Below are 57671 nucleotides of genomic sequence, written 5' to 3' on the forward strand. Positions count from 1 at the left end.
CTGGGCTCGTCGAGCAGCAGCGCTTTGAGCTTGCGATCGGCGAACGCCTTCGCGCCCACCTCCCGCAGGATTTCATTGACCTTGTTGATGTCGGCGGTTGCGGGTACGGGCACGTCGATGGCGGCGCGCGCCCAATCCTTCGACAGGTTGGTCACTTTCACGATCTGACCGTTCGGCACCGTGATGACTTCACCGTCGACGCTGCGCAGTGTGGTGACGCGCAACGTGACGTCCTCGACGGTACCCTCGGCGTCACCGCTCGATCCATTGACTGCGATCCTCACCACATCGCCGAAGCCGTACTGCCTTTCGGTGATCAGGAAGAATCCGGCGAGCAGATCCTGCACGATGCGCTGGGCGCCGAAACCGATCGCGGCGCCGAGCACCGCTGCCGGCGCGACCAATCCGCCGAGCTGGAAACCCAAGCGCCGCAATACTTCCAAAGCCACCAGGAAGTACACGATGGACAGCACTACCCAGGTGATGACCTGCGCCAGCGCATGTCGATGCTTGGCCGCCTCCGACCGCACCAGCGAATCGCTGCTGCGGAAGGAGGTGTCGATCCTGCGGGTGATCCGGTCGCGCACGAAAGTCGCTGCGCGAGAAAACAACATCGCGCCGACGATCAGCAGCACGATCTCGAGACCGCTGGACCGGAACCAGTTTCCGAAATCGGCTCCGGTGCCTGCGGCGAGAATCGAACTCATATTTACCCCTGGGTAGTCGACTGCTCCCGCATACGCCAGCGGATGCCGGATTCGATGAAGGCGTCGATGTCACCGTCGAGCACAGCGGAGGGATTGTTGACCTCGTAGTTGGTCCGCAGATCCTTGACCATCTGGTACGGGTGCAGGACGTAGGAGCGCATCTGGTTGCCCCAGGACGCGCCCTCGTTGGTCTTGAGCGCGTCCATGGTGGCGCGCTCCTCCTGCCGCTTGCGCTCGAGCAGTTTGGCCTGCAGCACGCGCATGGCCGAAATCTTGTTCTGCAGCTGCGATTTCTCGTTCTGGCAGGTGACGACGATGCCGGTCGGAATGTGCGTCAGGCGCACCGCCGAGTCGGTGGTGTTGACGGACTGACCACCGGGACCCGAGGAGCGATACACGTCGACGCGGATCTCACCGTCCGGAATCTCGATGTGGTCGGTGGTCTCGACCACGGGCAGCACCTCGACCTCGGCGAAGGAGGTCTGGCGGCGGCCCTGGTTGTCGAACGGGCTGATGCGCACCAGCCGGTGCGTGCCCATCTCCACCGACAGCGTGCCGTAGGCGTAAGGCGACTTGACGGCGAAGGTGGCGGACTTGATGCCCGCTTCTTCCGCATAGGAGGTGTCGTAGATTTCGACCTGGTACTTGTGCCGCTCGGCCCAGCGCACATACATGCGCATCAGCATCTGGGCCCAGTCGGCGGCGTCGACGCCACCGGCGCCCGAGCGAATATTGACCAGCGCTTCACGCTTGTCGTATTGCCCGGACAGCAGCGTCCGAACCTCGAGCGCCTCCACATCGCCGTGCAGGGCCGATCGTTCGGCGTCGGCATCGGCGAGGGCGGACGCGCGAGCGTCACCCTCCTCGTCCTCGGCCAATTCGTAGAGCACGGGCAGATCTTCGAGCCGCTGCCGCAGCTCCTGGACCCGCCGCAATTCGCTCTGGGCGTGCGAGAGTTCGCTGGTGACGGCCTGCGCATGGTCCTGGTCGTTCCACAGGTCCGGGTCCGCAGCCTGGTGTTCCAGCTCGTCGATCCGCCGGACCAATTCGTCGATATCGAGCACCGACTCCACGGTCTTCAGAGTCGAGTCGAGTTCGGCCAGGTCAGCAGAGACGTCAGGGTGCACGGTGCTCAAGGCTACTACCCCGCCTCCCCGAACCTTTAGCGCACAGGTTGGGAGCCGTCGACCGTTGGCACGCGTGGTGCGGTTGGGAGCCAAAACGATTTTGGGGGTACCCCGGGAGTTACCCCGACCGTTACGAAATCAGTTGTCCCGTCCCGATCGGGAAGAAAGACAAAGATCGAATAGGTGAAACGGCATGCTGCCAGAGGTAATTCAGCCCGCTACGGCGCGCAGGCTGCCCGGGTTGCGGCCGATGAGGCGGTCGAGGGCCTCGGCGGTGGCATCGTCGGCGGGGAGCTCGACGATCAGTCGCTGATCGTCGTCGGCGGAGAGTTCGAGGGATTCGAAGGCCAGGCGAAGCAGGCCCACCTCGGGGTGGATCAGGCGATCCACGCGGCTGGCCTCCGGCAAGCCGGAGATGCGGCTGAGCCGGCCGCTGAATTCCGGGCCCGCGGTGAGCGTCAGCTCGTCTACGAGAGCCGAGACAACGGGGTCCGAGCGGAACGGACCGACCTTGAGGTTCGCGACGACCTTGTCGGCGGTGTGCTCCCAGTCCGGATGAGCCTCGCGGGCGCGGAGATCGGTGAAGATGTACCGGGCGAAATTGGCCGGCTCACCATCGTCGAACAGTCCGATCGGGCCCATGAGCCGCCGGTAGCCCGCCGTGCACGCCACGATCTCGCTGGCCCGGTTGATCACGGCCGCGGGGGCGGGCTCGAGCTGGTTGAGGATGGCCAGCACCGCGGGGCGCACCGCGCGGGTGGGCTGCATGCTGCCGTTGCAGGTGAAGCCGGGCGACTCCGCCTTGGCCAGCCGGTGCAGGTACACGCGTTCGGTCGAGGTCATTCCCAGCGCATCCGAGAGCGCCGCGAGCACGGCCGAGGAGGGATGGCGGTCGCGCCCCTGTTCCAGCCGGGTGATGTATTCGACACTCACTCCGGCCAGCGTCGCGAGCTCGGATCGGCGCAGGCCGGGCGTGCGGCGACGCGCACCGGCGGGCAGGCCCACCTGTGCGGGCGGGACCGCTTCGCGCCGAATGCGCAGGAACAGGCCCAGCTCGTTATCGCTCACCTCTCGAAGGTACCAAGGGCGGCAAGCGGGAAAGTGGCCCTGCCACTACCACTCTCAGCGCGGTCTCCCTACCGGTATCGAGGCGCGGCACCGTGGTGGACAGCGGCCGATCCGGTCGCCGCAATTCGTGAAGGAGACCCTCATGACCAGCACGCCTCTGCGCCTCGCGGTGATCATCGGCAGCGTCCGGGAGGGACGTTTCGGTCCCGTGGTCGCGAACTGGTTCGCCGGACAGGCACGCGAGCACGGCGCTTTCGAGGTCGATGTCATCGATCTGGCGGAGATGGAGCTGCCGCTGGCGCTGCCCGCCGTCTCACCGCTGATGGAGCCGAATCCGGTGCGGCCGGACGGCATGATCGATCTGACCGAACGCCTGGGCGCGGCCGATGCCATTGTCATCGTCACCCCGGATATCAATCGCAGTTATCCGGCAGCACTGAAAGCTGCCATCGACTGGCACTTCACGCAGTGGAACCGCAAGACCGTCGGCTTCGTCGGTTACAGCGGTAAGAGCGGCGGCCTGATGGCGATCGAGCACCTGCGCACGGTGCTCAACGAACTCAATGCGCACACGGTCCGCGAGTATGTGTCGTTCCCCCGCTACTTCCTGTTGTTCGGCTCGGACGGACAGCTCGTCGAGCCCGCCGAATTCGAGCGTGCGGCCGCCGCCATGCTCGACCAATTGCATTGGTGGGCAAGCGCTCTTACCGCGGCCCGCGAACTCCCGGTTTCCGCATAGCTCACTCGTCATCGGGCCGGTAGGGTGCGAGAAGTTTGCCGCCGCCGCGCGGGGGTTACGGGCAACGGCTAACGTTTCCCGGGTGACCACCTACTCCAGTGATCTCGAACTCGCCTTGCGGCTGGCCGACGCGGCCGACGCCATTACTCGTGAACGGTTCGGCGCCCTCGATCTGAAGATCGATTCGAAGCCCGATCTGACACCGGTCTCGGATGCCGATCTCGCCGTGGAGCGCATGATTCGGGATGTGCTGAGTGCGGAGCGCCCGGGCGATCTGGTGCTCGGTGAGGAATTCGGCGGTGATGTCGAGTTCAACGGCCGGCAGTGGGTCATCGACCCCATCGACGGCACCAAGAATTTCGTGCGCGGCGTGCCGGTGTGGGCCTCGCTCATCTCGCTGCTCGAGGACGGCGTGCCGGTGGTCGGCGTGGTGAGCGCACCCGCACTGTCGCGGCGCTGGTGGGCGGCGGCCGGGGCGGGCGCGTGGACGAGCTTCGAGAAGTCCGAGCCGAAGGCCATTTCGGTGTCGGCGGTCGCCGAGCTGGGGGCGGCCAGTCTGGCCATGTCGAGCCTGTCCGGCTGGCGGGCCATCGGCCGGCGCGCGAAGCTGATCGCGCTCACCGATGAGGTGTGGCGGGTACGCGGGTACGGCGATTTCTTCGGTTACACCCTGCTGGCCGAGGGCGCGGTGGATATCGTCACCGAACCCGAACTCTCGCTGTGGGATATGGCCGCGCTCGACATTCTGATCCGGGAGGCGGGCGGCACCTTCACCTCGCTGGACGGCAATCCGGGCCCGCACGGCGGCAGTGCGGTGGCCACCAATTCCCATCTGCAGGACCAGGTCCTGGCCGCGCTCGCGGCCTGAAACCCCTCGGACGAAACGAACACCCCCGCTCTGCAGTGCGGGGGTGTTCGTGTGTTCGCTATCGAGGTTTAGGCCGATCCACCGCCGCCCGTATTGGTGGGGCCGATAAGCACCCCTACGAGACCACTGAGCAGACTGCTAACTACAGAGACGAGTCCTGACAACATAACCACTCCTCCTTTCGCCTCAACGAAAAACGTAGTGGCACTTGACAGTTGGAGTGATCGAAACGAAATAACAGTACCGGACTCCCGCTTATGCAAGATCCACCACGCTGCGAATCATTATGCAGGCAAGCAGTTTTCACATGTTTATACGGAATTGCACCGGGTACCCGAATTATCCGAGGTGACGGACCGCTGGCCACGCCCGATCCCAGGAAATACGGAGCACACGGCACAGATAGATGGGTTTGCCCTGTTCCGCATTGTGGACGCCGAGCCCGTTGTCGATGTGCCCCAGCAGTTCCGGATCGGAGCACAGTCGCCGCAACTGATCCTCGGCGATTCCCACCGTCAGCACCGGATGCCCCGCGGCGGGTGGCCCCCACCACCAGTAGGCATTGTGGCCGCTGTGCGGCGTCGGCAGCCGGTACGCGTCACCGAACCGCTCGATGGCCGCGGCTTCGCCGTAGTTCGCGGTGAGGATCTCGGCGTCAGGCGCGGAATGAGCACGGGCAGTGGCGATCTGGTGCACGAACGCCGGCCAGCCGATGGTCTCCCCCGCGTCGAAATTTATGGCGAGAACAGGGGAATCGCGAATCATGGAGACCGGGAGCACCGGCAGAAACAGCACAGCCGAGACCGCAGCGGACAGTAGGACCGTGAAACCCGCAGCAGCACTGAGGATTCGATGGTTCGCAAGCTTCGCTTCCAGCCCGGTCGATCCGGCCGCGAGCAGCAGTGGATACATTCCGCCCAGATAGTAGGCCTTTCCACCGGCGACCAGATACCCCGCGAAAAGCACCACATAGGTGATCACGAACGCCCGGTAACGGGGGCGCCGCCACAACCAGTACAGGCCGAAACCCCACAGCGGCACCAGCAGTGGTCCGATCATCCCGAACTGCAGCAGCACAAAAGCGATCGGCGAATTCGACGTGCCCGAGGATCCGCCGGCAATGGCCCGGCTCATTTCCCACTGCGGCCACCCATAACGCGCCTGCCACCACAGATACGGCAGTACGATCAGCCCGGAAATTCCTGTGGCAATCGGAAAGTAGCTGGTGGCAAATATTTTTCGCGGTCCTGCCGCGGCGAGCGCACCCGCGAGCACCAGCACCGGAATCGCCGCGAGCGCCTTGTTCTGCAGGCCGATCCCCACCAGCACGCCGACCGGCAGCCACCACCGCGGATCGGATTCCTCGTGCAGCAGTCGCAGTATCAGCACCGTGACGGCCGACCACACGGCCAGATCGAAAACGGTTGTCCCGAGCAGATGCCCGGTTCCCATGAGCAGCGCCGAGGCTGCGACCGCCGCGGCTGCCAGTGTCTGTCCGGCCCGTCCTGCACCTAGCTCGCGCGCCGTCCACCCGGCACACAGCACAACGGCAACAGCGGCGGCGATTGCCGGAATCCGGAGCAGTATCAAGGAATTGGCGTCGATGGCCGCCATTCCGCGGGCGATCAGCGGGACCAGCGGTGGTTGATCCGGGTATCCCCAGTCCAGTCGCCGCCCCGCGGCCAGGAAGTACATCTCGTCGCGGTGATAGCCGTACCTATTCGAGTATCCGGCCAGGACTGCCGCGAAAACGATAGCTACCCGGTACATTCCGCCACTCTGCCGAACCGCGGTGAACATCGGGTGTGATCTGCTGCCTTCCGGCGCGGGGGCTGCGGTCCCCGACGCCAGATGGTGCACGGTCCGATCTCTAGGCCGAGAGGCCGAAACCGATCTGCGTCTTGCCCAGGCCGGAGCCCGTGCCGATATCGGTCTGCGGCTGAGCCGAACCGCTCTGCACCGCGGTGGTGCCGTCGGTGGAGCCCGCCTGGTACACAGAAGTGATCGGCGCGACGACCTCCGGCTGCGCCGGCTCGAGCGAGATGCCCGCGGCGCTCGCGGCGGGAGCGGCGAGGAAAAGCGCGATAGCGATCGCGCCGGTAGTACCCACCAGCGTTTTCATGTAATAGACCTCCATTTTGGTGCGAGTGTTGCGCCGACACCGTAGCCCACCTGCAAGCCGTTTGAATGGGGTTTGTTTCACTATTCGCCATGGCGCATTGGAGACGTCGGGAACCACCGCTCTGACCAGCCGATTCGACAAGCCTCGACGGCAGTTCTTACTCTGAAGTAAGATAGTCTTACTCTGGAGTAAGATTGCTGGGCAGGATCACCCTCCACACTCAAGAAAACTGGTGATTATGAGCACTCGAGACACCGCAAAGACGCGACGTCCGGATACCTCCGCCGTTGGCCTGAACCCGGTCAAGCGCGACTGGATGGGCGCAGCCATGCGGGTCATGACGACCATCACGGGGTCGGAACTCGCGGAGAAGTACAACCTGCGCAAGCCCATCGAGCGTATTACGTACGAGGGCACCAAGACCGGTTTCCGCACCCTCGGTGCCGCGACCCGCGTCTTCGAAAAGGTTGCTGGAGGCGGCGCCCCGAAGCGGCTGCCCGCCAATGAGTCCCGTAAGAAGGACTACTTCGATCTGACGCCGACCGACGAACAGCAGATGATCGTCGAGACGGTCCGCGAGTTCGCCGCCGAGATCCTCCGGCCTGCCGCCTATGACGCCGACAATGCCGCCAAGGCCCCGCGCGATCTGCTCGAGCGCGCGTCCGAGCTCGGCATCACGCTGATCAATGTGCCCGAGGAGCTGGAGGGCGCTGCCTCCGAGCGCGGCGCGGTCACCAATTCCCTTGTGGCCGAGGCGCTCGCGCACGGCGATATGGGTCTGGCGCTGCCGCTGCTGGCTCCGAGCGGTGTGGCCGTCGCCCTGTCCCAGTGGGGTACGGACGCGCAGCAGAAGACCTACCTCGCGTCCTTCGCGGGTGAGAGTGTGCCGCAGGCGTCGGTCGTCATTTCCGAGCCGCAGCCGCTGTTCGATCCGTTCGCGCTGAAGACCAAGGCCACCCGCTCGCCCAGCGGTTACCGTCTCAACGGTGTGAAGAGCCTGGTTCCGGCTGCCGGTGATGCCGAACTGTTCATCGTCGCCGCCGAGCTGGACGGCCGCCCGGCCTTCTTCATCGTCGAGTCCGACACCCAGGGTCTGATCGTCGAGGCCGATCCGAGCATGGGTCTGCGCGCCGCGGGTCTGGGTCGCCTGATCCTCGACAATGTGGCCGTATCGACCAACGCCCTGCTGGGCGATGCCGAAACCGCGCAGCGCTCCGAGGACTACGCGGATGCCGTCCGTCTGGCCCGGCTGGGCTGGGCGTCGCTGGCGACCGGTACCGGTCAGGCCGTGCTGGACTACGTGATTCCGTACGTGAAGGAGCGGGAGGCGTTCGGCGAGCCGATCGCGCACCGTCAGGCGGTGGCCTTCATGGTCGCCAATATGGCCATCGAGCTCGACGGCCTGCGGCTCGTGACCCTGCGGGGTGCGTCACGCGCCGAGCAGGGTCTGTCCTTCGCTCGCGAGGCCGCGCTGGCTCGCAAGCTGGCCACCGACAAGGGCATGCAGATCGGCCTGGACGGTGTGCAGCTGCTCGGCGGCCACGGCTTCACCAAGGAGCACCCGGTGGAGCGCTGGTACCGCGATCTTCGTGCCATCGGCATTGCCGAGGGCGTCGTCCTCATCTGACCCGCACTTCGCAACGGAGAGACAACTCATGATCAATCTCGAACTCCCCAAGAAGCTCCGGGCCAGCGCCAACCAGGCCCACCAGGTCGCCGCGGAGATCTTCCGCCCGGTGTCCCGCAAGTACGACCTCGCCGAGCACGAGTACCCGGTCGAGCTGGACACCATGGCCGCCATGATCGAGGGCCTGTCCGCCTCGGGCGGCGATGTCTCCGGTGCCACCGGTGGCCGTAAGGCCGAGGGCGAAGACGATGTGCACGCCACCGAGCTGCTCGGAAACACCAACGGCGGCAATATGTCCGCGCTGCTGAACGCCCTGGAGACCTGCTGGGGCGACGCCGGCCTGATGCTGTCGATCCCCTACCAGGGTCTCGGCAATGCCGCCATCGCCGCCGTCTCCACCGATGAGCAGCTGCAGCGCTTCGGCAAGGTGTGGGCCGCCATGGCCATCACCGAACCGTCCTTCGGCTCCGACTCGGCCGCGGTGACCACCACCGCCACCCGTGACGGTGACGAGTGGGTTCTCAACGGCACCAAGATCTTCGTCACCGCCGGTTCGCGCGCCACCCACATCGTGGTGTGGGCGACGGTCGACAAGACCGCGGGCCGCGCCGCCATCAAGTCGTTCGTGGTGCCGCGGGATGCCAAGGGCCTCACCGTGTCCCGCCTCGAGCACAAGCTCGGCATCAAGGCGTCCGATACCGCCGAGATCCGTTTCGAAGACTGCCGCATCCCCGCCGACAACATCCTCGGCAGCCCGGAAGTCAACGTGGAGAAGGGTTTCGCGGGCGTCATGCAGACGTTCGACAACACCCGCCCCCTGGTTGCCGCCATGGCCGTCGGCGTCGGCCGCGCCGCCCTCGAAGAGCTCCGCAAGGTCCTCTCCGAAGCCGGCATCGAAATCGACTACGACAAGCCCGCCAACAACCAGTCCGCCGCCGCAGCCGAATTCCTGCGCATGGAAGCGGATTACGAATCCGCCTACCTCCTCTCCCTCCGCGCAGCCTGGATGGCCGACAACAAGAAGCCCAACTCCCTCGAGGCCTCCATGTCCAAGGCCAAGGCCGGCCGCATGGGCACGGATGTCACCCTCAAGGCCGTCGAACTGGCAGGCGCCACCGGCTACTCCCAGCGCACCCTCCTGGAAAAGTGGAGCCGCGACTCCAAGATCCTCGACATCTTCGAAGGCACCCAGCAAATCCAGCAACTAATCGTCGCCCGCCGCGTCCTCAACCTGAGCAGCGACAAGCTGAAGTAACAAGCGCCCCAACGAAAAACCGGTGTCGGTCCACTCCTGGACCACACCGGTTTTCTCGTTTCGCAAGCGCAACCGATCCGATGTGACAGCCCCTCAGGCCGCAGGCCCCTCCACGTACTGTGTCGGTTCATGGAGCATCGGGTGGTCTGGGTCGAATTCTTCACGAGAAAGTCCGGAGCGACTGAAGCGCCTCAAATCGCCGCCGCGATCGACCAGGCCGTTCGAGAGGGCTGGGAATTCCTCGCGCTGTCTGCGGGTGATCGAGGGGCCTTCCTGACATTCCGGCGGGGATAGGGAAACGCCTGTGCCGACAACAGCTTTGCCCGCGGAGTACCGCTCAGATGTCGAAACCCTCTGGGACTTCAACCAGATGCATCACGAGCCGCGACCAGTCGATGTCGGTATCGGGCTCGGAGGGCATGACATCGGAGTAGCAACCTACGCGGTGGATCTCTTTCACGCTGGGATCTTCCCGCTCATTGTGTTCACCGGCGCGAACGCACCCACCACGGTAGATCGGTTTCCGCGCGGCGAGGCGGTGCATTTCCGGGAGCACGCTATCGAACGTGGAGTGCCGGACGACGCCATCCTGATCGAGCCCAGGGCTACGAATACGGGCGAGAACATCGACTTCACTCGAGACCTGCTCGAGGAGCTGGGCTACCTCGGCTCGACCAAGTCTGTAATGCTGATTTCTCGCCCCTACCAGCAGCGTCGCAGTTTCGCTATTTGCCGGAAGCGCTGGCCGGAGGTCGATGTCAGCTGCGGATCGCTCCCGCTTGCTCTGGACGATTACGTCGCTGGGATCGGTGACGTAGATCGTGTGATGAACATGCTTGTCGGTGACACCCAGCGACTCTGGGTCTACCCGGCCAAGGGCTGGGCCATCGAGCAGGACGTGCCCGACAGGGTCCGGGAGGCTTACGAGCGCCTGGTGGACGCTGGATTCAATCGCCGCCTACTCCCCGAACAATCGCACTGAGACACCTGACGCCGAACCGCATGCGCATCTAGCGCTCACGGCGACTTCTCCGCTCGGCCCGATGCGACCATGCGTTTCGCGTCGAAAAACTATGGGCGATAGTAAATTGGGGGCGCGGCGTTGGGTCGGCGATGTCGTGGGATCGATGACGGATGGGGTGAGGGCGAAGATGAAGGGGCTTGGGGCGCTGGAGAGTCAGGTGATGGGGGTGCTGTGGGGCGAGGTGGATGCGCTGTCGGTGCATGATGTGGTTGATCGGCTCAGTGATGATCGGCGGGTCCCGGCTTACACGACGGTGTTGACGGTGTTGACGCATTTGTGGGAGAAGGACTGGGTTCGGCGGGAGAAGGTGGGGCGGTCTTATCGGTATCGGCCCAGTCGTACTCGCGCCGAGGCGACTACCGATCTGCTGCGGGAGATCCTCGACGCCAGCCCCGATGCTCCCGCGGTGCTGCTGCATCTGGCGCGGACTGCCAGCGCGCATGAGGTTGAGGCGCTGCGGGAGGGGCTTTCGGGCGAGGGGCTGCGGCCTTGATTCTGATCACCGCACTGCTGGCGGCGGCGCTCGCGTTGGCGGTGGCCGCGCCGGTGGCATTGCGGCGCATCGATTTCAGTGCCGCGCCGGGGGTCGGGATGGGGGCGTGGCTGGGGGCCGTGGCCGCAATGATCGGGTGTGGTGCGCTGGTGCTGGTCGCGCTGGTGTGGCCTGGCGATCCGCCGGGGGAATTCTTCGCGTGCAGTGTGCTGGGCTGCCTGGGTGCGATCGAGCCGGTAATCGTCACCTGGACGGCGAGTTTGATCATGCCGGTGGCGGCGCTGGGTTTCACCGTTCCTACGGGGCAGCTGGCTCGGATCGCGGTCGGGCACCGGGGGCGGGGGGCGAATCTGCGTCGCCGGCACAACGAGTTGGTCGAGGTATTAGGTCGGGTCGATCCCTCCGGCTCGAAGCTGGTGTGGCTCGAGCATCCGGTTCCGCTGGCCTACAGCGTTGCCGGGCGGGGCGGGTATGTGGTGGTCACCGATGGGCTCGCACACTGCCTGACCGATGTGCAGTGGCGTGCGGTGCTCGCCCATGAACATGCGCATTTACGCAGGTTCCATCACCATATCGTCGGCGTCGGCCAGATCCTCGCCCGCGCTTTTCCGTGGATCCCGCTGTTTGCCGCGGCGCCTGCGGCATTGGCCACCCTGGTCGAGTTCGCCGCCGACCGCGTGGCCGCGGACGCGACCGATCCGCAGGCCCTCTCCGCGGCGCTGCACACCGTCGCGGCGCACGCGGCGACCACACCGGCGGCGCCCCTGGGATTGATCGACGAGTCTCTGGCGATGCGGCTGGAATGCCTGTCGGCCACGCCTGATTCGCGTACAACGTCGCGGCGCACGGCGGCAATGCTGGTTTTCGCGACGATGTTGCTGGCGCCTGCCGCATCGGCAGTGGCGGTCGGACTGAGCGCAGTACTGGCGTGGTTGAGCATGGTCTGAGAATCGGCCACGAAAAACTATGTTCCATAGTATTTTACGGTGAGGGTGCGCATCGACGACCCGCATCCGGCCGACCGACGATGCGGGTCACGCTTGCCCTAAATGTGAAATGGAACTAATTCAGAGTGAGAAGCCTTGTGCTTCAACATCTCCCGCTCAGGAGACACGTGTGAAGTACCTATCAGTACTCGCCACCACCACCGTGCTGGTCGCAGGACTGGCCGGGCCCGGTGCCGGGCTCGCCGCCGCCGATCCGCCTTCGGATCCCGGGCAAACCCGGTATTCGCTGGTCAATGGCTGCTACCGGATCGACACCCCGGCAGGGCCACTGGTCCCGGCGTCGGGACCGTACCGGATGCACGCGACAGCCCTCGGCCAATACCTGCTCTACGGCCGCAAGGGCGAAGTGCTCGACGGTTCGGCAGGATCGATCCACCCCGCACAGAGCCCGTCGCCCAATGCGGTCTGGACCGTCGACGGTTCCGGCGCAGGCGGATTCACCCTCACCAACAGCGCGACCAAAACAAGCACCCCCGCCACTTTCGTCCAGGACACCGGTTGCGCGGACTTCCCGGAGGCGCAGGTCGGCGCCACCGGCACCCCGGGCCCGAGCGTCGGCGCGGACGGTTCGATCGTGGGCACCATCGACGCCCATGTCCACGTCTCCGCCTATGAATTCATGGGCGGCGACTTCCACTGCGGCCGCCCGTGGCACCCGTACGGCGTGACCTACGCGCTGCCCGACTGCGCGCAGTACCGAACCGGCACAAACGGTCTGGTCGCCAATTTCCTGGACTACGGCGAACCCTCCCACCCATCAGATACCAAAGGCTGGCCCAGCTTTCACGACTGGCCGAAGCCGTCCATGGTCACCACCGAAGGCACCTACTGGACCGGCATCGAGCGCGCCTGGAAGGCCGGGCTCCGCGTGATGACCGTCGACCTGGTCGACAACGAGTCGCTGTGCGCCATGATGACCGACCGCCGAAACCCTTGCAATGACATGACTTCCGTGCGCACCGAAGCCGCGGATATGCATGCGCTTCAGGATTACGTCGATGCCCAGGCCGGTGGCCCCGGGCAGGGCTTCTTCCGCATCGTCACCGATCCCGCCGAAGCGCGCGCAGTCGCGGCGTCGGGCAAACTCGCCGTGGTGCTCGGCATGGAACTCTCGGATCCCATGGGCTGCGGCGTATTCCTGGGCCAGCCGAAGTGCACCACGGCCGATGTCGACCACTGGCTGGTCGAACTCCGCAGCCTCGGCGTCAGCAGCTTCTTTCCCGTCCACAAATTCGACAATGCCTTCGGCGGCACCAAGATGGACCACGACCTCACAGGCCTGCTGGTGAACGCGGGCAATTTCATCCAGACCGGCACCTTCTGGAATGTGCAGCCCTGCCCCGGCGCCGAACACGACAGCACCCAGCCTTCGGTGCCGATAGCCGGCAATATCAACCAGTTCCTCAGCAAGGTCACCGGCCCGCTGCTCGGCGGCGCTCTGCTACCGCTGTACCCGGCCGGAAACCAGTGCAACGCACGCGGTCTGACCGATCTGGGCAAGTACCTGATCAACAAGATGATCGACGACAAGTTCCTCATCGAGATCGATCACATGAGCGAGGCCACCGCCGACGGAGTCATGTCCATCATCGAGCAGCGCCACTACCCCGGCGTACTGTCCTCGCACGGCTGGGACTCGGGCCGCACCACCCAACGGGTCTATGCCGCAGGCGGTTTCGTCACCCCCTACGCGGGCGCGCCGTCGGAATTCGTGCAAGCCTGGCGTGATGCCCGCGTAATGCAACGCCCCACAGCCGATTTCGGCTTCGGCTTCGGCTCAGACATGAACGGATTGGCTGGCCAGGGCGCCCCGGTGGGCCCGGGGGTCGTGCACTACCCCTTCACCTCCCACGACGGTGCGGTCACCTTCGACCGGGAATCCTGGGGCCAGCGCACCTTCGATATCACTACCGACGGCACCGCGACCTACGGCACCTACGCCGACTGGCTCGAAGCGGTCCGCGTCCTCGGCGGCCCGGAAATCATGACCGACGTATTCCACGGCGCCGAGGTCTACCTGCGCCTTTGGGATCAGGTCAGGCGATGAAACCCCGCCCGGCCCGATAGGAGTGCGATAGCACCGCCCCGCCACACGGGGCGCGCGTGATCATCGGATTCGTACACTCGACTCATGATGTCGCGGATGGATGGGGCGGTGCTGCCGCTGAGCCTGGTGGAGATGGCTACGCGGCATGTACGGGCCGAGGTGTTGAGTGGCGGGTTCGAACCCGGGGGCCGGATCGGCGAGGAGGCGCTGTGCGCCCGGCTGGGCACGAGCCGGGCGCCGGTGCGGGAGGCGCTGCGACTACTGGCGCAGGAGGGGCTGATCGAGCACCTGCCGCGCAGGGGATTTCGGGTCGCGGTGTGGTCGGATACCGACATCCTGCAACTGTTCGAATTGCGCCGGGTGCTGGAGCGGCACGCGATCGAAAGCGCGTTTCCACTGGTGATGGAACGCGATCCGCTGCGGGCGGTGCGCACGGCGCTCGAGGAGATGCGGGTGGCCGATGCCGCGGACGATCTGTTCGAGCGCGACAATGCCCATCGGCGCTTCCACGCGGAGATCGTGGCGCTGGCCGGAAACCGGCAGCTGGATGTGGCCTACGAGCCGATCCTGCTGAAGCTACAGCTGCCGATGGCCCGCAATCTCCGTGCGGAGGCGCAGATAGCGCAGCGGCACAACGGCATCAGGCGTCATGCCGAACTCCTCGAGGCACTGGAGCGCAATGACGCGGAGCTCGCCCAGGATGCGCTCCGGCGGCACGGCGAGCTGACCTATCTGGATCTCGACACCCGCTAACACACTGGATACATTGCGGCACTCTCGGGTTCACACATTCTGTCGACAATCGACAGATGCTGAACCCAGGGCCCACGGTCGCGGAGATTCTCGCATCACACGAAAGTGGTAGCGGCTCACCGGCGCACACTGCGGCGCGGGTCGCCGATGCCATTGCGGCGCGCGGGGACGACGGCACCTGGATCACCCCGGTGCCGCGCGAACAACTGCTGGCGGCCGCGGCGGAGATCGAGCGGCGGCCGGGCGCGCGCATGCTGCCGCTCTACGGCGTCCCGTTCGGGGTGAAGGACAGTATCGATGTGGCGGGGTGGCCGACCACCCTCGCCTGCCCGGACTTCGCCTATGTCGCAACGGAAACCGCGCCCGCGGTGCAGCGCCTGCTGGACGCGGGCGCGCTCTTCGCCGGCAAGACGAATCTCGATCAGTTCGCGACCGGACTGAACGGAACCCGCACGCCGTACCCGGTGCCGCGGAGTGTGTTCGGCGGCGATCTGATCTCCGGCGGATCCAGCTCCGGATCGGCGAAGGCGGTGGCGCTCGGCGAGGTGCCGTTCTGCGTCGCCACCGATACCGCCGGCTCGGGCCGAGTTCCGGCCGCGCTCAACGGAATTGTCGGCTGGAAGCCCTCGCGCGGCTTGATCAGCACGGTCGGCCTGGTGCCGGCGTGCAAATCGCTGGACTGCCTGACGCTGATGGCCACCACGGTCGAGGATCTGGACCGGGTATTCGAGGTGATCGCGGGCGTGGATCCCGGCGATCCCTGGAGCCGCGCGCGCGGTTCCCACTTCGCGGGCGGGCGCCTGCGGGTGGGCCTGCCCGCCGAGCCGGAGCTGGATTTCTTCGGCGACGAGATCTTCCACGCCGCGCATCTAGGCGTGCGGGACCGACTGGCCCGACTCGGATTCGACTGTGTGCCAACCACACTCCGGCCGTTCCTGGATGCCGGCGAGCTGCTGTACCAGGGCCCCTGGGTCGCCGAACGCCTGGTGGAGTTCGAAACCTTCCTGGCCGAGCATCCCGATTCCATACTGCCGGTGATCCGGGAGATCCTCACCGGCGGTTTCCGATTCACCGCGGTCGATGTGTTCCGCGCGCAGCAGCGACTACAGGAGCTCAAGGCCGTGGTGGCGCGTATGTGGGCCGACTTCGACGTGATGGTGGTTCCGACCATAGGCACCACGTTCACGGTCGCGCAGGTGCAGGCCGATCCCATTCGGACGAACACCGTGCTGGGGCACTACACCCACTTCGGAAACCTGCTGGACCTCACCGCGATTGCGGTGCCCGTGGGCACCACCTCGGACGGACGCCCGCTCTCGGCCATGGTCTTCGGACCCGCGCTGGCCGATGACACGGTACTGGCGGCGGCCGCCCGAATCCTCGACGAGCCGCGCCAGCAGGTGGCGCATTCGGATATCCGGCTCGCACAGAAAGATCGAAGATGACGGCAGTTCAACATATTCCGGCGCAACCGACAGAATTCTCCTTCGACCCGGGCACCACCGCACTGGTCGTCATCGATATGCAGCGGGACTTCCTCCTACCGGGCGGCTTCGGCGAAAGCCTCGGCAATGACGTCGCGCAGCTGCGCAAGGTGATCGAACCCCTGGCACATCTCATGGCCGCGGCCCGCGCGGCCGGGCTGCCGGTGATCCACACCCGTGAAGGACACCTCCCCGACCTCTCCGACTGCCCGCCGGCAAAGCTCTTGCGGGGCAGCCCTTCTCAGCGCATCGGCGATCCCGGCAAGTACGGGCGCCTGCTGGTGCGCGGCGAGTACGGGCACGACATCATCGACGAACTCGCGCCACTGCCCGGTGAGGTGGTGATCGACAAACCCGGCAAGGGCGCGTTCTACGCCACCGAGCTGGCCCAGGTGCTGGCGCAGAAATCGATCGCCTCACTGCTGGTCACGGGCGTCACCACCGAGGTGTGCGTGCACACCACGGTGCGTGAGGCCAATGACCGCGGCTATGAATGCCTCGTCGTATCCGATTGTGTCGGTTCCTATTTCCCGGAATTCCAGCGCGTCGGACTGGAGATGATCGCGGCCCAGGGCGGCATCTTCGGCTGGGTCGCCGATTCCCCGGCGGTCATCGACGCACTGGCGGCCGCTCCCCCGATCACCCGCGCTCCCGCGCACACCCCGGTTTAGCGAACAGGAAATCCGATGTCCGTCGATACCAAGCTCCCCGACGAAACCAGTTCCGCCGCACCACTTTCGCTGCCGTGGTGGACGCGCGGCGATACCAATGCCTTCTTCGGTCTCGCGTTCAATATCCTCGTCAACGTCCTGACCCTCACCACGCTGTCCATCGCGGTAGTCAAAATTCCGAGCAGCGATGTACTCGGCACCGTCCTGCCCGCGCTCGGCGTCGCCCTGGTGCTGGGCAATCTGTACTACATGCTGCTGGCCCGGCGCCTGGCGCGCCGCGAAGGCCGGGACACGGTGACGGCGCTGCCGTACGGGCCCAGTGTGCCGCACATGTTCATCGTGGTGTTCGTGGTCATGCTGCCGATCTATCTGAAGACCAATGATCCGATGCGCGCCTGGTCGGCAGGTCTGGCCTGGGCGTTCATGATCGGTGTCATTGTCATGATCGGCGCGTTCGTGGGCCCGTTCATTCGGAAGATCACACCGCGCGCCGCCATGCTCGGCACCCTCGCGGGTATCTCCATCACCTTCATCGCCATGCGCCCGGCCGGGCAGATGTGGGAGGCCGCGTGGATCGGGCTGCCGGTGCTCGCCATCATCCTGATCGGCTTCTTCACCGATGTGAAACTGCCGGGCAATGTGCCGATCGGCCTGATGGCACTGCTGGTGGGCACGGCGATCGGCTGGATCGGCGGCTATATGTCGGTGCCGGATGTGTCCAAGGCCGTGCACGATATCGCGCTGGGGCTGCCGGATCTGCGCCTGCACCTGCTGTTCGACGGACTCAGCCATCTCGGCCCGCTGCTCGCCACCGCAATACCGCTGGGCGTCTACAACTTCACCGAAGCCATGAGCAATGTGGAGAGCGCCGCCGCCGCGGGTGACAATTACAACCTGCGGAGCGTGCTGCTGGCCGATGGTTTCGGCGCCATCATCGGCTCCGGATTCGGCTCGCCGTTCCCGCCGGCCGTGTATATCGGCCACCCCGGCTGGAAGGATGCGGGCGGGCGCACCGGTTACTCGCTGGCCAGCGGTGCGGTCATCGGATTGATGTGCCTGCTGGGGCTTTTCGGGGTGCTCGCCACGATTCTGCCCATTCCGGCCATTGTGCCGATCCTGCTGTATATCGGATTGCTCATCGGCGCGCAGGCCTTCCAGGCGGTGCCGCGCCTGCACGCGGTCGCCGTGGTCGCGGCGATTCTGCCGAATCTGGCGCAGTGGGCCGTCGGCCAGATCGACAATGCGCTGAGCGCGGCGGGCACCACCGCCGACAAGGTCGGCATGGGCGCGCTCGACCAGGCCGGTGTCGTGTACAGCGGTCTGCGCACCTTCGGCGACGGCGCGGTGCTGGCGGGTCTCGTCCTCGGCACCATGGTGACGTTCATTCTCGAAAAGCGTTTCCGCGCAGCGGCCGTGGCCTCCGCCGCAGGTGCGGCGCTCGCCTTCATCGGCCTCATCCACGCCCCCGAGGTGGGCTGGGCGGCCGCACCGAAGGTCGCGCTGGGGTACCTGCTCTTCGGCGCGGTCTGTCTCGCCTGGTCCTTCGTGCCGAAGTCCGCACCCACACCGCCTGCGGAGCCGGAACCGGAGCTGTCGAGTGAATCCGAGGCAAGCCCGGTCTAGCGCAGCCGCCGCCGGCGCGGCAGACTCGAGGACGTGAATCTGATGTCAGTGGGGGGCGGGCTGTCGTGAGTACGCTTGCCCGGGGCGAGAATCGGCCGGCGCCCGCGCAACGATTGACGGTGACGGTCACCAGCTCGGCGTCGGTGGATGTCTCGGCGCTGCTGCTGGGGGCCGACGGGCGGGTGCGCTCGGACGCCGACTTCGTCTTCTTCAATCAGCCCGTCGCGCCCGGAGTCACCTATGTGCACGGGCGCGGCGCGGGCGATGTGGTCGATGTCCAGACCGGTGCGCTGCCCCGCGATGTGGACAAGGTGGTCGTGACCGCGAGCCTGGACGGCAGCGGTCCGCCCACTTTCGCCGGTGTCGGCACGCTGACGGCGACCATCGGATCCGATTCGGGCGCACTGACTTTCCCGATGAGCGGGTTGAGCACCGAGACCGCCGTGGTGTGCGTGGAGATCTACCGGCGCGGCGACGGCTGGAAGGTCCGCGCCGTCGGCCAGGGCTACGACGATGGGCTGGCCGGAATCGCCTCCGCGTTCGGCGTGAATATCGACGACGAACCCGAGGAACCGGCCGCAAGCGTGCCGCCACCGCTCGCCCCGAATTCGGCTCCGGCGTTCGCGCCGCCGCCTGGGCAGGCTGCCGCACCAGGCCAATACGCGCCGCCGCCCGGCCAAGCTCCACCGCAGCCCGGCCAATACGCGCCCCCTCCGCCGCAACCCGGGCAGCCGGGCCAATATGCCCCTCCCCCTGGGCAGTACGCCCCGCCGCCGGGGTCCGTCCCGCCGCCCGGCCAATTCGCGCCGCCGCCCGGAGCGCCAGGACAGGTCAATCCCGCAGCGCAGCAGCAGTATTCGCAGCCCCCGTCGTATTCGCCGCCCGCGTACTCCGCGCCGGCCGCCCCCGCATTCCCGCAAGGAGTCCAGCCCATGCAGAGTGAACTGTTCGATCCTGTTCATGCCGAGGTCAATGGCGTCGGGATTCAGAAGCAGGGCGGCAAGATGATCAAGGTCGCCGTCAATGGCGAGGTGCTGGCGCGGGCCGGGTCGATGGTCGCCTACCAGGGTGATCTGCAGTTCAAGGCGCTCGGTTCCGGCGGCATCGGACGGGCCATCCAGCAGCGGCTGACCGGTGAGGGCGTGCCGCTGATGAAGGTCACCGGGCGCGGAGATCTGTTCCTGGCCAATGGCGCGGCCGATGTGCACACCGTCGATCTGGACGGCACCGACGGTCTCACCATCAACGGCGCGAATGTGCTCGCCTTCGACCCGTCGCTGACCTACAACATCAAAATGGTCCAGGGCGCAGCCGGTTTCGCAAGCAATGCCGGACTCTTCAACTGCGTTTTCACCGGCCGCGGCCGCATTGCCATCACCACGCACGGCTCACCCGTCGTCCTGAATGTCGACCAGCCCACCTACGCCGACCCGCAGGCCGCCGTGGCCTGGTCCTCCAGCCTGCAGACCGGCATCAAACGCAATGACTCCTTCGGCTTCAGCCGCCTCATCGGCCGCAGCACCGGCGAGGGCCTGACCCTCTCCTTCTCCGGCCGCGGCTTCGTCATCGTGCAGCCTTCGGAGCAGCCCCCCGGCGGCTTCATCGGCGGTAGCGGCGGCGGCCAGGAAGCCGGCCAGAGTCCGGGTCTGCTCGGCGGCCTGCTCGGCTGATCCGAGGGGTCAAATCTCCTGGGCGGTCTGCACGGCTGACCGGAGAGGCTCGGCGCGCGCTTGGGCAGCCTGCGCGGTTGACCCGAGCCCGCGCGGTTGATCCGAGAGTTCGGCAACGGCATCCGGCCGCGGCGCGCACCGCGTGGGCCCGGCCACCATGTGCCGCTCGGCGCTGCTGCCGGGCGAGGGCGCGGCTTACGATCAAGGCATGAAGGTGCTCGGTGCGTGCCCGCTGGATTGCCCGGACGGCTGCTCCTGGGTGGTGGACGTCGAGGACGGCGTCGCGGTGGGACTGCGGGGGAACAAGGCGCATCCGATTACGCGCGGGGCGCTCTGCGTGAAGGTGAATCGGTACCTCGAGCAGCTGAAATCCGATGAACGGATCATGCATCCGATGCGGCGGGTGGGTAAGAAGGGCGAGGGGCGGTTCGAGCGGATCAGCTGGGACGAGGCGCTCACGGAGATCGCCGCGCGGCTGACCGGGATCACCGAGGAGTTCGGCGGCGAGGCGATCTGGCCGTTCCACGGGACCGGGAGCCTGGGGTACATCCAGGGGCTGGAGGGGTTCTCCGGGCGGCGGTTCTTCAATGCGCTCGGGGCGTCGCTGCACGATCCGACGATCTGCTCGATAGCGGGCACCGTGGGTCTGAAGTACACGCTGGGCACCTCGGGCGGGATGGATCCGGAGGACTTCACCGAGTCGAAATTGATTCTGCTGTGGGGAACGAATCCGCTGACCTCGGGCCATCACGGATGGAAGTTCATCCAGGACAGTGATGCGTACACCGTCGCCATCGATCCGGTGCGGACGCGTACCGCCGAGCGATGCGATGAGCATCTCGCGCCCCTGCCCGGTACGGATGCGGCGCTGGCGCTCGGACTCATGCACATCATCGTGTCGATGGGTGCGCAGGATGACGAATTCATTGCCGAACACACCGAGGGCTGGGACAAATTCCGTGATCGCATAGCGGAATTCACGCCGGAGCGGGTCGCCGAGATCACCGGCCTGCCGGTCGATCGCATCGTGGCGCTGGGCGAACGCATTGCCCGCACCCGGCCCACCGCCATCCGCGCCTCACAGGGTATGCAGCGGCACGCCGGCGGCGGTATGGCCCTGCGCGCCCTGGCCTGCCTGCCCGGAATCACCGGCGATTGGGCGATTCCCGGTGGCGGACTGCACTATTCGACGAGCGGGCACTTCGATCTGAATCTGCCCGAGTTGATGCGATTCGACCTGCTGCCCCATCCGGTGCGCACGCTGTCCATGACCCGGCTCGGCGAGGCCCTACTGGAGGTGGACGACCCGCCGGTCAAGGCGCTTTTCGTAATCGCCGCCAATCCGGTCGGGTCCAATCCGGAGCAGCGCAAGGTGATTCGAGGACTGGAACGCGAGGATCTGTTCACCGTTGTCCTGGAACACTTCCCGACCGATACCGTCGACTACGCGGATATCGTCCTGCCCGCCACCATGCAGCCCGAACACCTCGATGTACTCGCCGCCTACGGCAACCTCTACCTGGTCTGGAACGAACCGGCGGTGCCGCCGCCGGGCGAATGCCTCTCCACCACAGAGACTTTTCGCCGCCTGGCGCAGCAGATGGGCCTGACCGAGCCCGCACTCTACGACTCCGATGAGGAATTGGCGCGCCAGCTGCTGAAGGGCCACGACCTCGACCGCCTGCGCACCGAGGGATTCCTCAAGGTCGCCCCCCGCCCCGTCCCCGCCGGCAAACTGCAATTCGTCTCCCCCCGAGCCGAAATGGCAGGCCACGACCCGCTCCCCGCCTACACCCCACCCGCCGACCCCGGCGACGGCCTGGTCCTGATTTCCGCCGCCTCCCACTACTTCCTCAACACCACCTTCGCGAACAACCCCGAATTGCTCCGCCGCGCAGGAGATCCCACCATCACCCTGCACCCCGACGACGCCGCCACCCGCGGCATCACCGACGGCACCCCCGTCACCGTCTCCAACCCCCGCGGCTCCTTCGAAGCCATCGCCGAACTCTCCGACCGCGTCCGCCCCGGCGTAGCCGCCACCCCCAAGGGCCGCTGGGCCAAACTCTCCGGCGGCGCCACCGTCAATGCCACCATCCCCGAACGCGATTCCGACTTCGGCGGCGGCGCCGTCTTCCACGACAACCGCGTACAAATCACCCCCCGCTGACACCCTGCCCCGAACTGGGCCGAACAGCCCCACTCCACACCACACAGCACTGACAAAGCCTGCGCCACTGGGCACACCCGATCCTATCGAGAACGGTCGCGGCCTGGCGCTGACCACCAGAAGGCCCCTCGCATCACAACCATCAGTTGGACACGGCTACGTTCGATAGATGGATACCGAAGCGGTGCGGTCGTTCGTCCGCGCAGCCGAACTGGGACAGCTGCAGCACGCGGCCGATGAGCTCGGCGTGACACAGCAGGCCGTGTCGAAGCGGATCGCCGCACTCGAGCGCGAACTCGAGGTCCGATTGTTCACCCGCACCGCTCGCGGGGTCGAGCTGACACTCGACGGCCAAGCCTTCCTCCCGCACGCCCGGAGCATCGTCACCGGGGTCGATCGCGCCGTCGCCGCGATCAAGCCGGGCTCGCGGGCGCTTCGGATCGACGTTCTCGGCCTGCGCTCCGCACAGGCCGTTGTGCTGCACGATTATTGGCGGTCGCATCCCGATACCGACCTCGATGTGGTCACCCTCCGGGTCAACGACCCGCGCGCGGTGGTCGCCGCCATTCAGGCCGGCGATATCGACGCCTCGTTCCGCACGATCACCGATCCGGCCGCGCTGCCTCGCGAGGTCCGCATGATCCACGCGTTCGACTCCGCGCTGGAACTCCTCGTCGGACCGAGGCATCCACTCGCCGCCGCACGCACATTGACACCGTCCCAGCTGCGCAAACATCGGATCTGGGTGCCCGGCATCGCGCCGCGAAGTGAATGGGCGGAGTTCTACGATCAACTCACCACCGACTTCGGCCTGCGGGTCGACGCCGCGGGCCCGCACTTCGGTAACGAGGTACTGCTCGATATCCTCGCGGAATCCGACGACGTGGCAACCCTCGTAGGTGCGCGCGACCGCTACATCTGGCCGACGAACCACGACCTGCGGCGTATTCCGATCGTGAATCCGACCCTCGCGTACCCGCTCTCACTGATCTTCCTCAGCACGAATCCACACCCGGGACTCCGGGCAGTCATCAACCACTGCGCGAGCCTGACCCCGCTGCCCGGGACGGTATGGCTCCCCTCCTGGCCGAGGACACCGCATCACACCGACGGCGACCCTGGCACAGTCAGTCGGCCGGAACAGAGCCTCGCCAGCGGCACAGTGACACCGGGCCATCTGTGATCCAACTGCGCACAACAACTTCGGCACCGACGTCACAGTAGGACTCGCCGACATGCTCGAATTGCTCAACCCCCGGCTCGCCGACGACACACCGATCGATATCAGCGATACAACTAGTCGTTGTGCACCGCAACAGATCTGTTGTTTGATTCCAGGCTCCCGGCACGCTTTGATCGCTAGGTCCAATGCGAGGTTCGGGCGAGAGGCGGGATATGGCGGGGACACGGTCGCTGGGGCGGCAGTTCGAATTGCTGTGGGGCGCTTATGCGGTCAGCACGCTGGGGACCTGGTTCGCCTTCGACGCGTTCTCCTTGATCGCGATCATCGTGCTGCATACCGGACCGACCGAGGTGTCCGTGCTGGCTGCTGCCGGGCTGGCGGTGGGCGCGCTGGTGGCGATACCGCTGGGGCCGTGGGTGGAGTTCCGGCGGAAGCGGCCGGTGATGATCGCCATGGATTTGGTGCGGTTCGCGGCGGTACTGAGCATTCCGGTGGCCTTCGCGCTCGGCTGGTTGACCTATGCGCAGCTGCTGGTGGTGGCGATCGCGGTCGCCGCGTCCGATATCGCTTTCAAGGCGGCGTCCGGCGCGTATCTGAAATCGCTGGTGCCGCAGGAGGATCTGCTCATCGCCAGCAGCCGGTTCGAGGCGACGACGTGGACCGTCACCATGCTCGCGCCGCCGCTGGGCGGACTGGCGATCGGGATGTTCGGGCCGATGACGACCGTGCTGACCAATGGGGTCAGTTTTGTGTTGTCCGCCTTGGGCATTCGCGCAATCGGCGGTTCCGAGGCGCATCCGTCCGGTGGCACCGCGCCGCGGCTGCGCCTCACCGATCTGGCCGAGGGCTGGCGCTATATCCTGGCCCACCCCACCCTGCGGCCGCTCTTCTTCAATTCGATTCTGGTCGGCGGCCTGATCATGGCGACCGCACCGCTCATGGCCGTCCTCATGCTCGGGCAGCTCGGCTTCACGCCGTTCCAATACGGACTCGCCTTCGGCGCACCCTGCCTCGGCGGTCTGCTCGGCGCGCGGCTGGCGCGGCGGTTCGTCACCCGTTTCGGGCAGCGGCGGGTCCTGCTGGTCGGCGGCACCCTGCGTGCGTGCTGGTCCGTCGGATTGGCCTTTGTCCATTCGGGCACAACCGGACTCGTGCTCGTCATGGCGATCCAGTTCGGCCTGGTCGCCTGCATGGGCGTGTTCAATCCGGTGTACGTGGCCTACCGCATGGAACAGACCGAGAGCGACAGGATGGCGCGCACCCTCGCGGCGTGGTCGATCACCAGCAGCGCGACCATCGCGGCGCTGACCGCCCTGTGCGGGGTGCTCGCGGCCGTCATCGGCGCGCGCGAGACCGTCCTGCTCGCCGGAGTACTGATGCTGGCCACTCCCCTACTGCTCCCCCGCCGCATGCCCGTCGCAACCCCCGCGATCGAGCAGCCGGTGCCGCAGAACTGATCAGGCGGCAGAACCGATCAGGCCGCGGCGAACCGGACCGCGAGCTGAGTGCGGCTGGCGCACGAGGTTTCCGCCAGCACCCGGGTCAGATGCTTCTTGACGGTGTCGACGCCGATGAAGAGCCGCTCGGCGATCTGACGATTGGTGAGACCCTGCGCGGCGAGGTCGGCGACTTCCCATTCCCGTGGTGTCAGTTGCCAATTCGCATGTGCGGCACGCCGGTCGCGATCGCGTTCGAGCTGCTCGATCACCAGCGGCGCGAGATGTCTGCGCAGCGCGTGCAGGACCGCCAGATCACGATCGGGGACCCGAGCAGCGTCGACCACCGCCATGCCGACGAACAGCAGTCCGGCGGAACCACCGTCCACCACCATGACAGCCTTGTCATTGATACCGGTGCGCCGCAGAAACTCCGAGACGAACGGGGAATCGGGTTCGATATCGTCGAGTCGCGCCACCCCCCGGGCCAGGATGATCTCCGCGGCCCGCGGGCTGCGCAGCGGATCCCGGTCCATCCAGCGCGCGTTGTACTCCGCCATGAACTCCGGCGTATACCCACTCTGCACCCCGCAGCCTTCGAGCATGGCCGCGGCGAGTGTATTGCCGTGCAGCACTGCAACTCCGGTGAATCCGAACCAGTTCTGCAGTGCGTGCAGCAGCCGCTCTCGGAACTCGGGCAGATCGACCGCGTGATCCACCGACTCCAGGACGCCGATGAGACGCCGGTGGTCCTCCGCCGACAGCGCTTCTCCCTCTGGCAGCGCACGTGGGCTGCGCCGCGGGTTGGTCAGTGCGTCTGTCACAGCTCCAACTATTCCACCTTTGGGGAATACCGGGTCGGATGCGCACCCGGCATTCTTGTTATCGGCCCCGGGCACACCGCCCGGGCACAGCAGAAGAAGGATCGACCATGAGTGCAGAGAACGCCCCGCGCCGCTGGCTGATCACCGGAGCCAACAGCGGTTTCGGTGCGGCCTTCACGCAGGCCGTGCTCGATGCCGGTGACGAGGTGATCGCCGCCGTGCGACGGCCGGAGTCCATGGCGGAAGTTGTTGCCGCGCACCCGGATCGGGTGCAGGTTGTCACCCTGGACGTGCGCGATGCGGCCGCCGCCGAACGCGCGGTGAAGGAGGCCGGACGGATCGATGTGCTGGTCAACAATGCCGGGTACGGAATTGTGGGCGCCATCGAGGAGGTCAGCGAGTCGGACCTGCGCGATGCCATGGAGGTCATGTTCTACGGCCCGCTGCGCCTGACCCAGCTGGTGCTGCCGCAGCTGCGCGAGCGCCGGGCCGGCGCGATCGTCCAGGTCACCAGCATGGGCGGCTTCCTGTCCTTCCCCGGCGTCGGCATGTACAGCGCCGCCAAGGGTGCGCTGGAATTGGCCAGTGAGGCCCTGGCCGCCGAGGTGGCGCCGCTCGGAATCCAGGTGCTGATCGTCGAACCCGGTAACTTCCGCACCGGCTTCGCCAACCCGGCCGCACTGCGTATCAGCACCGGTCTCGCGGACTACGCCGAGACGGTCGGCGCGGTGCGGGACGGTCTGCCCGCCTCCGATCAGCAGCAGGAGGGTGATCCCGCCAAGGCCGCCGCCGCGGTCATAGCGACTGTCGGCCAGGCGAATCCGCCCCTGCGGCTGGCACTGGGCCCGGATGCGGTGGCAGCGATTCGCGGCAAGCTCGCCGCGGTCGCCGCGGATCTGGATGCCACCGCGCACCTCGGTCTCAGCACCGGCGTGGACACCGCCGCGAATTGAACGACAACGGCCCGCCGGTGACTACCGGCGGGCCGCTGCTGTCCAGGTCTGCTCAGGCAGCGCTACCGCTGAGCGCGGACAGGAAAGTGCTGAAGATCTGGGCGACGACGGCGAGCAACTCCACGGGAATACCTCATCAGGCTGGAAAGTGGGACACCGCAGCCTCATCGACCCGGGTGTACGGCACATGGCCGGAAGGTGAAGACCTTCTGATTACGCGCTACCGCTGAGCAGGTGCGTGAAAGACAGGAGCAACTGGGGAAGAACAGCGAGCAAGGACACGGGACACCTCATCACGGTTGGAAATGCAGACACCGCAGCCTCATCGATCCGGATGTACGGCGTATGACCCGGATGTAAAGACTGCATACAACCGGCAACTGACCGTTCTGACCGAATTTGTGTAACAGCCATCACACCCCGCTGCTACCGTGACGCCTACCCGCCCCAGTTCGGGTGGTGGGCCGCACGTTCTTTCGGAGGTGGCTGGCATGGCCTCGGTTCTCTATTCGGCGCAGCAGCGTGTAGCACACACCCTCGAGGCCGTCAGGGCTCTGAAATCATTGCGGGACAAGGGCATCACCGATCCTCGCAAACCGATGGAGACGCTGCGCACCGCCCGCGAATCACAGGTGTTCGGACCGCCCGCCACCGCCGTCCGCCATGCCGCGCGGGTCTGGCCCGAGCGCCCGGCGCTGGCGGATGAGCGCGGTGAGATGACCTACCGGGAGCTCGACGAGGCCTCCAATGCGGTGGCCCGCGGCCTGCAGCGGCTGGGCGTCAGCCCGGGCACCGTGATCGGCCTGCTCGCCCGCGATCATCGCGGCCTGCTGCTGTCCATGGTGGCGGCCGGCAAGCTCGGCGCCCGCGTGGCGCTGATGAACACCGGCTTCGCCAAACCGCAGTTCGCGCAGGTGTGTGAGCGCGAGAACGTGAAGGTCGTGCTGCACGACAGCGAATTCCTCGGACTGCTCGACGCGCTGCCCGCCGATCTGCCCCGCGTGCTCAGCTGGGTGGACGAGGGCACGCAATTGCCGGACGGCGCAACAACTCTCGACGCGCTGATCGCCGCCAATGCGAAGGCGCCGCTGCCGACGCCGAAGAAGCCGGGCGGCGTTGTCATTCTCACCAGTGGAACCACCGGCCTGCCCAAGGGCGCGCCGCGCGACAAGACCTCACCGCTGGCCACCGTGCAGGTGGTCGACCGCATCGACTTCCCGAGCCAGGGCACCATGGTCATCGTCTCGCCCATCTTCCACAGCACGGGTCTCGCGACCTGGCTGGTGGGCACCGGACTCGGCAACAAGGTGGTGCTCGCGCGGCGCTTCGACGCCGAGCGGACGCTGCGCCTGATCGCCGACCATCAGGCCGACATGCTGGTGGCGGTGCCGACCATGCTGCACCGCATGGTGGAACTGGATCCGGCCGTTCGCGACAAGTACGAGATCTCATCGCTGAAGGCGATCGTGGTCGCGGGGTCGGCGCTCTCACCCGAGCTGAGCGTGCGTACCGCCGAAGTGTTCGGCCCCGTCCTCTACAACCTGTACGGCTCCACCGAATGCGCGGTCGCGACGGTGGCGCGGCCGGAGGATCTGGCCATCGCACCGGGCACCGCGGGCCGCTCCCCCACCACGTGTGAGGTGGTGCTTTTCGACGAGGACGGCATGCGGATCCGCGCCAAGAACGTCACCGGGCGCATCTTCATCCGCTCCGGATCGCCGTTCAAGGGTTACACCGACGGGCGGCACAAGCAGATCATCGACGGCTATATGTCCAGCGGCGATGTCGGCCACTTCGATGATCGCGGACTGCTTTTCGTCGACGGCCGTGATGACGACATGATCGTCTCCGGCGGTGAGAACGTCTTCCCGCAGGAGGTCGAGAACCTCTTGCTGGAGCGCCCCGACATCTTCGACGCGGCGGTGGTCGGCGTCCCGGATGTCGAGTTCGGAAAACGCTTGCGCGCCTTCGTCGTTCCCGAACCCGGCGAGAAGCCCGATCCGGACGAGATCAAGGCCTACGTCAAAAACAATCTCGCCCGCTACAAGGTCCCCCGCGACGTCATCTTCCTCGACGACCTCCCCCGCAATGCCACCGGCAAACTCCTCCGCCGCGTCCTCGTGGAATACGAAGCGCCGGCCAACCCCTGACCGCGCTCGCCGGGCGGCGGACTCCTGCCCGAAACCCCACCTCTCGCCCCCGCTCCGCCTGTGCGGAGCGGGGGCGTTCTGGTGTGCGGACAGTCCGCAGCGACACGAGGGCAATCGTGTTGTCCCCACCACGACCTGGGCAGTTTATGCGATACCGCCGGTACCAGAGACCTCGGCCACACCCGCGTGTTACTGCTTGGTAGGGTTGGGTTTGCACTGGATCTCGAGGTTGCGGTCCGATCGCCGCTCGTCACGGCAGGGGATCGCGGAAGGTTGTACCCATGTCATTAGCCCTTCCGTCGGCAGGCACGGTTTTTCGCAAGGCTGGTGATACGGCGCTCAGCGTCAACGCCATGTTGCGAGGGGGACTTTTCAATCCGCTGCGACCCGATCAAGCGGTGCGCTCAGCGATCAATGTGCTGAAGTTCGGCCCGTTCGCGGGCGCGGTCGTGCATGCGGCCAATACCAATCCGAAGTCCTCCGCCATTGTCGATGAGCGCGGCGAGATGACCTTCGAGCAGCTCGATCAGCAGTCCTCCGCCTTCGCGCGCGGTCTCGCGGCGCAGGGCCTGGGCCCGGGCGATGTGATCGGCGTACTGGCCCGCGACCACCGCGGCATGGTGCTCGCCCTCGTGGCCGCCGGCAAGCTCGGCGTGCGCGCGGTGCTGATGAACACCGGTTTCGCCAAGCCGCAGTTCACCGATGTGGCGGCGCGCGAGAAGGTCAAGGCGGTGCTGCACGACAGCGAGTTCTTCGACCTCATGAGCGCCATTCCGGCCGAGATCCCGCGCATCCTCACCTGGGTGGACGAGAAGGACGATGCCGACCCGTCGATCCCGACCATCGAGTCGGTCTCGGTCGGGCAGTCCACCGCATCCCTGACTCCGCCGGAGAAGCCGGGCGGCATGGTGATTCTGACCAGCGGTACCACCGGCACCCCGAAGGGCGCGCCCCGCGATAAGGTCAGCCCCTTCATCACCGCGCAGTTCCTGGATCGAATCCCGTTGCCGCGCAACAGCACCGTGGTCATGGCCGCGCCGATCTTCCACGCCACCGGCCTGTCCCAGTTCACGCTGTCGATCGCGCTGGGCAACCGAGTTGTGTTCCAGCAGCGCCGCTTCGATCCGGAGCAGACCCTCGCGAACATCCAGAAGTACCGGGCGCAGGGCCTGGTCGTGGTACCCACCATGCTGCAGCGCCTGCTCGATCTGCCCGCGGAGACCCTCGCCAAGTACCAGCCGAGCGAAACCCTGCGGGTGATCTTCGCCGCCGGCAGCGCCATTCCGCCGGACGTGGTGACCCGCACCCTCGACTACTTCGGCGACAGCCTCTACAACGTCTACGGCTCGACCGAGTGCGCGATCATGACCGTCGCCATCCCGTCCGAGCTGCGCAAGGCGCCGACCACCGCGGGCAAGGCCCCGGTCGGCATTCGCATCGCGCTCTACGACGAGAACCGCAAGCGCATTACCGCGCCGAACGTGACCGGCACGATCTTCATCGAGAACAGCCACTCGTTCAAGCAGTACACCGACGGCCGCACCAAGGAGTACGTGGACGGCCTGATGTCCAGTGGCGATGTCGGCCACTTCGACACCGACGGACTGCTGTTCATCGACGGCCGCGATGACGACATGATCATCTCCGGCGGCGAGAACGTCTTCCCGCAGGAGGTCGAGAACCTGCTCTCCAACCGGCACGACGTGCTGGAGGCCGCCGTGGTCGGCGTCGAGGACCGCGACTTCGGAAAGCGCCTGCGCGCCATCGTCGTTCCGGGCCCGGACTCCAAGCGCGATGTGCAGGAGATCAAGGATTACGTGAAGGAGAACCTGGCGCGCTACAAGGTGCCGCGCGAGGTCATCTTCCTCGATGAGCTGCCGCGCAATGCCACGGGCAAGCTGCTGCGCAAGCCGCTCATCGAAATGGCTGTTCCCACCGAGTAATTCCGCCGCATCGTTACGCGAGTGCGAGGCCGGAAAATCGGCGGCGCATTCTCGGTTATTATCAGCACGTGAGTTTCGAGTCCGGCCGGTCCACGGCGCATATACGCAGCGACGCTGCGTTATTGCGCGGTGGATCGGCCGGTTCGCTTTCCGGGGCGCTCGCGGTCGCGGTGCACGGCTGGGTTTCCGGGGCCGCACCGCTGGAGTCCAGCGCCCTGACGCTGCTGGTCGCGGCCTCCGCCGCCGTGGGTGCGCTGGTCGCCGGTATCGGCGCGCTGCGCACCACCTGGCTCGGGCTGGTGGTCGCCCTGATCGGCGGTCAGCTGCTCGGGCACTTCAGCATGATGTGGGGTTCGCCCGGTAGCGCCGGCCACCACCATCACCATGCGTCGATGTGGAGCCCGGCCATGCTGGCCGCGCACTTCACCGCGGCCTGTGTGGCCGCGGTGGTCATTCTGGGCGCGGAAGCCGCGTATCGCATCGCCGGCACTGTATTGGCCTGGGCCACGCCCGTTCTCATCACACTTCCGGTGCTCTCCGGACCACCGGCACTGCCGATCGCCCATCGCGATCGAGTCGTGCTGCGCATTCTCGCGGCCGACGCCTTCCGGACCCGTGGTCCACCCGCTTTCGTTCGAGTCTGATTTCTTCCCTTACCCAGCACGGACATGCGCGTCTGTGTGAGTTCGCCGTATTCGGCGTACCCGGGTTTTCCTCGAACATCAGAAAGACCGCCGGTGACTATCACTGAGAGCGGTGCCGCAGACGCGGCACCGCCTATTAATCCTGCCCGGAATTCGGAATCGCCCCCGACAAAGGAGTCGACAACTAAACGCAGTGCCGCCAATGCCTTTCAGGCCTTGCTGCTGCGACTGCATTTCTATGCCGGTGTATTCGTCGCACCGTTCATCCTCATTGCCGCGGTAACCGGTGCGCTCTATGCGGTGGCTCCCACCCTGGAGTCGTTCACCGACAGCCATCTGCTGCACACCGATTCGACCGGTCCGGCGAAACCGCTGTCGCAGCAGATCGCCGCGGGTACGGCCGCGCTGGGCCAGGATCTGCCGCTGATCGCGGTCGCTCCGGCACAGGGCACCGGCGAGACCACCCGGATCATCTTCAGCGATCCGACGCTGGGTGATTCGCAGCGTCGCGCCGTATTCATCGATCCGGTCACCGCGCAGCCGCTCGGCGACAGTGTCGTGTACGGCAGTTCGGGCGCGCTGCCCACCCGCACCTGGATCGATGAGCTGCACCGGGATCTGCACCTCGGGGATTTCGGGCGCTACTACAGCGAGATCGCCGCATCGTGGTTGTGGCTGATCGCGCTGGCCGGTCTGGTGCTGTGGTTCCGGCGGGTGCGAGCCCGGCGGGAACGCCGTTCCGCGGGCTGGCTGGTGCGGCCGGATCGCTCGCGGCCCCGCGCCCGCACGCTGAATTGGCATGCGGTCGTGGGCATGTGGATCCTGCCGGTGCTGCTCCTGCTGTCGGTGACCGGTATGACCTGGTCGAAGTACGCCGGTGACCACGTCGACAAGCTGCGCTCGGAAATGAGCTGGACGACGCCCGCGGTCAGCGCGACGCTGCCCGGGTCCACCGGTCCGGCCATGCCCATGGGCGGCGAGCATGCCGATCACATGGGTGGCGGCATGACCGCCGCCGCACCGACGGCGAATAAGGCCGCCCTGGTCGACACCGTTTTCGCGGTGGCTCGCGCCAATGGTCTGGAAGGTCCGCTGGAGATCAGCATTCCGGCCGCGGACGGCACCGCCTTCGTCGCGAAGGAATTGCGCCGCCCGGGTGTGCTGACCACGGATTCGATTGCGGTGAACGGTAGTACGGGCGTGGTCACCGACACGCTGCGGTATTCGGACTGGCCGCTCATGGCGAAGCTGACCAACTGGGGCATCCAGTTCCATATGGGTCTGATGTTCGGACTGCTCAATCAGCTACTGCTGCTGGCGATCATGGTCGGTCTGCTCACCGTGGTGGTGCGCGGCTATCTCATGTGGTGGCGGCGCCGTCCGACCAAGGAGGCGGGCAAGGTGGCGCTGGGCCGCGCCCCGCGCCGCGGTGCACTGCGGCAGACGCCGCTGATCGTCCTGGTTCCCTTCGCGGTGGCAGCCGCGACAGTGGGCTGGTTCGCGCCCATGATCGGGATTCCGCTGCTCGGATTCCTGTTCGTGGATGTGCTGGCAGGGCTGGCAGCCCGCCGCCGCGCGACCGCCTAAAAGAGTCGAATTCCACTGCGCGACACGGCCTTCTGGCCGTGCCGCCAGTTCTTCACACCCTCTTGCCGGTCCCGGCGGTCGGGATCGGCTCACTCGTGCAGAACCTGACCTGCACTGACACAAGGATTCACCCCCTGATGAAGATCAACAAGGTCGCTGCTTCCGTCGTCTTCATGTCAAGCGCGCTTGGCATCACCGCTGGAACCGTGCAGGCGGCCCCCGCCGCCGACACCACTGCGATCAACTACGCCGCAACCACTTCCGAGACGAACACCGTCATCCGGACCGACGCGGGCTCCCTGGTCGTGGAAGACGACGTATTCAAGATCAAGGCGGCCAACGGCGCCACCATCGCCGGCACCGAATTGCACTTCCGCGTAGACGAATTCGTCTACCCGATCGCCGCCGAGATCCACGACCGCGTAGCGACGCTCACCCCCCAGTTCGATCCCGCCCACGCCGTCTACCAGCCGGTCGCCCTCCCCTTCGAGGACAAGGCCCCCTGGAAGAACGAGTACGAACGTGAACAGGCCGCCTGGAATCGCATGACCAGCACCACGGGTACCGGCGCCACCATAGGCACCCTGGTAGGCGGCATCGGCGGCGCCGCGATCGGCTGCGTCATCGGCGCGATCACACTCGCCACCATCACCGGAATCCTCACCGCCATGTTCGGCGCCCTGGGCGGCGCGGCAGTCGGCTGCATCGTCGGCATGAGCGTCGTCGGCTTCCTCGGCACCCTCGCCGGCCAGCTCCTGATCACCGCCCCGGTGGCGATTCTCGCTGCCGCACAGTACTTCACGACGATCAATCAGCCGTTCAACCCGGCCGTCGCCAAGTAGGCACCGGCAATACGACGTTCCCGCCCGGTCACCCCGGGCGGGAACTCCCCGTGTTGGATGCTCTACTGCCCCAGTCGGATTGCCGTCAGGGCCTGGTGAGTAGTTCGATGACGGCTTTGGCTTCCGCCGGGGTGGGGGTGGGCAGGGTGTCGCGGCCGTGGATGAGGCCGATGCCGAGGTAGACCATTGCGCCGGCGCGGATGCGGGCTTGCGCGGCGTCGAAGCCGAGATCGATCATGGTTTTGTTGACGATCTCCAGGATTCGGCGTTCGAGGGCGGTGACTGCGGCGGCCACCTTGGCGTCGCTGCGGGCCCATTCCCGGACGGACGCTTCGACGGCCCAGGTTCGGGCATCGACCAGGATGGCCGTCATATTCTCTATTCGGCTTTCGACCGGAATCGAATCGACGGCGCCGAGTGCGCGGATGGTCTCACTCTGCACGGCGCTCCAGCGATCGGCCATGGCTTCGCGAAGTTGGTCGATATCGTCGAAGTGCCAGTAGAAGCTGCCCTTGGTGACGCCGAGTTCCTCACAGAGCCGCGAGATTCGGAGGGCGCCGACGCCTTCACGAGCGAGCATTGCCAGCGCGCCGTCGACCCAGTCCTCGTAGGACAGTCGCGGTGCGCGCCCGCGGGTCGCCCGTTGGCTCTGCGCCTTCTTCGACCGCTGCCGATCGCGGCTGCCGCTGTCGTCGGTGAGCGTCACACAGCGATGGTAAGCCGCGCGCCGAGTCACCGAGCACGCCCCCATCGATTTACATTCTTCCGGGTACCGTTCTCCATACTTTTTGGTACGTTCGCCTGGTGGGTGCGCGATGAGGCCACCTGACGAGGAGGGCCGACCATGTCAGTGCAAGCATCGTCGCGGGAGCGTGGTGACGACGGGTCACCGGTGCGGACCCCGACCGCGTTCCGATACTGGGAAATGCTGCGCTCACCGAATGTCCGGCGGGCGCGGCGGATCGTCAAAACCCTCACCGGCGGTGAGCTTTTCCCGACCGACAGCCAGGCGCGGGCATTGTGCGAAGACCTGTTCTCGGGTGATCCGGTCGCCGAGCGGTTCGTCGAGGAGGTCATGCACGGCGAGATCGGCGCACAGCGGGGCCGGCAATTGCTCGAGGCGGCATTGACGGAGGGGATCGACTCGATTCCGGAGGCGCCGGAATCGATGCGGGCTCTGTTCGCGGAGTTCGAAACCGTCCCGGAGTGGGTTCGGCCCGAACTCGTCGAACAGGGCGCGGCGATCTGGCGGCGTTGGGGCACCATGCTTTTCAGCTTCGCCGGCGCTGAAACCCTGGAGATGTACACCGAAGCCGCAGTAGCGACCCCGCTCTCACTGGCCGGTGGTTATGCCGGGGACAGTGCGCTGCGCCGATTCCTGGAAACCTGCCGGTTCTGGATAGACGTATCGCGCCCCGAGGCACTGTTCACGCTCGGATCGAGCGGGCGCGCAACAGCATTGAAGGTCCGGGTCATGCATGTGTCGATCCGGGCGCGCGTCGCCGGGCATCCCGAATGGGATACCGGCACCTGGGGACTGCCCATCAGCCAGACCTATCAGATGCTCACGCTGCTGGGTGGCAGCGTCACTCCCGGGCTGGGACTGTGGGCCTTGGGATATCAGACCACGCCATCGGAAATCCGTGCGCTGCTGCACTTTCAGAAGTACCTCGGCTATCTCCTCGGCGTCCGGATGCAGTGGTATCCGGAATCGGTGATCGACTCCCTCCGGGTGCTGGCCATGACGATCATCTCGCGGTCCTACGACGCGGGCCGGCACGGCGCCGAACTCATCGAGTCCTACCCGCGCGCCTTCGCTCCCCGCGACGGCCACCGCGGACCTACCCGCCTGCGGGAGGTCTACAACTTCCGCATCAATTCCGTCTATGCCGCGATGTACATGGCGCCGCGCACCCGCAGCCGCTACAACATGCCGCCCGCATTCCCCTGGCTTCTCATCCCCCTCGCACGGTTCCCGCTGATCACCGCGATGGAGGTGGCTCGACGACTGTTCCCGCCGTTCGCGCGCGTCCACGAGGAACTCATGGTTCGCCATCGCGAGAACTGGTATCGAGCCCAAATGCAGGGCCGTGAAGCCGAATTCGATGCCAGCGGCGCACTGCGACGCTGACCGGTCCTGAGAACTGGAAGAGCGCTATGACTACCACCGACATAGTCGAAGTATGGAATGGTCCCGGCCGCCGAGACGGGCACCTGACAACTGTGGAACCGCACCACAACGGTTTTCATCCCGCGTCGAGCAAACTCGCGTTCGAGCACTGGTATTTCGACGCTCACCTCGACAGCGGTCACGTTGTGGTCGGATTTCTCACCAAACGCCGGCCGGAGGATCTGCCCGGCGCGCGCCCGTGGGTCGAGATGATCGTCTACCACCCCGACGGCACACGACGGCAGGTGAGCAAACGGTATCCGAAAGCGGCGGCATCGTTTTCCACCGACTCCTTCGACGTTCGCATCGGCGCGAATACCGCCCGCACCGAATTTCCCGACACCGGTCTGCCGGTGCACCATGTGCACCTCGCCGAGGGCGATCTGGTGTTCGATCTGCACTTCCACAATGAGACACCCAGCTGGATGCCGGGGAAGGGCGAAACCCGCTTCGGCGCGACCGACAGTTTCGGCTGGGTGGTCGCCGCGCCGCGCGCCCGCGTGACCGGGACCATCCAACTCGACGGCAAGACACTCACGGTCACCGGTCGTGGCTATGCCGACCACAATTGGGGCGTCGGCGATATGAAGAAGGTCATCGAGCGCTGGCACTGGGGGCGACTGTATGTCGAGGAGTACTCACTGCTGTTCGCGAGCGTGCTGACCCAGCCGCAGCACGGCTCCCACGACATCGCCCCGCTGATGCTCGCCAAGGACGCCGACATCATTCTCTCGACCGGCGAAACCGTCCTGACCGAGGGCCCGAAACTCTTCGATTCGACTGCCGGGCGCGAATTTCCGCAATGGCTGGAACTGCATGTCCCCGGTCAGCTCGAGCTGCGCCTGACCGTAGAGTCGGTCATTCACGCCCACGATTTCATCGACGACTTCCCCATCGCGCGAACCCGATTGATCAAACCCCTGATCCACCGCCTCCTCGGCCACCCGGCGTATTTCCGCTTCCAATCCGCGGTCGAACTGACCGTCCACACCGATACCGGACCACAGCGCCGCACCGGCACGACACTGAACGAACTGGTCGCGCTGACCTGACCGGCGCGACCGGTTCACGGACGTCCCGGCTTCGTGGAGATGTGGGCTGGTCGTGTATAGGACTGCTCATTGGCGATCGACCAATTCCTGCGCCGCCTGCTCGAGCAAAAACCTCCGATCAGGACACGGCCTCCTCGAACGCCGGATCGGCGAAAGCAGCATCGACGAATGCGGCGGAACCGGTCGAGCGGAAACGCTGCTGGTACTTGAGCGGCGAGATGCCCAGGCGGGCAACAAAAGCCCGCCGCAGCGCCTCACTGCTGCCGTATCCGGAGGACATGGCGGCCTCGGTCACACTGTGCCCGGCATGCAGCATGTCGCGGGCCAGGCCGAAGCGAATGTAGGCGACGTACTCGGCGGGTGAACGCTCCAGTTCGGCCCGGAAGAGCCGGGTGAGGTGCCGGACGCTCACCTGCCCGTGCGCCGCCAGGGTCTGAACCGTATGCGGCAGTGCCGGATCCGCGCAGATCAGATCCACGACCCGGCGTACGAGCGGACTACGCGCCGTCGGCCCGTTCAACGAAGCCGAGAACTGCGATTGCCCACCCGCGCGCTGCATGTACACCACGAGCGACTGCGCCACTCGCCGTGCCACATCCGCGCCGTGGTCCTCCTCGACCAGCGCGAGGGCCAGATCCACGCCGGCCACCACTCCGGCCGAGCTGTACAGATTGCCGTCGCGCACATAGATCGCGTCAGGATCGACGGCGACCTTCGGGAAGCGGTCCGCCAGATCCTTCGTGAATTTCCAATGCGTGGTGGCCCGCCTGCCGTCGAGCAGACCGAGTTCGGCCAGCACGAAGCTGCCGCTGCAAATGGAAGCCAGACGCCGGGTGTTCCACGACAGGTACCGAGCCGCGTCCAGGACCTCGGGGGTGGCGAACTTCGCCGGGTGCAGTTCACTGCCCGGAATCAGCACGGTATCGAAGAATCCGGAATCGGCGGCCGCGCCGCTCACCTGGATCCGGGCGCCGATCGAGGTCTGCACATCGGCGCCGTCGGGCGAGACCAGTACCACCTCGTAGCCATCGACCGCCTGGTTTGCCTCGACGAATACCTCCGCCGGACCTGTGAAGTCGAGCATTTTGACGCCATCGAAGATGAGAATGCCGACTCTGCGACGCATCGGAACGACGTTATTGGAGGACATGACAACCATCATTATGGAGTCGCGCCTCCAAAACAAGACTCCGGCGCGAGACCGATCAGTCCAATTGGTACGGTGAGGCCATGGCACGTCCGCGGCAATTCAATGAATCGGACCTGCTCGACGCCGCAACGGAGCTGTTCTGGTCGAAGGGTTTCGACGACACCTCTGTGGAGGATGTCTCACTCGCCGCCGGTGTCGGCAACGGCAGCATCTACTCCGCCTACGGCAGCAAGCGCGGTCTCTTCCTGGCCGCCTTCGAACGCTACTGTGACCGCCGCGCCCGGTTCGTGCGCGATGTCATTGCCGGAGCACCCGGCTCGGCCCGCGCGGCGGTACGCGCACTCTTCCAGGCCGTCGTGGACGATTGCGCCTCGTATCCGGACCGGCGCGGCTGCCTGATGATCAATAGCATCGCCTTGTTCGGCAGCCGGGTACCGGAGGTCGTCACCATCGGTACCCGCTCGACGACGGCCATGGAACACGGCGTCGCGGAGCGGCTACGCCCTGCCATGCACGCTCGAGGCGAGGTCGACGAAGCGGCCCTGTCCGCCCTCAGCGCGCATATCGTGGTGGTAGCGCAGGGCCTGATTCAATTGAGCCGCTTGGGAACTCCCGCCCAGCGGCTGCGCGAGATCGCCGAGATCTCCTGCGACGCACTGCCGCCCGAATGGGCCGATCGGCTCGCCACCGCATAACTCCCGGCGGCTCGACTACCTCAGCAGTTGCCAGTGCAGCGCCCAGGGCACGAAGACGCAGCCGGTGAGCAGGAGTATGGCCAGCTGCGCTCGGGATATCGCGTCGATGCGATTGCGGTTGCGCCACCACGTCAGCGCAAGAGCTGCGACTGCCAAAAGTACTGTGGCCGCCAGTATGTGGACGATCAACCATTGCAGGGGTTGGCCGAGAAGAACGACCGCGGGCGCACGCTGCGCTCCGGTAACCAGAACCCACTCCACGCATGCCACGCCGCCGAGCACTGTTGCCAGCCCGAGTGCCGACACCGAGCGGGCGGCCCAGCGCACGCTGGAGGGACGTCGAGTATCGCTGCGCCGCAATAGCATTCGTGCAGCAGCGGAGAGCGGGTAGGCGGCGAAGCCGATCAGCAGGAACGCCAGGGCGGCGTATTCGTAGGCGGGGCGCCCGTCGGGGGCACGGCTGAGAGAGGTTTCCGGCGGGGCGGGGACGGCGCTCGAGGCCGGTGGACGGCCATCGGCAACCGCGTGGATCCAGTCGGTGATCACGTCGGCGTAGCCGGGGCCGAGCTCCCCCAGCGGCTTGCCGTCGAATACGGCGCCGCCGATGCTGTCGAATCCATCGGTGGTGCGGTGGCCGTTGTGGCCGGCCCCTGGCACGAAACAGGTGGTGACGGAGTGGTTTCCGGCGCGGGCCAGTTCACTCTGGAAGATTTCGGCGCTCTCGGCGGCGGGCACCTTCACATCATGTTCGCCCCAGAGTGCGAGTACCGGCGCATGGATCTGCGCCAGGACCGGCGCCGGATCGAAATTCGCCTCCGGGAACAGGCCGGTGCCATTGATGAATTGGGCTCCGGGACCGGCGACCGCGGCAGGTAGAGATCCGGTAATTCCCTGGTGTGCCAGTCGATTTCGCAGTGACCAGGTCTGCGTCCGCAGTGGGGTGCGGCCGGAGCCGCCGATGGTCACCACGAAGGCGACCTCGGGCGAGCGGGCAGCGGCCAACGGCGCTACCCAGCCGCCTTCACTGAAGCCCCACAGGCCGACCGCTGCTGGATCCACATCCGTGCGGGTGCGCAGCAGCGCCACCCCGGCGAGCGCGTCGTCAGCCAGTAGCGAGAAGTCTCGGTGGGTGGTGGAGTAGCCGATCGTTCGTTTGTCGAACACCAGGGTCGTCACACCCGCGCGGGCGAAAGCCTGTGCCTCTGGCAGATATTCGGCACGCGGACCGGGACCCGAGCCGTGAATGAGGACGACGGCGGGATGCCTGCCTGGACTCGCGGGCGTGAAAACCGTGCCGCGCAGCGTCACTCCGTGGCTGTCGAAGGCCACCTCGGTCTCGGTCATATCCTGTTGTACCGGTTGAGCATTCGCGATGCCTGCCGCCGCCGCCAGAGCGAACAGCAGTCCCGCGAGCACACTGTGCACCACACGCATACCCGAAAAGTATCGGCGCGATTCTCAGCCCACATCACCCTGCGGTAGTGCACGCGGGCACCCGGCAGTACTACTCGGCAGGAGCCGGACTACTCATCGTCGTCCTCAGCGGCGATCAACTCCACCACCGGGCGCAGCCGGACCCAGGCGAAGAACAGGATGCCGACGACGGTCATGCCGACTCCGGCCCACAGGTTCACGTCTATCCCACCGGTTTTCGCGCGCTGGAAATCGGTGGAATAGGCCAAGCCGACCACTATGAGGATCACCCCGTAGCAGGCGAGCAGGCCGCCGACGATGGTGCGAATATCGAAAAGCATTTGACGCCTTCCTATCCGACGAACACATTGAGGAGAATGACAAGGACCAGCGCGATACCGGCCAGCAGGCCGGGGCGCTGGTACCAGGGCAGGGAGTCGGCGTCCGCGTCGGTGCGCATGGCCTTGGGAGTTTCGGAGTAGACCAGGCCGACGAGCTCGGCGGCCGGTTTGGGCTGTGATACCTGCGTAACTGCAACGCTCACAACAACATCCAGTACAAATGCCACGGCCGCGGCGACAAAACTCACGCCCTGGCCGGACAGTTCGAAGACGTGCGCCTTGCTCATCACGAAGACCACGATCGCGGCGGTGGTACCGGTCACCAGGCCGATCCAGCCTGCCGCGGGCGTCATGCGCTTCCAGAACATACCCAGGATGAAGGTCGCGAAGAGCGGCGCGTTGAAGAAGCTGAACAGCGTCTGCAGGTAATCCATCATGTTGGAGAAATTGCCTGCGATGAAGGCGGTTCCGACCGCGCCCAGCGTCGCGCCGACCGTCGCCAGCCGCCCCACCGTGAGGTAGTAGTGGTCCGGGCGATCGCGCTTCACATACCGCTGCCACAGGTCGTAGCTGAAGACGGTATTGAACGCCGAGACATTGGCGGCCATGCCCGCCATGAACGCCGCCAGCAGGCCGGCCAGCCCCACGCCGAGGAGACCGTTGGGCAGCACATCCTTCATGAGGTAGAGCAGCGCCTGGTTGTAGGTGGCATCACCCTTGTAGTCCGGATTCGTTTTGAGCTCGGTCATCTGGGGCACCAGGACCGCGCTGATCATGCCCGGAATCACCACGATGAACGGGATGAACATCTTCGGATACGCGCCGATGATCGGCGTGCGCTGCGCCGCGGAGATGGAGTGCGTGGCCAGTGCGCGCTGCACCTCGACGAAGTTGGTGGTCCAGTAGCCGAAGGAGAGCACGAACCCGAGTCCGAACACGATGCCGATCACCGAGGCGATATTGTTGCCGAACCCGGTGAGTTCATTGCCCGGCCAGGCGTGCAGCTGTTCCGAGCCGCCCGGACCCGCGGTCACCTTCTCGCGCAACCCGTCCCAGCCGCCGACCTTGTGCAGGCCCACGATGGTCAGCGGCAGCAGCGCCGCCACGATGACGAAGAACTGCAGCACCTCGTTGTAGATGGCGGCCGACAATCCGCCCAGGGTGATGTAGGACAGCACGATGGCCGCCGCAGCCAGCACCGATATCCACAGCGGCCAGCCCAGCAGCACATTCACAATGGAACCGAGCAGGTAGAGGTTCACCCCGGCGATGAGCACCTGCGCCACAGCGAAACTCAGGGCATTGACCAGGTGCGCGCCCGGGCCGAAGCGCCGCAGCATGAACTCCGGAACGCTGCGCACCTTGGAGCCGTAGTAGAACGGCATCATCACAATGCCCAGGAAGAGCATGGCCGGAACAGCGCCGATCCAGAAGTAGTGCATGGTCGGCATGCCGTACTCGGCGCCATTGGCGGACATGCCCATGATCTCGACCGCGCCCAGATTCGCGGAGATGAAGGCCAGCCCGGTCACCCACGCGGGTAGCGAGCGTCCGGACAGGAAGAAGTCGAGGCTGGTGGAGACCCGCCGGCGGGCCAGCAGTCCAATGCCCAGTACAAAGACGAAATACAGTGCTACCAGGGCATAGTCGATCGGGTCGGCACCCAGTCGCAGTTGCCCCGATGCCACGGCAGCAAGCTGCCTCGATGCCCCGGCAGCGAGCTGCTCCGAAGGCACTGCGGCCTCGGGCAGGCTGGCGTCGAACGGCATACGGCTCTCCTGTCGAGAAGATCACGAGATGACGCGGGCACGACTGATAGCGCGCAATACTAGCCGGGCGTTCGCTCACGACCAGTAGGCGCGGTTGAATTGTGATACGTGTCCGTGAATCACCAGGTCCAGTGTGGTACTTCGCGAAGCGGATGAAGTTGCTCATCAGTTTCCGCTTGTGAGTTCTGCTGCGCGACGTGCGAGCCGAACTCGACGTGCTGACGGACCGCCTCGCGGAACTTCTCGTCCTGCGGGAGCCCGGCGACGTCCAGGGCCTCCAGGTAGACCTCGACAAAACGCTGCCGCTGCGCATCGGTGATGTGCAGGCCGCGGTGCACGTTGATGATGTATTCGAAACCCAGCTCACGCGTGAAACGTCCTGGGCCACCGAAGGATTCGGCGGTGAACCAGGTCAGATGGTCGACATGGGTGGGCTGGCGCACCGGAAACAGCTCCCGCAGAATCGGATCTGCCAGCGCCTTCTCGTAGAAGATCTCTTCCAGTGCATGTAGGGCCTCGTCGCCGCCGGCGAACTCGTACAGACTTTCCATGGCTCGCTCGTTCCTGGTGTGCGAGTGGATCGTTCCGCTAACAGGCTAAACCCGGACGGCGGCGAGCGTGCGCTTTACGACGCCGGATTTGCGCTATTCAATGTCGGATTCGCGCAATCGATGTCGGATCTACGCTATTCAATACGGCGCGCGCCAGCCGCGGGTGTCACCGCGAAGGTGCGGGGGGTATCAAAACTCCTGCGGGCGAAAGCATCTCGCACTGCCGCGGCGGTGGCCGCGGCCCGAGCACGATCGACCAGCGCGATCACACTGCCGCCGAAGCCGCCGCCCACCATGCGCGCCCCGTAGGCGCCGGCCACCAGCGCGGCGGCCACCGCGGTATCGAGTTGCGGCGCCGAGACCTCGAAATCGTCACGGAGGGAAGCATGTCCGGCACTGAGCACCGGGCCGATCGCGCGCGGATCGGCGCCGCCGCGCAATTCTTCGGCAACCCGCAGCACCCGGGCGTTTTCGGTGATCACGTGTCGCGCGCGCCGGCGCAGCACCGGATCGGCGAGGCGCTTGATATCGGCGAGACCGGTGACGTCCCGCAGGAACGGCACACCCAGTTCCGCAGCGGCCGCGGCACATTCGGCCCGGCGCTGCGCGTACTCCCCGTCCATCAGATGATGCGGGCTGCCGGTGTCGAACACCAGCAGCTGCAGATCGAAACGGTCCAGGTCGAAGGGGATCTGCTGGTACTCGCGGGTGCGCACATCCAGGAAGAGCACGTGCCCGGCGGTGCAGAGCATGGACGCGGACTGGTCCAGCACTCCCGTCGGCACGCCGACGTAGACGTTCTCCGCGGTACGCGCGATATCGATGATCTCGGCGGCGGGGACGCTCGGCGCGAACAGATCACGCAGTGCGATGGCCACCGAACACGACAGCGCCGCCGAGGAAGACAGGCCCGCGCCGAGCGGAACGGTGCTGTCCAGTTCGAGCTCGACGCCGCGCACCTCGTGCCCGCGGCGTTCGAATTCCCGGATCACACCGAGTGGATAGTGCGCCCAGGTGGGCAGTTCCGACCAGCCGGTGGCGCCCAGATCGGCCATGGTGACGGCGACTTCGTCGAGGGGAGCCTGCAGCGATCGCAGCCGCACCGTGCCGGCCGGGCGCACCGCGGCGGTGCAGGTGGTACCGAGCGGCAGGGCCAGCGGCAGCACAAAACCGTCGTTGTAGTCGGTGTGCTCGCCGATCAGATTGACCCGGCCGGGTGCGAACCAGCGGCCCACCCTCGATTCCGAGAAAGATCCAGGCACCTCAGCTCCCGTCCGGAGTCGTGCAGGTCGTTCGGTTCGATCAGCAGCGAGCATATCGAGTCGCGCGGCCCGTGATCCTGCGGGTTCGCCGGACTCATGTACGCGATGCGACATTTCGTGCCATGATCGACTCGGTTGCCCAGATTTCGATGGCAGCGCCTCTCCCCCGTGGATACTGCCGCCGCCGGCTGGGACCTATGCTCTAACAGCAACACTCGGTTCATGATCGCTGCATTCGTGACCACGAATGCCTCTCGCGTGGGGCTATCTCTCCGCTCGATGCGTGGCGGTCATGATTCGAAGCACAGCATGCGCACTGGGGACGGAGCGGACGAGGGGGGCTGGTGGAAACAGACGAAAAACCGGCCGGTCAGTCCGGTCGACGGTTCCGAGTCTGTTGGCGTTCGACGCTGTTCAGTTGTGGCGTATTGATTCTCGCACTGCCCCTGGTCGTCGATTCTCGGCGGCTCGCCCTCGCCACCCTGATCGCCTCGGTCACCATCAGCGTGGTCATGATCGGAGTGGGTGTCCGCCAGTATCAGCCCCGCCGGCCGCTGCCCTGGTATCTACTGTCCGCCTCCGCCGTGCAATTCACCATCGGCACCGCGCTGCGGCAGACCACCGATTGGCACCACCACCCCTTCGACGATCTGTTCACCCTCAGCGGCTACTGCTGCATCGGCGCCGCGGCCGTGCTCTGGCTGCGCCCGCGGCAGAACAGCACCGATCACGATCTGCTGCTGGACTCCGGCCTCATCGGACTGGGCGCGGCCCTGCTGTCCTGGACCTTTCTCATCTCGCCGATCCTGCACCGGGCGCACACCTTCAACTTCAGCACGCTCACCGCGGTCATCTATCCGGTGGTGGATGCCCTGCTGCTGACCGTGGTCGCGCATTCGGTGGTGACCTCGGCCCGCTCGGAGACCTCGCTGCGGCTGGTGTATCTGGCCATGCTGGTAATCCTCGCCGGGGACTTGGCCTGCAATCTGGAAACGGCAGGGACGGCCGAGCTGGGACGCCAAATCCAGCTCATGCCACTGCAACTCGCGTACACGCTGATCGGTGCGGCGGCCATGCATCCGACCATGGTGGTGCTCGGCAGCCCGCGCGATATCCACGCGCACCGCTCGCGCCAGCGCGCCAGCATCATCGCCATTGTCATGATCGTGGCCGCGCTGGTGCCGGTGGTCGGCTCCAGTCTGGACATGATGGATCGGGTGGTCGTCTCCTCGCTCTTCGCGCTACTACTAGCCGGGGTCCTGCTACGCAGCGAACGCGCCATCGAACGCAGCGCCCGCAGCGAGCGGCGCGCGCAGTATCAGGCAGACCACGACATGCTCACCGGACTGCTGAACCGCGCCGCCCTGCTGCGGGCGCTGCATCGTAATCGGGACCGGTGGGGCGATCAGCCCCTCGCCCTGCTGTTCATCGATCTGGACGGCTTCAAACGGGTCAATGACAACTACGGGCATGCGGTCGGCGATGAGCTGATCGCCAATGCGGCAGCACGCATTCGGCGCATGATCCGCCGCGATGACGCGGCCGCCCGCTACGGCGGCGACGAATTCGTGGTGCTCGCGCCGCTGAGCCGCCAGCAGGCGCTGCTGCTGGCGGAACGACTGCTGGCCTCACTCGGTGAACCGTTCGAGCTCAGCGCCGCAGAGGTGCGCATCGCCGCCAGTATCGGCATTGCCTGCAGCGGACCGCGCAGCGCCGATATCACCGTGTACGAGCTTCTGCGCGAAGCGGATTCGGCCATGTACCACGCGAAGGAATACTCGCTGGGGTACGTTTTTCATGCTGATCTCAGGCACGGACACCCGGAGTCCGGGCCGCGCACTTGGCACCGGGAGTCTGCGGTCTGACATCGTAATCGCTGTCACCGCACGGATATTCGGGTCCATCATGCAGTTCTGCGCACTCCGGTACCAGCTGAGCATCACCATAGCGACGGGCGCGGCCATACTGGCGCTCGGCGCGGCGGGAGCCGCCGGTGCGGCTCCGCCCGAGCTCGGCGCCTCCCCCGGCCTCTCCTTCACGGCGCCCGCCGACTCCGACGGCGCACCACCCGGCGCAGCCATCGCACTGGGCACGGGTTCGTCCTCGCTGTCGGCCGATCCGGGGTCGGCCTCCGGGCTGGCCTCCGGTTCGAGCTCGCTCCAATCGGACTCCGCCGCAGGCGGTCCTCCGGGAACCGGATCGGGCAACCCGACCTCGAGCTCATCGAATTTCGGGAACAAGCTCGGCACCTTCGGGCCGAACCTGGCGGCGGGCATCGAAAATCTCATGCGCGCCCTGGGTTTTCGGCCGGGCGCGGTGCCGAGCCTGCCCGGATGCCCAGAAGCCGGGCAGACCCCGCATCTACGCGGTCTACCCGGCTACGATTCGCTGCTGGACCCCGGCGGAACCGGAGTCTCCTGCAGCTGAGGGTGGAAAAAGCTGAGGGTCGAAACTCCTACGGCCGCAGACTCTCTCCTACGGCCGCAGATTAACCGGCCAGCTCGTCGAGCAGCTTGCGGGCATTCTCCAATTCGGCCTGCAACTGCTCGACCTTGGCACGCTGCGTCAGTCGCACGGCCTCCAGGATCGAGTCGACGACCTCGGCGACCTCGGGGTGCAGCAGCTTGGCTGCCTGCGAGACTGCCGAACCCGGTACTGCGAGACCACGAATGGTGCGCTTCTTGCCATTGACGACATCGAGCGTCCACTCGCCATCGGTGGTGCCGTTGAGCGTCACCGTGACCTCGACCGTTTTGGGCTTCTTGGCGGCGGAGGCATTGGCAGCCGCATTGCGCGCGGGGCGCGAGGTGGCGGCGGGCTTCGGCGCACCGGGCTTACCGGCCTCCGACGCAGCCGCGGCGGAGTCGGTGGAAGCCTGCGGCGTATCGGTTTTCACCGGTGTATCGGTTTTCACAATGGGAGCAGGCGGAGTGATCGGCGGGGCGGCCGGTACGGCTGCGGGCGACGGCATCGTCACGGTGGAGTCCTTCCTGGTTGCCGTTTTCTGCTTTGCGCCGGCCGCGGCTTGCGGCCGGGCCGGTTTGGTCAGGGTCACCTCGGTGGGACCGAACGAAAGCACATCTTTGGAACCGGTGGGCTTCACCTGCAGGAAATCACCCTCGGATGGATCACCGAGGGAGATCACCTTGCCGGAACGGCCTTCCGGTACTCCGACCGCTGCCGCCGTGAACCACACCGCCGGCGGACGGCCTGCATCGATCTGCTCGGCAATGTGCCGAATCTCGGTCTCTGACAAGGGCTGTGGCTTGGTGCTACGGGACGACATGGGACTCTCCGGGCGGACGGTGGGACATCAGCGTGCACAGAGCATGCCCCATGGCACCGACAAATCCACATCCGAAGAATTCGCACCGCCACCGACGCACTGGTCAGCGAACGTTCAGCTTCCGACAGGTGCGGCCCACCGAGCATGGCCGGCGGGTCCGATCGTAGGCGCTGTACCCCTGCTGTGCGCAACTTTCCGGGCGCTCACAGTTGTTCGACACCGCGCAGCACGCAGCGGACCGACTGCGGCCGGGTGACCGGATCGAGCACGGTCTCGGTGGTGAAGTCCTGAGTGCCTCCCGGCGCCACCAGTACCTCGGTGCTGGTGCGTTCCAGCACTGCGGATTCCGGCGTCATGAAACTGATCACCACCAGATACCGGTGTTCGATCTGATCCCGGTTGCTCACCACCGCGGTGGCCTCCCAACCGGACAGGGTGCCCTCACAGCCGGTGACGAATGCGCTGCGCTGCATCTCGGCGGTGGTGTGCTGCATATCCGCTCTATCGGCGGTATCGACCGCTGCCTTCGGTTCGCTCGAACGGCCGCAGCCCGAAAGCAGAGCCGCACATCCGCAGATGACACCGACGAGCCTCAGGTAGGGGGCGATCATGAATCTCCCTTTCCACCGCGCACTTCTGTGCAATATCTCAGCTGTGAAGCGTCCCAGCCGCCCCCCGCAACACACCGTTGCCGCTAATTAGCCGCGCGCAGAGATTACCGCAGTTGAAGGGCGTGTCTTGATATCACGCCAGGCGTGTCGCCCTCAGCTCGCGCCCAGCACCTCCAGCACCCGGCGGGCCTGATAGTCCGCACCCAGCTGGTTCGGATGGAAGGGTACGGCCAAGCCGACGGGATTGCCGGAGAACGGCACCAAGCCCTCCACCCAGCGGGTGCCGACGGGCCGGCAGGCATCGTGACCCGCACTGCCGTCGTAGGTATCGACGAATTCGACTCCGGTGGTGGACGCGACCTGCCCGAGCATGGTGTGCAGTTCGAGCAGCTTGCTGCCCAGCCAGATGGCGTCCGGATCCGAGATCGGAATGGTGGGGAAGCAGCCGCCGGTGAGGCCGATGCCCTCGAAGTAGTCGAGCAGCAGAATGCGGGCGTGCGGGGAGCGGGCCTGGATGCCCCGGACCGTATCGACCACGCGTGATCGGGCACGGGCGATATTCAGCGACATCTGGTCCACACCGCCGACGACCATCTTGTCCAGACAGGGTGTCGCCGCCGGATCCGGGGTCACGCAGGTCTGCACGGTCGCGGCCAAATCCGCGTCATTGCCGCCGATTTCGAGGGTCACCAGATCGGTGGCGGCGGTGAGGCGGTCGAACTGCGGCGGATTGGTGCCCAGCGGGCCGCTCTGCTCGACGGTCATATTCGCGGTGACGGCCCCGCCACAGGTGGCATCGCGGAACACCGGGACCGCGAGTGCCGCCGCGACCTGCTTGGCGTAGTTGTGCGCACTCTGCACACAGTTCGCCGGTGTGAAGGCGGTGGTGATCTGACTCAGGGTGGCATCGGCGGCCCACGAATCACCCAGTGCCACATACTCGGCGACGCCCGGACCGGGAGCGTCATCATCGGCCGCATACGCCGATCCGGCCGGTAGTACCGCCGCCAACGCGGCGGCCGTCAGTAATGCGCGCGAGAACTTCATCGTTGTCTCTCCCCGGGCCCCGACCCTGTGGATTCGAACTGGACCAGCGTCCAGTGGCGAACCTAACAGCAGCTCAGGGCTTTTGCCCGGCGAAATCGGAAATTCCGCTCGGGCCGGAAATCCGCGCTACACCCGATCCACCGATTCCACCCGCTCGTAGCCGAGCAGGACATCGTGCGCCACTTCACCGTCGACCACCGTGACGCGGCTGAAGACCGGCGGGTATCCGCGCGCCATCACCGTGTAGCGGCCGTCGGCCAGATCAGGCACCACATAGTGACCGGTGTCGTCGGTGCGAGTGACGGCGATCAGATCACCGCCCTCGTCGAGCACCGTGATCTGCGCGTCCGGAACCGCGTATCCGGCCTCGGTGCTCGCCGATCCGGCCAGCACCGCGCGGGGCAGCAATTCCACATCGTGGCGCAGCATTCCGGTATCGGGCACGGTCAGCGTCGATGCGGCGGGCCGCATATGCTCGGCCACCACCACCAGGGTGTAGGTGCCCGCCAGCACGCCGCGGCAGACGTACCCGCCATCGGCGGTGGTGACGGCACAGCCGATGACATCACCGAAGGCATCGGTGAGGGTGACCGTGGCATCGGCCAGCGGCGCACCCCGGCCCGCCGAACGCACCACGCCCGAGACCTCGCCCGAACCGATGAGCGCGATATCCAGCTGCTGCGAGCGGCGGCCGACGGTGATGGTGACCGCGGAAGGCTGGTACCCGCTCGCCGAGACGATCAGCACGTACCCGCCCGCACGCGGCACCCCGATCTGATAGCCGCCGTCAGCGGTGCCGATGGCACGCGAAACCTGGTGTCCCCGCTGATTGATCAGCGTCAGCACGGCATCGGGAATCGAGTGGCCGTCCTCGCGGTGCACACATCCGGAGATGGCCAGACCGGCAGGCTCGATGATCCGCAGTTCCGGCTCGGGTTCCGGCTCCGGCTCCGGCTCCGGCTCGGGTTCAGGTTCGGGCTGCGGCTCCGGTTCCGGCTCCGGCTCGGGTTCCGGCAGCGCCTCGACCACCACGGGGGCCGGACTGTCCTGCAGCGGAATCTCTTTCATGAACATGAGCACGACGGCGGCCACCACCGCAACAGCCGCGGCGACGTAGAACACGCCGCTCATGGCATCGGTGAAGCCGATCAGAATGGGCACCCGCAGCTCATCGGGGAGCGCGGCGATCCCGGTGGTATTGCTCTGGATTCGGCCCAGCTGCGCGGCATCGAAGCCGTCCGGCAGGCGGCCGCCGAAGGCGTGCAGAATCCGGTGCGGCAGCAGATTGAACAGGATGGTCAGGAATACCGCCACCCCCAGCGTGCCGCCCATCTGGCGGAAGAAGGTGGCCGAGGCGGTCGAGACGCCCATATCCGAACGGGGACCGGCATTCTGGGCCGCGATGACGAGCGTCTGCATACAGCCGCCCAGGCCGAAACCGATGATGCCGCAGTACAGCAGCGGCTGCCACATCGTGCTGTCGTAGTGCACGCGGGCGAAGAGCACCGAACCGATCGCGATGACCATCGAACCCGCCACCGGCAGCATCTTGTAGCGCCCGGTGAACTTGGTGATCAGCCCGGCCAATTGCGCGCCGACCATGATGCCCACCACCAGCGGCAGCATGAACAATCCGGCCCGAGTCGGCGAGTATCCGCGCACCACTTGGAAATACAGCGGCACCAGGACGATCGCGCCGAACATGGCAACGCCCACAATGAATCCGCCGATAATGGCGATGCTGAAAGTGCCACTGGTGAAGAGCCGCAGCGGAATCAGCGCGGCATCCTTCATGAGCAGTTCCACAATGACGAACAGCACCAGCCCGGCCGCCGCGATGCCGTAGCAGGCCAGTGCGCGATGGGAGCTCCAGCCCCAATCCCGGCCCTGCTGAGCGATGATGAGCAGTGGCACGGTGGCAATGGTCAGGGTGATCGCGCCCAGCCAGTCGGTGCGATAGTCGCGCCGCGGGAACGGCACATTCAGCACCTTGGCGACCACCAGCATGGCGAGCACGCCGATGGGCACGTTCACCAGGAACACCCACCGCCAGCCCTCCAGCCCGAGCAGGTGGTCGGCATTGGAGAGCCAGCCGCCCAGGACCGGGCCGAGCACGGTGGCGATACCGAAGCACATCATGAAATAGCCCTGGTAGCGCACCCTTTCGCGGGGCGGCACGATATCGCCGATAATCGTGAAGGCCAGCGACATGAGCCCGCCCGCGCCGATGCCCTGCGCCGCACGAAATCCCGCGAGCTGATACATGCTGGTGGCGAAGGTGCAGGCCACCGAGCCGAGCACGAAGACCCCGATGGCGATGAGGTAGCAGGGTTTTCGGCCGTAGATATCGGCGAGCTTGCCGTACAGCGGGGTGCTGATGGTGGCGGTGATGAGGTAGGCCGTGGTGGCCCAGGCCTGCTGGTCGAAGCCGTGCAGGCTATTGGCGATGCGAACGATCGCCACACTCACAATGTTCTGGTCCAGGGCGGCCAGGAATACGCCCAGTAGTAGACCAGACAAAATGGTCATAATCTGCCGATGCGAAAGTTCCGTTCTCGCATCGGAATCCAGAGCCGGCGGGATAACCCGCGGCTTAGTCATGGTATTCGTCACGTTTGGGGCCCTTGTCGGATTTCGGGTGTCCGTTGGATGCGGTGCTACTCGAAAAGACCTCGCCATGAAGCAATTCGGGCAGCGTACTCCTGGCGATACGGACCCTTACGACACACCCCCGATATGAGGCGGTTACCCCTCCACTTGTGCGTACAGCGGAATTCCGGTGTGGAAGAAGCGAATGAGCTGACCGATGCGCACACTGTGGTCGGCGCAGCGCCCGAAGTGGTGCGCCAGCATGGCGATATCGATGGCCATGGCGCTGCCGTGCGGCCACCCGGCATCGGAGGCGGCGTCGGCGACCTGCGCCCGCAATCGGTCCAGCGTCTCGTCGCGCGGCACCAGTATCCGATCCCGTGGCGGGTTCTGGGCGGCAATGACTCTCACCACGGTCCCCGCCATATCGGCCACGGCGCCGGAGATTTCCGCGAGCATGTCGCTGAGGGGTTGCAGGGCAACCGGTTCCGGATAGCGGCGGACCACCACATCGGCCACCCGGCTCAGCGCGGCCGCGACGCCCAGGAGATCGTCGGCGATCTGGATGGCGGTCACCACGTGGCGCAAATCACGCGCCACGGGCGCTTCGAGAGCCAGCAGGATGACCGATCGGTCCTCGCATTTGGCGTGCTCGATCTGCACCTGCTCCTCGAGCGCGAACACCTCGTAGGCCGCAGTGAGGTCACTGCCCACCAGCGCCACCGAGGCACGCTCGGCCGCCTCATGCGCCAACCGCGCCATATGCGCCAACTCGTCGGTCAGCGCCATGAGCTCGATGGAGAATTTCGTTCGCACTCGCATATCTTGTCCGCCCGCCCACACAACTGCACAATATCGCGGCAAAAGCATTCCCTCCGAATGCGTCTCGGCCACGTCATCGGAAAATAACCAACCGACCAGTCGTATTGATGACGCGGCGATGTCCAGACGTCGAATTCGATTCACCAGATGTTCGTTCGCCGGGGTGCTATAGACGGCGGTTCGGCCCGGTGCGTCGGGAGAGAAAAACCGCGCGCCTTACCCGACACTGGACCGATGGCCGCCCATCCCGCTGCTTCCGAGCAGAACGACGAGCCGGTCGAGAGCGCCGCCTCCGACGGCACGCACCCCGGCAGCACCGCGCGATCCGGGGACGCGCCGCCGCCGGAGAGCCGGATGCCGGTGTGGCTGCCCCGCGCCATGGTGATGGCGCTGGCACTGCTCGGACTGTTCGAGCTCGCGAATTGGGCTGCGCACGAACTGATCGGCATCGCCATCATGATGACGGTCGCGTTCTTCATCTCGCTGGCCATGGAACCCGCCGTGGACGGGATGGCCGCGCGCGGCGTCAATCGGGGACTCGCGACCGCGATCGTCTTCATCATCGTGTTCGCCTGCACCATCGGATTCCTCGTCACGCTCGGCATCCTGATGGTGGAGACGGTCGGGAATGTGCTCGACGAGTTGCCGCGCCTGCTGGAGGAATTGGTCAGCTGGGTCAACCACACGTTCCATCAGAATTTCACCGTGGACCAGCTGCGCGATCGGCTGTTCAAGGACTCCGACGTGATCAGCTCGTATGCCGAGCGGGCGGCCAATAACGTATGGGGACTGTCGAATACCGTGCTCGGCGGCTTCGCCCGGGTCGTCACCATCGCGCTGTTCAGCGTCTACATGACCGCGGACGGGCCCAAGCTGCGCCGCTCACTGTGCTCACTGCTGCCGCCGGCGAAGCAGGGCGCGGTGCTGCACGCCTGGGATCTGGCCATCGACAAGACGGGCGGATATCTCTACTCACGGGCACTGCTCGCCGTCATCTCCGCGCTCACACACGGTGCGTTTCTCTGGATCCTGGGGATTCCGAACGCCTTTGCGCTCGGGATCTGGTTCGGCGTCATTGCCTCTTTTGTCCCCACCATCGGCACGTACATCGCGGGCATTCTGCCGATTCTGGTGGCGCTCACCATCAAACCGATCGATGCCGTGTGGATCGTCATCTTCGTGGTGGTCTACCAGTGGCTCCAGGACTATGTGCTGCAGCCGCGCATCACCGCCCGCACGGTCGATGTGAACCCGGCGGTGGCGCTGCTGTCGGTCATTGTGGGCGGGGCGCTGCTGGGGGCTGTGGGCGCGCTGCTGGCCATTCCGGCGACCGCCACGCTGCAGGCGTTCCTGAGCGAGTACGTGAAGCGCTATGAGGTCAATGAGGATCCGCGGATCGAACGCACCGGCGGCAAGGCGCGCAAGAAACGTTAGGCGGGTGCGGGCTCCGGGATTTCGGCGCGGGACCGCGCGGTGCCCAGGATCGACCCCAGGATCACCAGCGGGAAGCCGATGGCCATTCCCGCGGTCAGCGGCTCGTGCAGCAGGCTCACGCCGATGAGCAGAGCCACGGCCGGATTGATGTAGGTGATGACGGTGGCGCGGGCCGGGCCGACCTCGCCGATGAGTGCGAAGAACACCACGAAAGCCAGTGCGGTGCAGAGCAGGCCCAGGCCGACCACCGACCAGCTGGCAGCGGCCGGATAGTGCGCGGGCAGGCGCAGCATCGCGAACGGCAGGTAGATGACGGCGGCGAACACCAGCGTGGCGGTGACCACGCCGATGGGCGGAAGACCGGTGAGCTTGCGGGAGATGATGATCGGGCCGAGCGCGTAGCCGACGACGCTGATGGCGATCGCGCCGAGCGCACCCATATTCGAGACATCGATATCCAGGCCGACCAGCGCGGCCACACCGGCGAAACCGATCAGCAGGCCGATGATGCGGCGGGTGTCGAGGCGCTCGTGGCCGCCCACTGTCACCAGGACAATGGCGATCAGCGGGACCGCCGCGATCAGCAGGCCGACCGTGGAACTGGTCAGCGTCGTCTCGGCCTTACCGATGAGCAGCCAGGGCCCGGTGATCTCGACGAGGGTGTAGACCAGCAGCCAGCGCCACTGCCGCAGGACGGGCAGGAAGACCTTGGTGTACAGGGCAATAGGCAGCAGCACCAGCGCGCCGAGGGCGGTGCGCCCGAAGGCCACCACCACCGGATCGAAGTCGCCCACCGCGACCCGGATCATGGCGTACGGGACGCCCCAGATGACGCCCATACCCAGGAACAATGCCCAACCACGCCGGCTCATGACGGCACTCCTTCCGATCGCCCCGGAGCGTATGCGAACACCCCGACACGGGAACGCCGCCGCTACCCGCATCCATCCCGCGTGGTCAGTCGAACCATTCCGGATCGCCGGCCGCGATGAATCCGGTGAGCACCGTCTGGTCCTGGAATGCCTCCTGCAGTAGGAGACCCAGCTGCCGCAGCGCCTCCGCATCGGTCCCGTAGGCGACGAACGTGCCCGCCTCCGGGTCGAAATTGATGCGTTCGGCGAGTTCGGGGGCGCGCAGGCTCACAGCGGACTGGGCGACACCGGCCCAGCCGTAACCATTGCCCTCGTACCCGGCCTCGGTGAAGTTCTCCTCCAACTCGACCATGTGGTTGTCGGAGAGCATGAGGCAGTAGTTGCCGGGGTTGTGGTCGTACTCGAAAAAGACCAGGGGTGCGAAGGTTTCACGATCAGTCACAGCGCGGACGGTACCGACCGGCCCTGACAAGCGCATCCAGTGCACACACCCGGGGCCGCCAGCTGCGGGTTCAGCCGCAGGCGAGGCACTAGAGTCCGAGCATGACGACATCGGATACCGCGGTGAGCACCACCGGCGCCGACACCGCCGAGGAGGGCCGAGCGGTCCGCAAGCAAGTGCCGCGGACGAGCTTGGGCCAGTGGGAACCGGCGGCCGATCGGATCGATCCGATCGAGGTGCTGGAGCGGCAGGCCGCCACCCGGGTACCGGAGCTGGTGCGAATTCGATACGCGCGCATGGCCGCCGGACAATTCCCGTTCTATCGGGGCGCACCCGCGATCTTGGCCGCCGATCTCGCGGCCGGGCCGAATACCGGGCTCACCGTCCAGCTGTGCGGTGACGCGCACCTGTCGAACTTCGGGCTGTTCGCCTCGCCCGAGCGCTCACTCATCTTCGATATCAACGACTTCGACGAAACCCTCCCCGGGCCGTTCGAATGGGATGTGAAGCGGTTGGTGGCGAGTGTCGCCGTCGCGGCGCGCGCCAATGGCTGCGACGACGACGAGGCGAGCGAGGCCGGTGCCGCCGCGGCCACCGCCTACCGCGAGACCATGAACCGGCTGGCCGGTATCGGCGATACCGAGGTCTGGTACGAGCGCGTCGATGCCGAGCAGGTCGCCGAGCTGCTGAGCCCGAAGGATCGCAAGCGCACCGAAAAGGTGATCAGCAAGGCGAAGTCGCGCACCAGTCTGCAGGCGCTCGACAAACTCACCGAGCCCGGACCTGATGGCACGCCGCGCATCAAACAGGATCCGCCGCTGGTCATGTCTGTTCCCAATACCGAACTGGCGGACCTGGATTCGGTGCTGGTCGACTACGGCAATACATTGCCGGAGGAGCGGCGCGTCCTGCTGAACCGCTACCAATTGCGGGATATCGCAATGAAAGTCGTCGGCGTCGGCAGTGTCGGCACCCGCTGCTTCATCGCCCTGCTCACCGGCCGCGCCACCGGCGACCCGCTGTTTCTGCAAGTGAAGCAGGCCGAAGAATCGGTGCTCGCGCAATACCTGCGCTCCAGTGTCTTCCGGCATCAGGGCCACCGCGTAGTGCACGGCCAGCGCCTCACCCAGGCCGCCAGCGATATCTTCCTGGGCTGGGCCACCGGCCCCGACGGCAACTTCTACTACTGGCGTCAGCTCCGAGATATGAAGGGCTCGTTGACAATCGACGACATGTCCTTCGCCGAACTCCGCCAATACGCCACCCTCTGCGGCCAGACCCTGGCCCGCGGCCACGCCCGCTCCGGCGATCGCGTCGCCATATCCGCCTACCTGGGCACCAATGACGTATTCGACCGCGCCATGGGCGAATTCGCCCTCGCCTACGCCAATCAAACCCTCACCGACTACGACACCCTCCAGGCCGCAATCAAATCCGGCCGGATCGACGCCGCCACCGACTGAGTTGGCAGAGGTGGTCGCAGCGTCAGGCGGCGGCTTTGAAGCGGCCAGGGGAAGTGGCGGTTCGGGTGCGGAAGAACTTGGCGAAGTTCGCGGGGTCGTCGAAGCCGAGGCGGCGGGCGCATTCGGTGGTGGTCAGGTCGCCGTGGACGAGCAGGCGTTTGGCTTCGAGGATTACGCGATCGTCTATGAACTGTTTGGCGCTCATACCGGCGGCGGCGTGGGACGCTCGGCTCAGGGTGCGGGCGGAGTAGCCGAGTTCGCTTGCATACCAGGAGAGTTCGCGGGATTCGTGGTGGTGGGCCTCAACGGCGCGGGCGAAGGCGTCGAAGACTTCGCCGGTGGCGCGGAAATGCTGTCCGGCTCGCGTTCGCAGGAGGATCACCTCCAGTAGGTTGCGGAGGATCCTGGCCGAGTCGAGGAGGGGGTCGATCTCGACCGCGGCGTATTCGCTTCGGAGGTGCTCGATTGCCTCGGTGATGAGGGGTGTGGTCTTCGACATCGGGGAGACCAGCATCCCCGGTGGATCGGCGCCGATGATCGCCGTGGAGACGAATTCCGGGCGGAGCAGGACGAGGCTGCCCTGGACGTCGGTGATGTCGTCCCAGCGATGGGTCCAGCCCGGGCGGATCCACGCCAGATCGCCCGCGCCGAAGGGGTGTGCCGCGAAGTCGACCCGCAATCGGCC

General features: G+C 66.1%; 50 protein-coding genes (2 of these 50 cut by a window edge). 29 read left to right on the forward strand and 21 right to left on the reverse strand.

Going from position 1 to position 57671, the window contains the following annotated elements:
- The 3 genes from ABZX86_RS00570 to ABZX86_RS00580 form a co-directional block, all read right to left on the reverse strand.
- On the reverse strand, positions 1–707 hold the 5' portion of the coding sequence (locus ABZX86_RS00570) for a mechanosensitive ion channel family protein (protein WP_327141659.1). Its footprint begins 151 nt before the window's first position; 707 of the gene's 858 nt are visible here — the first part of the coding sequence; the start codon lies at positions 705–707; the stop codon falls past the left edge of the window.
- A 2-nt stretch (positions 708–709) separates the two neighbouring features.
- Positions 710–1834 (reverse strand): peptide chain release factor 2, encoded by a 1125-nt coding sequence (gene prfB, locus ABZX86_RS00575; RefSeq protein ID WP_355118612.1) that lies wholly within the window; start codon positions 1832–1834, stop codon positions 710–712.
- A 210-nt stretch (positions 1835–2044) separates the two neighbouring features.
- Positions 2045–2902 carry a helix-turn-helix transcriptional regulator gene (locus ABZX86_RS00580; RefSeq protein ID WP_355118614.1) on the reverse strand — a complete coding sequence of 286 codons (858 nt, stop codon included), beginning with the start codon at positions 2900–2902 and terminating at the stop codon, positions 2045–2047.
- A gap of 142 nt (positions 2903–3044) precedes the next feature.
- Between ABZX86_RS00580 and ABZX86_RS00585 the strand changes: the two genes are divergently transcribed.
- Together ABZX86_RS00585 and hisN are read left to right on the forward strand one after the other, a co-directional pair.
- Positions 3045–3641 carry an NAD(P)H-dependent oxidoreductase gene (locus ABZX86_RS00585; protein WP_355118616.1) on the forward strand — a complete coding sequence of 199 codons (597 nt, stop codon included), beginning with the start codon at positions 3045–3047 and terminating at the stop codon, positions 3639–3641.
- Positions 3642–3723: 82 nt separating this feature from the next.
- A complete protein-coding gene (hisN, locus tag ABZX86_RS00590; protein WP_355118618.1) occupies positions 3724–4509 on the forward strand; it encodes a histidinol-phosphatase in 786 nt (261 codons plus the stop codon).
- A gap of 339 nt (positions 4510–4848) precedes the next feature.
- Here hisN and ABZX86_RS00595 read toward each other — a convergent pair whose 3' ends face one another.
- Together ABZX86_RS00595 and ABZX86_RS00600 are read right to left on the reverse strand one after the other, a co-directional pair.
- Positions 4849–6279 carry a glycosyltransferase family 39 protein gene (locus ABZX86_RS00595; protein WP_355118620.1) on the reverse strand — a complete coding sequence of 477 codons (1431 nt, stop codon included), beginning with the start codon at positions 6277–6279 and terminating at the stop codon, positions 4849–4851.
- 100 nt (positions 6280–6379) lie between these two features.
- Positions 6380–6631: a hypothetical protein gene (locus tag ABZX86_RS00600; protein WP_355118622.1), complete on the reverse strand. Its 252-nt coding sequence runs from the start codon at positions 6629–6631 to the stop codon at positions 6380–6382.
- 238 nt (positions 6632–6869) lie between these two features.
- On the opposite strand from ABZX86_RS00600, the gene ABZX86_RS00605 reads away from it, so the two are divergent.
- From ABZX86_RS00605 to ABZX86_RS00670, 14 genes are all read left to right on the forward strand, one after another.
- Positions 6870–8258, forward strand: a complete 1389-nt coding sequence (locus ABZX86_RS00605; RefSeq protein WP_355118624.1) for an acyl-CoA dehydrogenase family protein — start codon at positions 6870–6872, stop codon at positions 8256–8258.
- 28 nt (positions 8259–8286) lie between these two features.
- Positions 8287–9513: an acyl-CoA dehydrogenase family protein gene (locus tag ABZX86_RS00610; RefSeq protein WP_355118626.1), complete on the forward strand. Its 1227-nt coding sequence runs from the start codon at positions 8287–8289 to the stop codon at positions 9511–9513.
- Between the two features lie 304 nt (positions 9514–9817).
- Complete coding sequence (locus ABZX86_RS00615; RefSeq protein ID WP_355118628.1) at positions 9818–10495, forward strand: YdcF family protein; 678 nt, start codon at positions 9818–9820, stop codon at positions 10493–10495.
- A 169-nt stretch (positions 10496–10664) separates the two neighbouring features.
- Entirely contained in the window at positions 10665–11030 is a 366-nt protein-coding gene (locus ABZX86_RS00620) for a BlaI/MecI/CopY family transcriptional regulator (RefSeq protein ID WP_355119768.1), read from the forward strand.
- Positions 11027–11977 (forward strand): M56 family metallopeptidase, encoded by a 951-nt coding sequence (locus ABZX86_RS00625; protein WP_355118630.1) that lies wholly within the window; start codon positions 11027–11029, stop codon positions 11975–11977. Before ABZX86_RS00620 ends, ABZX86_RS00625 begins: the two co-directional genes overlap by 4 nt.
- Before the next feature lie 169 nt (positions 11978–12146).
- Positions 12147–14084, forward strand: coding sequence for a peptidase (locus tag ABZX86_RS00630; RefSeq protein ID WP_355118632.1), 1938 nt, complete (start codon positions 12147–12149; stop codon positions 14082–14084).
- Positions 14085–14171: 87 nt separating this feature from the next.
- Positions 14172–14837 carry a GntR family transcriptional regulator gene (locus ABZX86_RS00635; RefSeq protein ID WP_355119769.1) on the forward strand — a complete coding sequence of 222 codons (666 nt, stop codon included), beginning with the start codon at positions 14172–14174 and terminating at the stop codon, positions 14835–14837.
- A 56-nt stretch (positions 14838–14893) separates the two neighbouring features.
- Entirely contained in the window at positions 14894–16282 is a 1389-nt protein-coding gene (locus tag ABZX86_RS00640) for an allophanate hydrolase (protein WP_355118634.1), read from the forward strand.
- Positions 16279–16992, forward strand: coding sequence for a cysteine hydrolase (locus tag ABZX86_RS00645; RefSeq protein WP_355118636.1), 714 nt, complete (start codon positions 16279–16281; stop codon positions 16990–16992). Before ABZX86_RS00640 ends, ABZX86_RS00645 begins: the two co-directional genes overlap by 4 nt.
- 15 nt (positions 16993–17007) lie before the next feature.
- Positions 17008–18615 carry a regulator gene (locus tag ABZX86_RS00650; RefSeq protein WP_355118638.1) on the forward strand — a complete coding sequence of 536 codons (1608 nt, stop codon included), beginning with the start codon at positions 17008–17010 and terminating at the stop codon, positions 18613–18615.
- Positions 18616–18680: 65 nt separating this feature from the next.
- Positions 18681–20285, forward strand: a complete 1605-nt coding sequence (locus ABZX86_RS00655) for an AIM24 family protein (RefSeq protein ID WP_355118640.1) — start codon at positions 18681–18683, stop codon at positions 20283–20285.
- Between the two features lie 208 nt (positions 20286–20493).
- A complete protein-coding gene (locus ABZX86_RS00660; protein ID WP_355118642.1) occupies positions 20494–22455 on the forward strand; it encodes a molybdopterin oxidoreductase family protein in 1962 nt (653 codons plus the stop codon).
- A 169-nt stretch (positions 22456–22624) separates the two neighbouring features.
- Entirely contained in the window at positions 22625–23638 is a 1014-nt protein-coding gene (locus ABZX86_RS00665) for a LysR family transcriptional regulator (protein WP_355118644.1), read from the forward strand.
- A 212-nt stretch (positions 23639–23850) separates the two neighbouring features.
- Positions 23851–25095, forward strand: a complete 1245-nt coding sequence (locus ABZX86_RS00670) for an MFS transporter (protein ID WP_355118646.1) — start codon at positions 23851–23853, stop codon at positions 25093–25095.
- 17 nt (positions 25096–25112) lie between these two features.
- Here ABZX86_RS00670 and ABZX86_RS00675 read toward each other — a convergent pair whose 3' ends face one another.
- On the reverse strand, positions 25113–25898 hold the full coding sequence (locus tag ABZX86_RS00675) for a LuxR C-terminal-related transcriptional regulator (protein ID WP_355118648.1): 786 nt from the start codon (positions 25896–25898) through the stop codon (positions 25113–25115).
- Positions 25899–26005: 107 nt separating this feature from the next.
- Here ABZX86_RS00675 and ABZX86_RS00680 point away from each other — a divergent pair, with 107 nt between their 5' ends.
- The 6 genes from ABZX86_RS00680 to ABZX86_RS00705 all read left to right on the forward strand — a co-directional run bounded on the left by ABZX86_RS00680 (position 26006) and on the right by ABZX86_RS00705 (position 34017).
- The gene (locus ABZX86_RS00680; protein ID WP_355118649.1) at positions 26006–26851 is read left to right on the forward strand and encodes an SDR family NAD(P)-dependent oxidoreductase; all 846 of its coding nucleotides are present in this window, start codon (positions 26006–26008) and stop codon (positions 26849–26851) included.
- 491 nt (positions 26852–27342) lie between these two features.
- Positions 27343–29001: an acyl-CoA synthetase gene (locus ABZX86_RS00685; RefSeq protein ID WP_355118651.1), complete on the forward strand. Its 1659-nt coding sequence runs from the start codon at positions 27343–27345 to the stop codon at positions 28999–29001.
- 281 nt (positions 29002–29282) lie between these two features.
- Positions 29283–30944, forward strand: a complete 1662-nt coding sequence (locus tag ABZX86_RS00690) for an acyl-CoA synthetase (RefSeq protein WP_355118653.1) — start codon at positions 29283–29285, stop codon at positions 30942–30944.
- A gap of 68 nt (positions 30945–31012) precedes the next feature.
- Entirely contained in the window at positions 31013–31588 is a 576-nt protein-coding gene (locus ABZX86_RS00695; protein ID WP_355118655.1) for a hypothetical protein, read from the forward strand.
- Positions 31589–31804: 216 nt separating this feature from the next.
- Positions 31805–33175 carry a PepSY-associated TM helix domain-containing protein gene (locus ABZX86_RS00700; protein WP_355118657.1) on the forward strand — a complete coding sequence of 457 codons (1371 nt, stop codon included), beginning with the start codon at positions 31805–31807 and terminating at the stop codon, positions 33173–33175.
- A 137-nt stretch (positions 33176–33312) separates the two neighbouring features.
- Complete coding sequence (locus tag ABZX86_RS00705) at positions 33313–34017, forward strand: hypothetical protein (protein ID WP_355118659.1); 705 nt, start codon at positions 33313–33315, stop codon at positions 34015–34017.
- A gap of 85 nt (positions 34018–34102) precedes the next feature.
- Here ABZX86_RS00705 and ABZX86_RS00710 read toward each other — a convergent pair whose 3' ends face one another.
- Positions 34103–34723, reverse strand: a complete 621-nt coding sequence (locus tag ABZX86_RS00710) for a TetR/AcrR family transcriptional regulator (protein WP_355118661.1) — start codon at positions 34721–34723, stop codon at positions 34103–34105.
- Between the two features lie 138 nt (positions 34724–34861).
- On the opposite strand from ABZX86_RS00710, the gene ABZX86_RS00715 reads away from it, so the two are divergent.
- Both ABZX86_RS00715 and ABZX86_RS00720 read left to right on the forward strand, forming a co-directional pair.
- Complete coding sequence (locus ABZX86_RS00715) at positions 34862–36148, forward strand: oxygenase MpaB family protein (protein ID WP_355118663.1); 1287 nt, start codon at positions 34862–34864, stop codon at positions 36146–36148.
- Between the two features lie 26 nt (positions 36149–36174).
- Entirely contained in the window at positions 36175–37239 is a 1065-nt protein-coding gene (locus ABZX86_RS00720) for a lipocalin-like domain-containing protein (protein ID WP_355118665.1), read from the forward strand.
- Positions 37240–37357: 118 nt separating this feature from the next.
- Here ABZX86_RS00720 and ABZX86_RS00725 read toward each other — a convergent pair whose 3' ends face one another.
- A complete protein-coding gene (locus ABZX86_RS00725) occupies positions 37358–38365 on the reverse strand; it encodes a GlxA family transcriptional regulator (protein WP_355118667.1) in 1008 nt (335 codons plus the stop codon).
- 104 nt (positions 38366–38469) lie between these two features.
- Here ABZX86_RS00725 and ABZX86_RS00730 point away from each other — a divergent pair, with 104 nt between their 5' ends.
- Positions 38470–39084, forward strand: a complete 615-nt coding sequence (locus tag ABZX86_RS00730) for a TetR/AcrR family transcriptional regulator (protein ID WP_355118669.1) — start codon at positions 38470–38472, stop codon at positions 39082–39084.
- 15 nt (positions 39085–39099) lie between these two features.
- Here ABZX86_RS00730 and ABZX86_RS00735 read toward each other — a convergent pair whose 3' ends face one another.
- From ABZX86_RS00735 to galK, 5 genes are all read right to left on the reverse strand, one after another.
- Positions 39100–40518 carry a prolyl oligopeptidase family serine peptidase gene (locus ABZX86_RS00735; protein WP_355118671.1) on the reverse strand — a complete coding sequence of 473 codons (1419 nt, stop codon included), beginning with the start codon at positions 40516–40518 and terminating at the stop codon, positions 39100–39102.
- An 89-nt stretch (positions 40519–40607) separates the two neighbouring features.
- Complete coding sequence (locus ABZX86_RS00740; RefSeq protein ID WP_355118673.1) at positions 40608–40838, reverse strand: hypothetical protein; 231 nt, start codon at positions 40836–40838, stop codon at positions 40608–40610.
- A gap of 11 nt (positions 40839–40849) precedes the next feature.
- Positions 40850–42607: a sodium:solute symporter family protein gene (locus ABZX86_RS00745; protein WP_355118675.1), complete on the reverse strand. Its 1758-nt coding sequence runs from the start codon at positions 42605–42607 to the stop codon at positions 40850–40852.
- A gap of 119 nt (positions 42608–42726) precedes the next feature.
- Positions 42727–43158: a group II truncated hemoglobin gene (locus ABZX86_RS00750; protein ID WP_355118676.1), complete on the reverse strand. Its 432-nt coding sequence runs from the start codon at positions 43156–43158 to the stop codon at positions 42727–42729.
- A gap of 134 nt (positions 43159–43292) precedes the next feature.
- The gene (gene galK, locus ABZX86_RS00755; RefSeq protein WP_355118678.1) at positions 43293–44420 is read right to left on the reverse strand and encodes a galactokinase; all 1128 of its coding nucleotides are present in this window, start codon (positions 44418–44420) and stop codon (positions 43293–43295) included.
- A 428-nt stretch (positions 44421–44848) separates the two neighbouring features.
- On the opposite strand from galK, the gene ABZX86_RS00760 reads away from it, so the two are divergent.
- Complete coding sequence (locus ABZX86_RS00760; protein ID WP_355118679.1) at positions 44849–46285, forward strand: GGDEF domain-containing protein; 1437 nt, start codon at positions 44849–44851, stop codon at positions 46283–46285.
- Between the two features lie 40 nt (positions 46286–46325).
- Positions 46326–46847 carry a hypothetical protein gene (locus ABZX86_RS00765; protein WP_355118681.1) on the forward strand — a complete coding sequence of 174 codons (522 nt, stop codon included), beginning with the start codon at positions 46326–46328 and terminating at the stop codon, positions 46845–46847.
- Positions 46848–46908: 61 nt separating this feature from the next.
- Here the strand turns inward: ABZX86_RS00765 and ABZX86_RS00770 are convergent, their stop codons facing one another.
- The 5 genes from ABZX86_RS00770 to ABZX86_RS00790 all read right to left on the reverse strand — a co-directional run bounded on the left by ABZX86_RS00770 (position 46909) and on the right by ABZX86_RS00790 (position 52769).
- Complete coding sequence (locus tag ABZX86_RS00770) at positions 46909–47706, reverse strand: DUF6319 family protein (protein ID WP_355118683.1); 798 nt, start codon at positions 47704–47706, stop codon at positions 46909–46911.
- A gap of 203 nt (positions 47707–47909) precedes the next feature.
- The gene (locus tag ABZX86_RS00775; protein WP_355118685.1) at positions 47910–48317 is read right to left on the reverse strand and encodes a hypothetical protein; all 408 of its coding nucleotides are present in this window, start codon (positions 48315–48317) and stop codon (positions 47910–47912) included.
- Positions 48318–48470: 153 nt separating this feature from the next.
- Positions 48471–49364, reverse strand: a complete 894-nt coding sequence (locus tag ABZX86_RS00780) for an SGNH/GDSL hydrolase family protein (protein WP_355118687.1) — start codon at positions 49362–49364, stop codon at positions 48471–48473.
- A gap of 126 nt (positions 49365–49490) precedes the next feature.
- The gene (locus ABZX86_RS00785; protein ID WP_355118689.1) at positions 49491–51893 is read right to left on the reverse strand and encodes an MFS transporter; all 2403 of its coding nucleotides are present in this window, start codon (positions 51891–51893) and stop codon (positions 49491–49493) included.
- A 216-nt stretch (positions 51894–52109) separates the two neighbouring features.
- On the reverse strand, positions 52110–52769 hold the full coding sequence (locus ABZX86_RS00790) for a PhoU domain-containing protein (RefSeq protein WP_355118691.1): 660 nt from the start codon (positions 52767–52769) through the stop codon (positions 52110–52112).
- 240 nt (positions 52770–53009) lie between these two features.
- On the opposite strand from ABZX86_RS00790, the gene ABZX86_RS00795 reads away from it, so the two are divergent.
- Entirely contained in the window at positions 53010–54209 is a 1200-nt protein-coding gene (locus ABZX86_RS00795; RefSeq protein ID WP_355118692.1) for an AI-2E family transporter, read from the forward strand.
- On the opposite strand, the gene ABZX86_RS00800 is transcribed toward ABZX86_RS00795, so the two are convergent.
- Positions 54206–55081 (reverse strand): DMT family transporter, encoded by an 876-nt coding sequence (locus ABZX86_RS00800; RefSeq protein WP_355118694.1) that lies wholly within the window; start codon positions 55079–55081, stop codon positions 54206–54208. The genes ABZX86_RS00795 and ABZX86_RS00800 overlap by 4 nt on opposite strands.
- Before the next feature lie 85 nt (positions 55082–55166).
- A complete protein-coding gene (locus ABZX86_RS00805; protein ID WP_297621924.1) occupies positions 55167–55523 on the reverse strand; it encodes an immunity 51 family protein in 357 nt (118 codons plus the stop codon).
- A gap of 101 nt (positions 55524–55624) precedes the next feature.
- On the opposite strand from ABZX86_RS00805, the gene ABZX86_RS00810 reads away from it, so the two are divergent.
- Positions 55625–56986 carry a DUF2252 domain-containing protein gene (locus ABZX86_RS00810; RefSeq protein WP_355118696.1) on the forward strand — a complete coding sequence of 454 codons (1362 nt, stop codon included), beginning with the start codon at positions 55625–55627 and terminating at the stop codon, positions 56984–56986.
- A gap of 22 nt (positions 56987–57008) precedes the next feature.
- Here ABZX86_RS00810 and ABZX86_RS00815 read toward each other — a convergent pair whose 3' ends face one another.
- On the reverse strand, positions 57009–57671 hold the 3' portion of the coding sequence (locus tag ABZX86_RS00815) for an AraC family transcriptional regulator (protein WP_355118698.1). Its footprint extends 183 nt past the window's final position; 663 of the gene's 846 nt are visible here — the last part of the coding sequence; its start codon lies off the right edge, out of view — the gene reads right to left on this strand; it ends in the stop codon at positions 57009–57011.

Origin of the sequence: Nocardia sp. NPDC006630 (assembly GCF_040611495.1) — a bacterium.
Classification (GTDB): Bacteria; Actinomycetota; Actinomycetes; order Mycobacteriales; family Mycobacteriaceae; genus Nocardia.

What these genes read in the sequence shown, in the direction of transcription:
- ABZX86_RS00585 (WP_355118616.1), top strand. Translation starts at nt 3,045, where the DNA reads ATGACCAGCACGCCTCTGCGCCTCGCGGTGATCATCGGCAGCGTCCGG.
- ABZX86_RS00595 (WP_355118620.1), bottom strand. Translation starts at nt 6,279, where the DNA reads ATGTACCGGGTAGCTATCGTTTTCGCGGCAGTCCTGGCCGGATACTCG.
- ABZX86_RS00600 (WP_355118622.1), bottom strand. Translation starts at nt 6,631, where the DNA reads ATGAAAACGCTGGTGGGTACTACCGGCGCGATCGCTATCGCGCTTTTC.
- ABZX86_RS00605 (WP_355118624.1), top strand. Translation starts at nt 6,870, where the DNA reads ATGAGCACTCGAGACACCGCAAAGACGCGACGTCCGGATACCTCCGCC.
- ABZX86_RS00610 (WP_355118626.1), top strand. Translation starts at nt 8,287, where the DNA reads ATGATCAATCTCGAACTCCCCAAGAAGCTCCGGGCCAGCGCCAACCAG.
- ABZX86_RS00620 (WP_355119768.1), top strand. Translation starts at nt 10,665, where the DNA reads ATGAAGGGGCTTGGGGCGCTGGAGAGTCAGGTGATGGGGGTGCTGTGG.
- ABZX86_RS00635 (WP_355119769.1), top strand. Translation starts at nt 14,172, where the DNA reads ATGTCGCGGATGGATGGGGCGGTGCTGCCGCTGAGCCTGGTGGAGATG.
- ABZX86_RS00640 (WP_355118634.1), top strand. Translation starts at nt 14,894, where the DNA reads ATGCTGAACCCAGGGCCCACGGTCGCGGAGATTCTCGCATCACACGAA.
- ABZX86_RS00645 (WP_355118636.1), top strand. Translation starts at nt 16,279, where the DNA reads ATGACGGCAGTTCAACATATTCCGGCGCAACCGACAGAATTCTCCTTC.
- ABZX86_RS00650 (WP_355118638.1), top strand. Translation starts at nt 17,008, where the DNA reads ATGTCCGTCGATACCAAGCTCCCCGACGAAACCAGTTCCGCCGCACCA.
- ABZX86_RS00660 (WP_355118642.1), top strand. Translation starts at nt 20,494, where the DNA reads ATGAAGGTGCTCGGTGCGTGCCCGCTGGATTGCCCGGACGGCTGCTCC.
- ABZX86_RS00665 (WP_355118644.1), top strand. Translation starts at nt 22,625, where the DNA reads ATGGATACCGAAGCGGTGCGGTCGTTCGTCCGCGCAGCCGAACTGGGA.
- ABZX86_RS00670 (WP_355118646.1), top strand. Translation starts at nt 23,851, where the DNA reads ATGGCGGGGACACGGTCGCTGGGGCGGCAGTTCGAATTGCTGTGGGGC.
- ABZX86_RS00680 (WP_355118649.1), top strand. Translation starts at nt 26,006, where the DNA reads ATGAGTGCAGAGAACGCCCCGCGCCGCTGGCTGATCACCGGAGCCAAC.
- ABZX86_RS00685 (WP_355118651.1), top strand. Translation starts at nt 27,343, where the DNA reads ATGGCCTCGGTTCTCTATTCGGCGCAGCAGCGTGTAGCACACACCCTC.
- ABZX86_RS00690 (WP_355118653.1), top strand. Translation starts at nt 29,283, where the DNA reads ATGTCATTAGCCCTTCCGTCGGCAGGCACGGTTTTTCGCAAGGCTGGT.
- ABZX86_RS00705 (WP_355118659.1), top strand. Translation starts at nt 33,313, where the DNA reads ATGAAGATCAACAAGGTCGCTGCTTCCGTCGTCTTCATGTCAAGCGCG.
- ABZX86_RS00715 (WP_355118663.1), top strand. Translation starts at nt 34,862, where the DNA reads ATGTCAGTGCAAGCATCGTCGCGGGAGCGTGGTGACGACGGGTCACCG.
- ABZX86_RS00720 (WP_355118665.1), top strand. Translation starts at nt 36,175, where the DNA reads ATGACTACCACCGACATAGTCGAAGTATGGAATGGTCCCGGCCGCCGA.
- ABZX86_RS00725 (WP_355118667.1), bottom strand. Translation starts at nt 38,365, where the DNA reads ATGCGTCGCAGAGTCGGCATTCTCATCTTCGATGGCGTCAAAATGCTC.
- ABZX86_RS00730 (WP_355118669.1), top strand. Translation starts at nt 38,470, where the DNA reads ATGGCACGTCCGCGGCAATTCAATGAATCGGACCTGCTCGACGCCGCA.
- ABZX86_RS00735 (WP_355118671.1), bottom strand. Translation starts at nt 40,518, where the DNA reads ATGCGTGTGGTGCACAGTGTGCTCGCGGGACTGCTGTTCGCTCTGGCG.
- ABZX86_RS00740 (WP_355118673.1), bottom strand. Translation starts at nt 40,838, where the DNA reads ATGCTTTTCGATATTCGCACCATCGTCGGCGGCCTGCTCGCCTGCTAC.
- ABZX86_RS00745 (WP_355118675.1), bottom strand. Translation starts at nt 42,607, where the DNA reads ATGCCGTTCGACGCCAGCCTGCCCGAGGCCGCAGTGCCTTCGGAGCAG.
- ABZX86_RS00750 (WP_355118676.1), bottom strand. Translation starts at nt 43,158, where the DNA reads ATGGAAAGTCTGTACGAGTTCGCCGGCGGCGACGAGGCCCTACATGCA.
- ABZX86_RS00765 (WP_355118681.1), top strand. Translation starts at nt 46,326, where the DNA reads ATGCAGTTCTGCGCACTCCGGTACCAGCTGAGCATCACCATAGCGACG.
- ABZX86_RS00770 (WP_355118683.1), bottom strand. Translation starts at nt 47,706, where the DNA reads ATGTCGTCCCGTAGCACCAAGCCACAGCCCTTGTCAGAGACCGAGATT.
- ABZX86_RS00775 (WP_355118685.1), bottom strand. Translation starts at nt 48,317, where the DNA reads ATGATCGCCCCCTACCTGAGGCTCGTCGGTGTCATCTGCGGATGTGCG.
- ABZX86_RS00780 (WP_355118687.1), bottom strand. Translation starts at nt 49,364, where the DNA reads ATGAAGTTCTCGCGCGCATTACTGACGGCCGCCGCGTTGGCGGCGGTA.
- ABZX86_RS00785 (WP_355118689.1), bottom strand. Translation starts at nt 51,893, where the DNA reads ATGACCATTTTGTCTGGTCTACTACTGGGCGTATTCCTGGCCGCCCTG.
- ABZX86_RS00795 (WP_355118692.1), top strand. Translation starts at nt 53,010, where the DNA reads ATGGCCGCCCATCCCGCTGCTTCCGAGCAGAACGACGAGCCGGTCGAG.
- ABZX86_RS00800 (WP_355118694.1), bottom strand. Translation starts at nt 55,081, where the DNA reads ATGAGCCGGCGTGGTTGGGCATTGTTCCTGGGTATGGGCGTCATCTGG.
- ABZX86_RS00810 (WP_355118696.1), top strand. Translation starts at nt 55,625, where the DNA reads ATGACGACATCGGATACCGCGGTGAGCACCACCGGCGCCGACACCGCC.